Raw genomic sequence first — 57,671 nt, 5'->3', positions numbered from 1 at the left:
ATTATGAACATGGTTGGTGAACTGGTGCTTGTTCGTAACCGTTTAGTTAGTCTTGCTAATAATACCAATAGTGAGTCTATGGGTAAGGCTATCTCGAATTTAGATGTTGTCACAGCAGACTTACAAGGTGCAGTGATGAAGACACGCATGCAGCCAATCAAGAAAGTATTCGGCCGCTTCCCTCGCGTTGTTCGTGACTTAGCTCGTAGCTTGAAAAAAGATATTAATCTGCTGTTGGTGGGTGAAGATACCGATTTAGATAAAAACTTAGTTGAAGCCCTTGCTGATCCACTTGTGCATTTGGTTCGTAACTCAGTTGACCATGGTATTGAAATGCCTGATGTGCGTGAGGCCGCAGGTAAACCTCGTACAGGGACTGTGACGCTATCAGCATCACAAGAAGGCGATCATATCTTACTTACCATCCGTGATGATGGTGCCGGTATGGACGCCGAGAAATTGAAAAAGATAGCAATCAGTAAAGGTGTTATTGACCATGACCAAGCTAGCAGACTCTCTGATACAGAGGCCTACAATTTAATTTTTGCTCCTGGCTTCTCAACGAAAGAAGAGATTTCTGATATTTCGGGCCGTGGTGTGGGTATGGATGTGGTGAAAACCAAGATCACCCAACTAAATGGCTCAGTTAATATTCAGTCAGAACTCGGAGTCGGTACTGTACTTGAAATTAAAGTACCGCTTACATTGGCTATTCTTCCAACATTAATGGTTATTGTTGGAGAACAAACATTTGCGTTACCACTTGCAGGTGTTAGTGAAATTTTTCACCTTGACCTAACTAAGACGAATGTGGTCGATGGGCAGCTGACGATTATTGTTCGCCAGAAAGCCATTCCACTCTTTTACCTCGAACATTGGTTAGTGAAAGGTGCAAATAGCCAAGAACGCAAAGCCGAAGGACATGTTGTTATTGTTCAAATAGGTACGAAACAGGTAGGCTTTGTTGTTGACTCGTTGATAGGTCAAGAAGAAGTCGTTATTAAGCCGCTTGATGCTTTATTACAAGGTACACCAGGCATGGCGGGTGCGACGATTACCTCTGATGGTGGGATTGCACTTATTTTAGATGTGCCAAGCATGCTAAAACATTACGTTGGCTAGCATTATTTAAACTCACTATTTTAAGTGCGCGTGGATACAGCGCACTTACACTGAACACATAACAAGAGAGTGCCAATGGCAGTCAAAGTATTAGTTGTCGATGATTCGAGCTTTTTTCGCCGCCGTGTCAGCGAAATTTTAGAGCAAGATAGTAATATCCAAGTTGTAGGCTTTGCCGTGAATGGCCGAGAAGCTGTTGATAAGGCAAAAGAGCTTAGACCTGATGTCATTACTATGGATGTTGAAATGCCCGTTCTTGATGGTATTAGTGCCGTTAAAGAGATCATGGCTGCTACACCAACACCTATTTTAATGTTTTCTTCATTAACTCGTGATGGTGCAACAGCAACACTTGATGCGCTTGATGCGGGGGCTTTGGACTTTTTACCGAAAAAGTTTGAAGATATTGCCCGAAATAACGAAGATGCAATCGCACTTTTACAAAATAAAGTAAAAGAAATTGGTCGCCGTCGCATTTCACGTTTTACACGTCCTGCTCCGCCACCTCGCACAGCATCTACAACATCTACAAGCACCAGAAGCGGTGGTATTGTTCAGCCTGATCGTAGTTTCAGCCGCCCAGCACCAGCGCCGGCTTCATCGGCGAACAATGTGCGAGCTTCAGGCAAACAGTACCAAGTTGTTGCAATTGGTACATCAACAGGCGGCCCTGTTGCTTTACAAACCATATTAACTCAACTGCCAGCTAATTTTCCGCACCCTATTTTACTTATTCAGCATATGCCTGCTGCATTTACACCTGCTTTTGCTGCGCGACTAAATGGTCTGTGTAAAATTAAAGTGAAAGAAGCGCAACAAGGCGACAGGTTAATGCCAGGTACCGCTTATTTAGCACCTGGTGGTCAGCAAATGCTGGTAGAAGGACGTGGAAGTTCTCGAACGTTACGCGTTTTTGAAGATGATAGTCCTCGCATTACATACAAACCGAGTGTGGATGTAACATTTGCAAGCACTGCTAAAGCATTTGGTGGTGATGTATTGGCGGTTGTGCTTACTGGTATGGGGGCTGATGGTCGAGATGGTGCCCGCATGCTAAAACAAGCTGGTGCGACGATATGGGCGCAAGATGAAAAAACCAGTGTTGTTTATGGTATGCCGCAAGCCGTTGCTAATGCAGGCCTTGCAAGTGAGAGCTTAGCGCTTAATGAAGTTGCTGCACGGTTAACACGAGAGACTGGGTGTGGATAAACTGTCGTTTCTTGGTTTAATCGTCGCTGTTAGCGCTATTGCTTTTGGTTATGCACTTGAAGGTGGGGTGGTAAGCGCTCTATTTAATGGCCCAGCGCTGATTATCGTGCTAGGTGGTACCTTAGGCGCTGTAATGTTACAAACACCAAGCAGTGTATTTTCTAAAACAGTAAAAATTAGCCATTGGGTATTTTTCCCCCCTTACCACGATATTGATGCTGCGATTGAGCAGGTGAAGCGTTGGTCTCAAAAGGCACGCCAAGAGGGGTACCTTTCGCTTGAGAATGAGGCCTTAGCGCATGATGATCCCTATGCGGTAAAGGGGCTAAGCATGTTAGTTGATGGAGCTGGTGAAACGAAGCTTAGGGATACACTTGAAATTGACTTAATGCTCGAGCGTGAAAGATTAATGGAAGTGAGCCGTGTATATGAAGCCATGGGGGGATACAGTCCAACCATTGGTATCTTAGGTGCGGTACTTGGGCTTATTCAAGCAATGCAATTTATAACCGATCCTGAAAAGCTTGGAGCAGGGGTCGCGACAGCGTTTATTGCGACAATTTATGGTGTTGGTTTAGCAAACTTACTCTTTTTACCAATGGCAAACAAACTAAAGCAACAAATTGAACAAAAAATGCTGTACCACGAGTTACTTGCAGAGGGAATTATTGCTATTGCCCAAGGTGAGAGCCCATTAAATATTGAACTCAAACTTGAGGCGTATCGTGTAGAGCGTCCAAGCTTAGCTGGCGAGTAACTCTTATGATGCGCCGTCGCATGCGTCATAAAATTCAAAAAAGCCAACATACAGAGCGTTGGCTTGTTTCTTATGCCGATTACATGACCATTATGTTTGCGTTTTTTGTGGTGATGTATGCAATCGCTATTAGCAAGAATGAAGATTTCCAAGTTTTATCTGATTCACTAGAGCAAGTGTTTGATAAATCAGCACGTACTCATCAGCAGGCTGGAACTGGGGTACAGGGTACGGGGATTTTAACAGACCGTGTCACGCCTGAAAGCGAGGTTTTATATGGTGAAAGTATCCTCAAAGAAGAGCAAGGGCCTAAGTTAATTGATGGGCAAGCCGATACCAGTAATATCGAAAAAAAGCATTTAGGAAAACCGCTAGATAGTCTACTTAGCAAACTGCAATCTGCTTTAATTGATGAGATCCGTAATGGTGAGGCTAGCCTTGAGCTTAATCAAGACTGGCTGATAATTGAATTGAGTTCAGGCATGTTGTTTTCGTCGGGCAGTGCTGTTGCTCAACAACGTGCTAAACAAGTTGTTGCATTAGTTAAAGATATTATTGCTCCTGTAGATAATTATATTCGCGTAAGAGGTTATACCGATAACGAAGGTATTCGTAATGAAATGTTTCGATCTAACTGGGAACTGTCAGTCGCACGCGCAACATCAGTATTGGTTGAGCTTGAAGAGTTGGGGATAAACCCTGCTCGCATGGCCATTGAGGGCTATGGTCAGTATTCACCCTTTTCCAGTAATGACACAGAACAAGGGCGTGCAGAAAATCGTAAAGTCGTTGTGGCACTTTCTAAATATGGTTTACCAGAACAAGCACAGCAGGCTACCAATGAACAAGCTAAACCCAGTGTAAACGAGAGTACAGAAATTGAGTTGCCAAGCAATGACAACACGATTAAAGTGATTCAATTACCTCACGGTGGCATTCGAATTACCACGCGCAATGAACAATAACAAGGTGTGATGTGAAAATTTGGACAGTAGCGAATCAGAAAGGCGGAGTAGGGAAAACCACAACCGCTGTTAGTCTTGCTGGCACGCTTGCATTACAAGGGAAACGGGTATTATTGATAGATACCGATCCACATGCTTCATTAACTTATTATTTTGGTATCGATTCAGAAGAGTTAGAGATTAGCGTCTACGATATTTTTGCCCGTGGCAACAGTATGGCCAGCGAAGAAATCTTACAAGCACTTTGCCCGTCAACACTTGAAAACCTTGATATTTTACCTGCAACCATGGCTATTGCGACCCTCGATAGAAGTATGGGCAATAAGAATGGTATGGGTCTTATACTAAAAAAAGCGCTGGCAAAAATTAGCGAACATTATGACTATGCAATTATCGACTGTCCGCCTGTATTAGGTGTATTAATGGTTAATGCCTTAGCTGCCAGCGAACGTATTTTAGTGCCAGTACAAACAGAGTTTTTGGCTCTCAAAGGTCTTGATCGTATGATGCGCACTATGGAGTTGATGCAAACATCGCAATCTAAACAATATCAGTATACGATTATACCAACAATGTACGACAAACGGACTAAAGCATCCCTTGAAGCCTATAAAAATCTTCAGGATAATTACAAAGATAAAGTGTGGTCGGGAGTCATCCCCGTTGATACCAAGTTTAGAGATGCAAGTTTGGCACAGCAAGTACCTATTCAGTTTTGTCCTCGATCACGAGGGGTATTTGCGTATCGCGCATTACTCGATTATTTAGTTGCACAAGGTTAAAGATGAGTAGCAAACACTTATTTGCCAACGAAAAAGTGATGACCCAATACTTGGGGGCATTACTGTGTGAGGAAGAACCAGAACAGCAAAACCTTGAACCTGTGGCTAAGTTACTCGAACAAGTAAATGAGTCAAAAGGTGACCCATTACCTCTAGAAGTAGAGCAAAAAGTAGAAACACCTGTTGTTGAACCTATTAAAGAGCTTGAGAAAACCGAGAACCAAGCTAATATCAAAGATATAGTCGAACAAAAACAGACTGAGATTGTTGCTAAAACCTCGTCTGAGCGACAAGAAGACTATTTTGATGGTGAATTTCAAGCATTGTTTTTTGAGGTCGCAGGCTTAACTTTAGCCGTTCCTTTGAAAGCATTAGGGGGCATTCATCAACTAACAGAGGTTAATCAGTTATTTGGCAAACCTAAGTGGTTTAAAGGTGTGATGCTAAATCGTGATGAAAAACTGAATGTAGTGGATACAGCACGTTGGGTGATGCCTGAAAAGTATGATGAAAAATTAGAACAGTCACTCGATTATCAATATTTAATCACCTTAGGTGACAGCCAATGGGGATTATTGGCTGAGAAGCTCGTAAATAATATTACACTTCGCGAAGAAGATGTAAAATGGCGAGCAAAATCAGGCAAGCGGCCTTGGCTTGCTGGCGTTATCAAAGAGAAAATGTGCGCCTTGATTGACGTTGAAAATTTATACCAATTGCTAGAGCAGGGCTTAGACAGCCGTGAGCAGTAACTATTTTTACGGAGTAATAGCATGAGTGAAGAAAGACTACTGTCAGCGAATAAAAATGCTGATAGCAACGATGAAGTGTTACAGTGGGTAACCTTTAAACTTGAAGAAGAAACGTACGGCATTAACGTAATGCAAGTACAAGAAGTACTTCGCTATACCGAGATTGCTCCTGTTCCAGGTGCGCCTTCTTATGTGCTTGGAATTATTAACCTGCGTGGTAATGTTGTGACTGTAATCGACACCCGTGCACGTTTTGGTTTAATGGGCGCTGAGGTAACGGATAATTCTCGAATTGTCATTATTGAAGCGGAGAAGCAAGTTATCGGTATCTTGGTTGATAGCGTTGCTGAAGTTGTGTATCTACGTAGCTCTGAAATTGACAGTGCGCCGAATATTGGCACAGAAGAAAGTGCTAAGTTTATTCAAGGTGTATCAAACCGTGATGGTGAGTTACTGATCTTGGTTGATCTTAATAAACTTTTAAATGACGAAGAGTGGGATGAGCTGAGCGCATTATAAACGCTCAGAATTTATATGCTGTTATACTCTTTGTTTGGAGCCTCAATCTTACTATTTTTGGTATGTTTGGGGCTTATTTTTGTTAATAACAACAAGCACGCTACGGCGTTAAAAGCAAAGCAACAACAAGTGCAAGATGCTCAGCAACAGTTGAGTATTTTACGCAGTGAAGTGGCTGAAATGCGAGCTGGCATGCTAAGTATTGGCAAAAGATTGGTTGCTGTTGAAGATAAAAATCAAGAACTTGAACAACTTCAAGATGCACAAAAATATGATGACCCCAATGCGAAAATTTACTCGCGTGCGGTAAAAATGGTAGAACTTGGTGCCGACTTGGAGGAGATTATTCGCGAGTGTGAATTACCCAGAGCTGAGGCTGAGTTACTCATGTCATTACATAAACAAAAGGGCGCTTAATTAGCGCCTTTTCTCTTTATTTAAGCCTGAATGTTCAGCTTTCCTTGAAAGTCCTGCCAGCCAGGGGGAAATTTTCCTCTTAACACATATGAAAAAGCAATAAGCTCAGCGATTACGTAGTAAAGTTCCTTAGGTATTTCTTCACCTAACTCAAGATGTGCAAGTGTTTTTGCTAAATCAGCATCTTGATGAATTAAAATACCTTTTTCTTCAGCCAGTTTTACTATTTCATCAGCAAGCTCGCCAAATCCTTTCGTTGTTACTTTTGGTGAATTGCCTACCTCATACAGTAGCCCTATGGCGGATTTATGTTTGCGGTCATCTTTCATATTAAACCTTTACATTAATGATTGCATGAGACTGGTAAAATGCATGGTGTGTGGGCACACCTTGTTTTAAGTTTAGTTCAGCGATATTTAAACCGTGACTGGCGAGTTTGTGGCGTAACGTTTCTAAATGTGGGTGAGCTAATGCAGTTACATCTTGTGATGATGCTAATAATTGACATTCAACGGCTTTATCCATTATTTCAGCAGTGACTTGTAGCTGACCAAGCTCAGCATAGTCAAAGTTAAGCCTCACGAACCATACATCCTTATTTTCTAATTTATTTTTGCTTGGTTTTTTATAATGACCTAGGCTAATTTCAGTTTGCCCAATTTCTGGCGGTAATTTCATTGGTAAAAAGAATTGCGCTAAAGGGTTAGCGTCTTGCTGCTGGTTTATCGGGGTTGTTTGTACCTGTGATAAGCTCGATTTCAATTGGCCAATTTCATTAGCAAGAGTTTGGAGATTAGTTTGCTGTAACTGCTCAAGCATTTTGTTACTGTCGATGGCTTTAAAGTTTGGTACTAATACTTGCAATAGCGCATCAAGCCCATGTTGGTTGTTAAAACCTATTGCTGTGGGGGACTGACTAATTATAGGCGCGGCGAGGGTTGTAACTGCGAGCTGCTCAAGTCCTTGATTAAAGCTAGCCTGTAGGTTCTGTGGCGATAATGATGCAGGCCTTAAAATGCTCAACAGCTCACGCTCGATAGTTACTGGAAGTGTATTTTGAGCAGATATCATTCTGTTGAATGCTTGATTCACCAATCGGTTTAAGTCTATTGATGGCGTGTTATTACTTTGGCTAAGCTGATTTAGTTTTTCACTTAATTGAACAGGCACAGTGGTACTAATAAGTTGCTTACTCTCACCTTGAGGTATTAATGTTGCGACGAGCTTAGCCTCAAGTGGCTGCATTAATTGTAAGGGCCGCGCTAAATTTGGCTCTTTAGATGCTAAAAACGCTGCATTAGCATTGCTGTTATTCGTTGCAGTTTTGCTGTGTTGTAATAGTTCGGTATTTGTAGTGAGTGCTGCTAAACCTGCTTTTACCTGTTGAAAAAGCTGAACCATCGGCGGCGAATTATTATAGTGCGTGGGTAGCATGACTTGCGCTGCGGTCATCGGTACTTTTGAAGATGTATTTGCCCACGGAGCTTGTAGTTCAGCCAATTTAATAATATCTATTTTTTTTGTATTAAAGCCAAGCTCTGCCACAGATAAAGTGCTTTTCAATAAAGTTGAGTTTAAATTTGCTGTATGTTTTTGAGTTGCTGTATGTTTTTGAGTTGCTGGCAGTTTTTCAAAATACCGTACTGCATCGCTTATACGTGTTTTTAAATCAGCAAAACTGTCTTTTAACCAAGAGCGTATTGGAGAATTAGTTGAGCTTAAAGGCTGTGCCAATGACAGAACAGTACTTTTATTTGGTTGCTCTTTAAGTAATTGATGAAATGTGTCGGTTAAAGAGTTTTTTAAAATGAACTGCTCATTGATAGGTTTACTTACCAGCTTTAATCCATTACGTATTACCTGTGGGGTTAGTTTAATGTCTTGAGCGTTTTGCTGTAGCTGAGTTAGTAACTGTTTACTTTCATTCGTGGGAAGATCTTTTAATTGCAGTTTCATCGATGCCATTGCTTTGTTTGCAATGGTAACCTGTAGCTGCTTCGCAGATAAATTGAGTGCGAGTTCAGGTGCTAATTTAGCTAAGATTTCTGCCACTTTTTGCTGGCTAACAGTTTGTTGATGTAGCGAGTCACCATAACGGTTCAAAATATTTAATGTAAACTCAGCGTGTTTAGTCGTTGCAGGTAAAATAACTGCTTGTAGAGGTGCTTCTGATTTCAAAAGTGTGCTGAGTGTGTTGTTTAACATAAACTCGGCTTTTAAAGTCGGTATGCTTAAAGTCGGTTTATTGCTCGGAATTGTCGCAGGAAGTATTGCTGTTGTTTGACTGTCGCCTTGCGCTAAAAGGTTTAAAAGAGCTTGCAACTGAGGAGCTTTACTTAATGTCAGACTAACCGGTGTCGGTGTGATGCTAAGCTGCTTACCATCATGATTCAACGAAACGTTAGCTGATGCATACTTAGCTAATTGGTAATTCGTTTGCTGGGTAGATAAACGTAACGTTTGCCACGAATCATCGAGTAATACATCCATTTGCACCGAGTGTTTGCTAATAACAATATTACGGGCACTTAGAGTTTGTTCACCAAGTGCTTGTATCGCTTCGTTTGATGAATTTTGCGCAACGCGACTGACTCCTGTGCTCTCAAGGTTTAGTTGTGTAGTTAGCGTTAACGGGCTCTGTTTATTCATTATTTTAGATCAAATATAAGTTAATCGTTGTAAAGCAATATTCGTATTACCCTATCATTATGGTAGACTATCGCCTAATTTTGGGTATAGAGAATCGTCATCTTGTTACACATTAAGTCCGTCACCTGCATCAAACAAGATCGTTGTTTGTTTGCGGATCTTAATTTCAGCTTGAAATCGGGACAAATTATGCAGTTAGCTGGTCCAAACGGGGCTGGTAAAACATCATTATTGCGCATTATCGCAGGTTTCGCTACGGCGGATGAAGGTGATGTTTTGTTCCAAGAGCGATCGATTGCCAAATACTATGACGAGTATGCACAAGAGCTGTTATTTATTGGCCACAAAACCGGTGTAAATACGCAGCTTACTGCACTTGAGAATGTCGCTTTTTGGCTAAAAATAAATGGTTACGATACGCACCAAGATTTATACCCTATTTTAGCTAAAATAGGTTTGGTTGGCCTAGAAGATGTACCAGTACGTATGCTCTCAGCAGGACAACAACGTCGGGTTGCTTTGGTAAGGCTTTGGTTAAATAACGCTAAACTTTGGATTCTTGATGAACCATTTACAGCCCTTGATAAAAGCGGTGTTGCATTTTTACAAGAGCGCTTTGTTGAGCACCTAAATGCAGGTGGGGCGATTTTACTAACCACCCACCAAGACTTAACCACCCATTTTAGTGATCTAAAAACAGTGACCTTGGAGTATCGCCACTGATGGTAAAGCAGCATTCTTATTGGCAACTATTCTCTGCGGTTTTTTTTAAAGATCTTAAATTAGCGTTTCGTCAGCGAGCTGAAATCGTTAATCCTATTTTATTTTTTCTTATCGTTATTACACTTTTCCCGTTAGCTATCGGGCCTGAACCGGGTCTACTAGCACGCATGGCTCCTGGCATTATTTGGGTTGCTGCCTTGCTTTCAACTATGTTGGGCTTAGATAAATTATTTCGTGATGATTATCACGACGGCACACTAGAACAGCTGATTGCATCGTCATATCCGTTACCATTAACGGTGCTTGCTAAAGTGGCGGCACACTGGGTGATCACTGGATTACCGTTGGTGCTGATGACACCTGTATTTGCTTTATTATTGAATTTAGAAAGTTCAGCGCTTTTGGCAACGGTGCTTACTCTTTTATTGGGTACACCTTTGCTTAGCTTTATAGGTGCAATTGGCGCTGGACTGACTGTGGGGTTACAAAAAGGCGGCATTTTGATGAGTTTGCTTGTTTTGCCTTTGTATATCCCCGTACTAATTTTTGCAACCTCGGCTATTGATACCAGCTCTATGGAGCTTGCCTATAGCGGACAGCTTGCAATCCTTGGTGCCATGCTAATCGTAGCGATTATAGCGGCACCAATTGCCATATCGTCAGCATTGAAAGTGAGTGTAAGTTAATATGTGGAAGTGGTTACATCCCTACGCAAAAGCAGATCGTGCTTACCAATTGTGTAACACCTTACTGCCTTATTTCGCCGTTCTTACGGTGGTTTGTATGATTGTTGGATGGGTCTGGGGGCTTGCTTATGCGCCAGCAGATTATCAACAAAAAGACAGCTATCGAATTATTTTTATCCATGTGCCTTCAGCTATTTTGTCTATGGGTGCGTATTCTTCTATGGCGATCGCAGCTGTGATCGCACTAGTATGGCAGCTACGTAATGCAGAACTTGCAGTGATTGCAATTGCACCTGTTGGGGCGTGTGTGACAGCAATTGCCTTGATCACCGGTGCTGCATGGGGGAAACCTATGTGGGGTGCTTGGTGGGTGTGGGATGCGCGTTTAACATCAGAGCTTATCCTATTATTTTTATATTTGGGGGTATTATCGCTTTATCATGCCTTCGAAGATAAAAAATCGGCAGGGCGTGCCGCGTGTATTCTAGCAATTGTTGGTGTGATTAATCTGCCAATTATTCATTTTTCGGTAGAGTGGTGGAATACACTTCACCAAGGCGCGACAATCACTAAGTTTGATACTAAAGCCATCGATCCTAGTATGTTTTGGCCGCTTATGGTGAACATAGTTGCCTTTGCTGGTTTTGTAGGTACAGTGACATTAATTCGTCTTAAAAACGAAATATTACAACGTGAAAAGCACCGCCCATGGGTGCGTCAGATGCTTGAGCGAGGTTAATCATGCAGTTTGATTCTTTTGCAGATTTTATTGCCATGGGAGGCTATGGCTTTTATGTATGGTTGTCTTTTGGCACCTGTGCATTAATTTTACTTGGTATTTTATTTAGTTCGTTAAACGATACGAAACGTATTTTCTCTTCAGTTAAGCAACAAGTGCAACGTGAAGAGCGCATTAAAAAAGCGAAACAAGGGGCAGATCAATGAATCCAAGGCGTAAAAAACGTTTATTAGCTGTTGTAGCCATTATTTTTGGTGTGGGTGCAACCATAGGTTTAGTGCTCTATGCGCTGCAAGAAAACATCAATTTATTTTATACCCCTAGTGAATTAGTTGACGGTAAAGGTCCGAATAAAGAGAAGCCACACGTTGGACAAAAACTACGTATTGGTGGCATGGTTGTGCCAGGTTCTGTAGTACGCGATGAATCAAGTTTAAAGGTGAGTTTTAAGCTAATTGATACCGGTCCAATGGTGACTATAAATTACCAAGGCATCTTGCCGGATTTATTCCGTGAGGGGCAAGGGATTGTTGCGCAGGGCGTACTTGTTAAAGCGAATGAAATTGATGCCTTTGAGGTACTTGCCAAACATGATGAAGAGTACATGCCAGCGGAAGTTGCAGAAGCAGTGAAAGGTATTAAGCATGAAAAACCGACCTATAACTTAGATAACGGCAATTAATATGATCCCAGAACTCGGTTATTTTTCTTTAACACTGGCCATGGTGCTCAGTGTTTTATTATGTATTTTTCCTATTTGGGGAGCACATACTGGTAATTTACGCTTGATGCGTGCTGCTCCTTCGCTAGCAATTGGTCAATTTGTGTTTGTACTTTTGTCTTTTGCAGCGCTTATTTATGCCAGTTTAACCGATGATTTTACCGTTTCGTATGTCGCTTATCACTCAAGTAGTACTTTACCTTGGTACTATAAAATCACCTCAACCTGGGGTGGTCATGAAGGCGCTATTTTACTTTGGCTTGTAATGCAAGCAGGTTGGACAGCGGTTGTTGCTATGCGCTCTAAGTCACTACCATGGGTTTTGCGTGCTCGTGTACTGGGTGTGCTAGGCTTTTTGGGTGTTGGCTTTATGCTTTACACCTTGCTGATGTCGAGCCCATTTGAGCGCTTGTTACCTTACTTCCCCGTAGAAGGTCGTGATTTAAATCCATTACTGCAAGACCCTGGTATGATTATTCACCCGCCATTGCTTTATATGGGCTACGTGGGTCTGTCTGTGTCGTTTTCATTCGCCATCGCTGCGCTGCTAACAGGTAAACTTGATAATACTTGGGCTAAGTGGTCTCGTCCTTGGACTATGACGGCATGGGGTTTTTTAACATTAGGTATTACTATTGGTAGCTGGTGGGCTTACTCTGAGCTTGGCTGGGGTGGCTGGTGGTTCTGGGATCCAGTTGAAAACGCATCATTAATGCCATGGCTGGTGGCAACTGCGTTGTTGCACTCACTATCAACCACAGAAAAGCGGGGTGTATTTAAGTCATGGACCGTATTACTCGCTATTGCTGCATTCTCTTTAAGCTTACTCGGTACGTTTATTGTTCGTTCAGGCATTATTGTCTCTGTGCATGCGTTTGCGTCAGATCCTAACCGCGGTATGTTTATTTTAGCTTTCTTAGCTATTGTCGTCGGTGGTGGTTTATCGCTTTACGCATTACGCGTTTCACAGGTTAAAAGTGAAGGCCGTTATAAGTTCGCTTCCCGTGAAGTGGCACTTTGGTTAAATAATATTTTCTTAGTGGTCGCTACGTTAATTGTATTATTAGGTACGTTATTACCAATGATTCATAAAGAGCTTGGCTTGGGTAGTATCTCGATTGGTGAACCGTTTTTCAACAAGATGTTTGCTATCTTACTCGTGCCATTTGCTATCCTAATGGGCATCGGGCCTTTGCTTCGCTGGAAGCAAAATAAATGGTCGATGCTACAAAATAAATTAGCCTTATCAGCCATTGTGAGTATTGTCGCAACAGCTGCGTGGTTGTATTCGAGCTACGACGTAATTGCGCCTCTGACTTTTATCGCTACGGCACTTGCTGTTTGGATTTTTGTGACAACTTTAGTTGATTTAGCAGCTAAAGTGACCATTCATAAAACATTAGCTGAGGGCTTCAAACGTTTAGGTTTAAGTTATTGGGCTATGGTACTCGGTCATGTCGGTTTAGCGTTCGTGATTGCAGGTGTTACATTAACGTCTGCTTATTCAGTTGAACGTGATGTCTCAATGAAGCCTGGTGATAAAGTGGCACTTAATGAGTATCAATATCGTTTTGATGGCGTTAAAAGCATTCGTGGTGCTAACTATAGCGGTCACGCAGGTGTCGTTACGGTACTTAAAAATGACAAGCAAGTAACTGTGTTACATGCTGAAAAACGCCGTTATGACATAGGCATGCAGTTTATGACAGAAGCCGCGGTCGATGCAGGTTTTACCCGTGACTTGTATTTAGCACTTGGTGAGCAATTAAGCCAAGGAGCATGGTCACTGCGTATTTATCATAAACCGTATGTCCGTTGGATGTGGCTCGGTGGTATTTTAATCTCCATTGCAGGTTTCCTTGTACTAGGTGATAAACGTTATCGTCAAAAATCAACAAAAGAGGAGGCTATGGCATGAACCGCAAGCTATTAGCGTTAGCCCCTTTACTGGTGTTTGTTTTACTGTGTGTGTTCTTGTATCAGGGGTTGTTTGCCAACCCTCGTGAACTACAAACTGGGCGTATTGGTCACACAATGCCGACTTTTAACCTTCCAGACTTAATGGATGAATCTAAGCGTTGGACTGATGCCGATTTAAAAGGTGAAGTTTACCTGCTTAATGTGTGGGGCACGTGGTGCCCAACTTGTTTAGCTGAGTTAGGTTACCTAACAGAACTCAGAGAGCAAGGTGTGAAAATTATTGGCTTGTATTATGAGCAAGGGTATGACCCTGACTTTGATGGGCAGTTTGATATCAACGCATTGCGCGAAGATGTAACAAGCATGCTTAATCGCGCTGGTGACCCGTATCAGTTTAATATTTTAGATTTAAAACGCACCTTGGCACTAGATTTAGGTGTGTCGGGGGCACCAGAAACCTTCTTAGTCGATAAGCAAGGCACTATTTTGCTACATCATACCGGTGATATAAACCCGCGAGTATGGCGTTCGAAGTTTGCCCCGTTGATGCAGGAGTTACAGCAATGAGATTAATTATTTTTTTAGCAAGCTTGTTAATGACTTTCAGCGTATTCGCACAGCAGGATAAGTATCAGTTTGACAATGACGAGCAAGCAGTGCGCTTCAGTGAGTTAACAAAAGAGCTACGCTGCCCAAAATGCCAAAACCAAAATATTGCCGATTCTGATGCTGTCGTCGCTAAAGATCTACGAGACAAAGTATTAGCACTTGTGAAGGATGGCAAAACCAAGGATGAAGTTATTGAATATATGATTGATCGTTATGGTTACTTTGTTCATTACGAACCGCCTGTTACACCTGCAACTTTAGTGCTTTGGGTGTTGCCAGTTTTGATAGTTGTGCTTGGTTTTGGCTTTATTGTGATTCGACAAAGAAAAGCCTCGGTGAAGCAAACATGGACTCATGAAGACGAAGCGTTACTTGCTAAGTTAATTAAACAAAATCAACGTCAGGAGCAAAGCTAAATGGCATTAATGTGGGCTTTATTTGTTTTACTCACACTGATTGCATTGCTATTTGTTGTGGTACCCTTTTTTAAACGCGAAAAAATTCAACGTCTTGATCACAATGCAAACTCGGAATTGATCCGTATCTATCATCAACGTTTAGAAGAGTTAAACGCTGACCTTGAAAATCAGCGGATAGATGCGCAAATGCATGAGGAATCTGTTGTTGAGCAAAAGCGACGCTTATTAAACGAGTTATCGCCTGAAAAAGCGTTAAATAGCTCAGGTAACAATCGCATATTTGCCTTGACGGGGGCTGGTTTTTTAATTGCATTAACTGTTATTTTTTATAGCTTCACAGGCAGCCAGCAACAAATAAAAGGCTGGCATGATGCCATGGCAAACTTAAAGTCATATGGTGAACGTGCTGTAATGCAGGATAAAGAGCCATTGACTCCAAATGAGCTACAAGCATTTGCACTTGCGCTGCGTACTAAGTTAGACAGAAGCGGCGATGATGAAGTTGCGTGGATGTTGCTAGGGCGTGTGGCTATGTCGCTGAATGAATATGACATGGCAATGCAATCATTTGATAAAGTGCTAAAGATGAACCCAGATAACAAGCAGGTGCTAATAAGCTATGCACAAGTTTTGTTAATTGAGGGGAGTGATGCAAATATGTCGCGTGCTGCGACAATGCTGTCGAAGGTTCTTAAATCAGAACCAACTAATGTTGATGCGATCTCGTTATTGGCATTAATTGCTTATGAGCGTAAAGATTGGCTACAAGCTAAAACGGCATTTGAAGTATTACTGGCTAGTATGCAAAAAAATGATCCTCGTTATAGCATGATAGCGCAGCGAATTGCTGAAATAGATGCGAAAATGGGCAGTGAAGAGGTTACTGATAACACACAAGCTGAAATAGCAAACAGTGAAATAAAAGTCACCGTTGATTTAGCCAGTGAGTTAAAAACACAGCTTCCGGATGATGGCACATTATTTGTTTTTGCAAAAGCAGCGAGTGGCCCACCTATGCCATTAGCGGTTGTTAAAATGACAGAGTATAGCTTTCCACTAGAGGTAACACTCAGTGACAGCAATGCCATGGTTGAAGGATTAACGCTTTCTAGCACAGATAAAATTATCTTAACGGCGCGTTTATCAAAAGATGCAACTGTGGTACCTTCTAGCGGCGAATTAGAAGGTAAGTCAGATATTTTAGAGCGTGCTGAAGTTAAAGAGTACGCATTGCTGATTAATGAATTGATACCGTAAGGACAGTCGATGTTTAAGCACAGTTTATTTTTTATTTTTTTTGCGGTGCTCGCAGGATGCGCACAAGTACCTGATGAAAAACTGGATGACCGTGACCCTTTGCAGTCATTTAACCGCCCCATGTATGACTTTAATATGGACGTATTAGATGCTTATATCCTTCGTCCTGCGGCTGTTGGTTATGTCACTGTGACCCCCGTGCCAGTTAGGCGCAGCATCGTGAATTTTACAGATAATATAACCGCGCCGACGGATATGGTGAATGCTGGCTTACAAGGCAAGCCGGGTAACATGAGTATCAGCCTAGCGCGTTTTTTAGTAAACTCGACGGTAGGCTTATTTGGTTTTTTTGATGTCGCATCATCGCTTGGCTTAGAAATTGTTGATGAGGATTTTGGGCAGACCCTAGGTGTATGGGGAGTCGGTGACGGTGCTTATCTTATGTTGCCCGGTATGGGACCAACTACAGCAAGAAACCTAACCGGTGATGTAGTCGATAATATTGTTTTACCTGAGATTGCACTCACCACCCCACAAACAATACTTGTTTTTGCATTAAAGGCTGTAGAGGCGAGGGCATCATTAATACCTCAAGAAAGTTTATTAAATGAGTCGCTAGATCCCTATATCTTTATGAAAGATATTTATTTTCAGCGTCAACTTTATGAGCTATATGATGGTAATCCGCCAATTGAAGAAGAGCCTGATGATTTTGATGAGGACTTCTTAGAAAATCTTTAACACTCCCTCAGAATAAAAAATGCCAGCGTTTGCTGGCATTTTTTATTCGCTACATGTTTTTCTAATCACCAAACACTGACATTTGTTCATTGGCCCAGTTAACAGCGTCATGATAAGCATCGGGCACCTCTTCAGGGGCTAGACCCAGCTCGTGTTGAATATCTTTAGCGCCCTGCCAGTTTGCCTGCTCATATTGCTTTACAAGGCGTAAGTAAACGGCAAGTTGCCCTTCTTCATCGAGCAATGCGGCTTTTATGTCATTACTTAATGGGAGCTTTTTCATCACGCTCGGCATATCTTCATCTAAGATAGCATCCATTAATGACATCATGCCCGTTAAAAATGCCATGCCAGTATCACGTAGCTGACCGTGACTAATGGCAAGTAATTCGGTAAAGCGAGCTCGCGTTAATGATAGTCGAATTAGCTCAGCAGGTTTATCTGCGGCAACTTGTGCAGCAAATAACAGCGATAAGAATCGTTTTATCTCTTCGTTGCCTAATACAATAAGGGCTTGCTTAATGGTGCTAATTTCAGCACGGCGCTTAAATGCCGCAGAGTTTGAGTAGCGTAGTAGCTTGTATGATAGGTTAACGTCTCGCTCGAAAACTTCAGTGATTTTTTTCAGGTTTACATCAACGCTTGAGGTTTCATACAGAAGCTCTGCAAGTGCCATTTCTGAGGGGGGAAGAGTTTTACTTTGTACCATCTCTGGCTTTGAAAAGAAAAAGCCTTGAAAGTAGCTAAAGCCCATATCAACAGCAAGTTGATATTTCTCATATGTTTCAACCTTTTCCGCTAAAAGTTGGATCTGAGGGAAAGGTTTGATTGCTTCTATGACTTCTTGTATAGATTCCTTTGTACAGGTTAAAAAGTCGATTTTAATAATATCAATAAAAGGGTAAAAATGACGCCAAACAGGTTGATGAATATAATCATCAAGCGCAAGGGTATAGCCTTTTTCTTTTAAGTCTTTGACTACGGCTAAAAGGCGTTTTCCAGGTTGGATTGTTTCGAGAATTTCTACAACAATCTGGTCTTTACCAAGTAGTAGTGGGTAGCCTTTTTGTAACGTTTCTAGCGTAAAGTTGATATAGGCAGGTTTATTGTCGGTTAAATCATCAAGGCCAAAGTTAAATTGGCTGCCTTCTATGAGCCGAGAAGTCGCTTCATCACCATCAATCTCAGGAAACACGTTATCTACACCATCTCTAAAGAGAAGCTCATAGCCTACAAGTTTCTTTTCTTTATCTAGAATTGGTTGGCGCGCAGCGTAAAAGTACATATTTGAAGCAAATCCACATCAGTTAAATCATTTTTCCCCGCAATATATTGCATTGCGTTTGAAATAGCATTAGTTAAAAGAGCTGAAACGGGGAAAGTTGTTTTATTATTTCATTTTAGATCCTAAGACTAGGATAAATCGTAATAGAATTCTATTACTTGCGTCTAAATAATAGAAAAATTGTTAGCAAAGTGTTTATTGCATCAAAGCCGTTACCCATCGGCTAGATTGGAGTTGGAGGGTAGAAGCATGATATAGTCGTGAGTGATATCGGTTTTTACCCCAATAATGTCTTAAAATTAAATGGCTTGCGAGTCATTATTCGGATTAAAAGCCAACATTAATCAATAATTGGAGGCTAATTTGGAAACAGGAATGATAATTTCGTTAGCATTGTACTTCATCGTAATGTTGGGGATTGGGCTTTATGCTTACAAACAATCAACAGATGATGTATCGGGATACATGCTAGGTGGTCGTAATCTATCACCAAGTGTCGCTGCGCTATCAGCAGGTGCATCAGATATGAGTGGTTGGTTACTGATGGGTCTGCCAGGTGCAATGTACTTGTTTGGTTTAAGTAAGGTATGGATCGCAATAGGTTTGGTACTTGGTGCTTGGGCAAACTATTTTCTCGTCGCACCACGTTTGCGCGTGTATACAGAGAAAGCGAATGATTCAATCACCATTCCAGACTATTTTGCAAATCGCTTCGATGATAATAAAAATGTTTTGCGCGTAATTTCAGCTATTGTTATTATCGTATTCTTCACTTTATACACCTCATCAGGAGTTGTTGCGGGTGGCAAGCTGTTCGAAAATTCATTCAATATGAGTTACGAGATGGGCTTGTATATCACAACGGGTGTGGTTGTTCTTTATACATTATTCGGTGGTTTTTTAGCAGTTAGTTTAACTGACTTCGTGCAAGGTTGTATCATGTTCGTGTCGCTGCTTGCAGTACCGATAGCGACCTATACTATGCTTGACCAGCCGTTTATGGATACGTTAGCAAATGCTCGCTATGACTTATTATTAAGCTCACCGAAAGAATCAGAAATTCATGCACTTAATATGATGGACTGGTTTGCAGGTGGCTCAACAATTGCCATCATCTCGGCAATGGCGTGGGGACTCGGTTATTTTGGTCAGCCACATATCATTGTACGCTTTATGTCTGTTCGCTCAGTGAAAGATATGCCTACTATGCGCCGTGTGGGTATGTCGTGGATGACATTATCGGCAATTGGTGCTGTGCTAACAGGTTTATTTGGTGCCGCTTATATGCTGGAAAACCAAATGCCGATTGATGACAAAGAAACGATTTTCTTAGTGCTGTCTGAGCTTATTTTCCATCCACTGATTGCTGGCTTCTTACTTGCTGCTATTCTTGCGGCGATTATGAGTACTATTTCGTCGCAGCTATTGGTGTGTTCAAGCTCACTGACAGAAGATTTCTATAAAATATATCTTAATCGCAGTGCGTCTCAGAAAGAGCTTGTTTTAGTCGGCCGAATTAGTGTTATTTTGGTTGCGTTGTTTGCTATCTACTTAGCTTATGACCGCGACAGTTCAATTCTTGACCTAGTTAGTAATGCATGGGCAGGTTTTGGTGCTGCATTTGGGCCACTTGTTTTATTCAGCCTTTACTGGAAACGTATGAACCTTCAGGGAGCTATAGCGGGTATGGTTGTGGGTGCTGCGACAGTTCTATTTTGGATTTATGCACCCGTTACGATTGATGGGCAAAAATTAAGTGCAATTATCTATGAGATAGTGCCTGGGTTTATTCTATCAAGTATTGCGATAGTCGCTGTGAGTTTAAGTACAGCAGAACCTAAAGAAGAAATTACTAAATTATTTGATGACGTTGAGGCATCACTGTAGTTTTTAATTAAACACTTTTAATTAAATACAAAAAGGGCAACATAGAGTTGCCCTTTTTATTGGATTTTTATTTTTAACCGGCTGCTTTTTCTTTTATATCTGCCACATTGTCGGTGGCTGATTTTGCTTTTTTAGGTTTTACAGGGGCCTCTTTAGCACCTTTCAAAACAGCCATAAATTGGTCTTTTTCTTTTGCCATCTCAAGTGCAAGAGATTCAATTTGTTGCTCACTAAGTGGTACGTCAACTTTCTCAAGCATCATTTCTAGTGATTCAGCAATGTCGAGCATTTTGTCATATGCGTCAGCTTCTTTTTTAGTAGTAAACGTCATTCGCTCGACTCCGTTTCTTTCTACAACATATTTAACAACAACAGCCATGATTTCTCCTGCATTTAAGCGTGGCATTTGTAGCGTAGCAACGCCACTTTGATTACTGTTTTTATATACAGTAATCGTTTGTGGCGGAATTTGCAAGTTTGATAAGTCTATTTTTTGTGGTGATTATTTGACATTGCGGTTGGTTTTAGGTTTATTTAATGATGTCACCATTATAGAAACGGTAGGGATGCAATAAGCGTTAGGTGACAATTAACTTAACTATCCATAATGGATATCACGGAGGAAAATATGAAACTATTATCAAGTCTCTTTCTATCAATAGGCTTAACTTTATTGCCCACTTTACCTATTAGCGCAGCTGAAGATAAAGGAGCTGAGCAAGTTAAACAGCAAAAGGTGAATATAAATAAAGCCAGTGTTGAGCAACTCACTTTGCTTCCTGGCGTGGGTGAGTCAAAAGCCAAAGCGATTATAGAACACCGAACTCAGCAGGGGCCTTTTAAATCATTAGAACAACTCAAAGATGTAAAAGGGATCGGTGAAAAGGTGTTCTCGCAGTTAGAAGGAAAAATTATTCTTTAAATAAGTAAGCAGGGCGGTTATTCGCCCTGTTTAAACTCTTTAATTGCTACTTGTAAATGAGGGAGCGCAAACATGTTTTCTATCGGTGTTGTTATGAGTGGATAGCTCAGACCAGCTAGTAGCAGCCAAGGCACAAGCGACCAGCCCTGAAAATAAGCTAAACCTAAAAACAGGGGCGCTAAAAAAACAAGTTTACATACCGATAAAATGATCTTCTGTATAGGACTTAAATGCGCAAGTGCAAGAGCAATAATTTGCTGACGTTGTCTTACTTTAAACTCTTTTAAAGCAGGAATTTGACTAGAAAAAAAATACAACATTACAACGACTTTTTAATTACTAAACGACTCGCTACAACAGCGATAAAAACAAGCGAATAGGCTGCAAAAATAACTTCCATCCACGCAGGCATACTCATTGACGCAAATTGCCAATCTATGTTTCCACAATCACCTGTTGCAGCAAAGAAGCTTGGGATCCATTCGTGTAGAGGCATGAAGCTTGGAAAGTTTGGTTCAAATGCACAGCTAAATGCAAACGGGTCTGTATTGTTTTGCATCGCGATGTGTTCTTTGGCAATAAAGTAGCCCCAAATTGAAGATATTCCCCAAGTGACAAATGCGATAAGTCTACATAGGGTACTTTGTGGGTTGATTGCGCCGACAATACCTGCGCCAAGAAGGCCAAGCATAGCAAAACGTTGGTAAATACACATTATGCAGGGCTCAAGTCCCATATTATATTGAAAGAACAGCGCTGTTATTTCAAACACAAATGCGGTTAAAGCGAGTAAAACCCAAGGTGTTCTTTTGCTTGCTAATTCAGCTAACCAATTCATGAAAAATCCAATTTTGAAGTGTTTTCAAGATTATGCTTAGGGAGTGCCTTGGGTGCAAGTGTCTGCGGTGAATATTCGTAACAAAAAAGGAGCTTGCTAGCTCCTTTTGGTGTTACGATTAGTTTTTACGTTAAACGCTGACAGCTTGTAAAGACTCGCTTTGGTAGCAGCCTAGAATACGAATATATTGGGTGTGCTCTTTCAGCTCTTCGAGTGCTTGCTTGACATGTAAATCATCTAGGTTAGCCTCTAAGTCTACATAAAAAACCTCTTCCCACGGGTTACCGGGTACAGGACGAGATTCAAGTTTTACAAGGTTTATTTGATGATGCTTAAATACCATTAACGCATCAGCTAATGAACCAGCTTGTTGCTTGGTTGCCATGATCAAGCTTGTTTTTGTTGGTATTTGTTTAGAAACCTGTAGTGGTTTACGTGCAACAACGATAAAACGGCTATGGTTTTCACTTTGATTAGCCAGGCCTGTTTTTACAACCTCTAGACCAACATTTTTCCCTGCTTGAGCTGAGCCGATTGCTGCGCTGTTGGGCGTATCTAATGCTGATTGCAGTGCATGGAAAGTTGAATCACATGTTTCATGTTGAATATCACCGAGCCCTTGTACAAAGCGGCTACATTGGGCGAAAGGTTGCGGGTGAGCATAGATTTTATTTATGTGAGACAGTTCTGTGTCCGGTAAGGCAAGCAAACAATGCTCAACACTGTGGGTCACTTCACCCACAATAGATACTTGCGCATGTTGTAAGAGATCAAATACCTCATTAATACTACCAGAGCTAGTATTTTCAATGGGGAGTAAGCCGAAGTCAGCTTGTCCATTTTCAACGTTCCCTGTAATTTGTTCAAAGCTTGAACAGCCAATTTCTATTACCTTTCCTGGACGTCGGCTAAAGTATTTATGGCAAGCCAATTGACTATATGAACCTTGACCACCCAAGTAAGCGACGCGGTGTGTTTCGCTCATTGCATCGGGGTTGAGGCTTTTTTGTAGCATCGCTTGTTGGTTAAGTACAGAGTCCTCAAGAATGGTTTGAAATACATTGTTAATGTAATAGGCATCTAAACCAAGCGACTTTCCGTAACCAATTAGCTTTTCAAGCAACGCTTGTTCACGTGCTTCATCGCGGATTGGTTTATTGTTGGCAATTTTATATTCAACCACGCTGTGGCTAATACGGCGTCGTTTTGCTAGTAAGACAAGTAAGTCAGAATCTATTTCATTTATATCATGTCTTAATGCATTCAATGTATCAATGCTCATATTGGTTTCCTCATTCCAAAACAGTGCACAAACAAAAAAGCCTCCCAAGTGGGAGGCTTTAGCTATTCGGTGAAATTATCTCGCAAACAGTTAAGCCTCCTCTATCTAAAGAAGCTAAAAAAAGAAAAGTAAGTGCGAGCGTTAATTTGTTTCATTCAGTTAATGTAAGAAGTGTGGTTTATAAAGTCAACCGCATATTGTACGTAATTTGCAAATCATCGACTAAGTAAGGAAAATTCATTAATCTTCATAAAAAATTTATAAATCTAAAAATGAATCTGGTATATTTGCCTTTGGAGAACAAATAATAACAATTATTAATAAGGTAGCCTAGTGGTGTATCGACGCCCGCCATCTCGTTTTGGTGTGAATTCGTTAAGTATGAAGTTATCGCTGCTGATTTCTGCAATTTGTTTGATTGCAGGTATATGTGCAGCCGCTTTGATGCTTAAGTCAGAAGAAAAACAGCTTGTTTTTGAAGAACATGAGCTTTTAAAGCATTCGAGTGAACGCTTAAGTCGTCAATTCGACCGTTTAATAAAAACAAAAATCAACATTGCAGAGCAAGCAAATAATGTCGTTAGCAGCCAGCTGTTAAATAGTGAGTCTCATATACTCAGTAAACACAGTGCTGATATTAACTATGCTGTTGATGGTAGTGTTCGCAGCACCTCAGAAGATGGCTTATCCGCTGCCTTTATCCCAGAAGAAAACTATTCAGAATTCTACAAGCAATTGATCAATGACTCAGAGTCGTTATGGAAAATTGTTTCACCCACGCTTATTCAAGATTTTTTTAACTTTTATTTAGTTACAAAAGATAACTTTATTCGTATTGCACCACCTAACTGGGCACTTAATGTGCCTAGCGATTTTGATTTCACAAAAGGTGAAACTTTTAATTACGCTCAGAATGTGCTCAACCCGAGTAGAGAAGCGGTGTGGTCAAAAGTGTATTACGACACTATTTGGCATAAATGGGTGGTGAGTGTACTTGTTCCCGTTTATCGAGATAATGAATTTTTTGGTGTTACAGGCAGTGATATTGCGCTCGAAACCTTATTGGCTCAACTGCCGATAGGAGATCGTGAGCAACACCTATTAGTATTCGATGCAAAAGGGCAGTTACTCGCCCACCCTGATCTAGAAAAATCAATGCTAGAGCAATATGGTCGAGAAGGTAAAGTGTTACGAACTGAGGATTTTGTTAACCCTGACTTACAAAAACTCATCGCAGAAACAATTCGCCTAAAATTACCTGAGTCAGCTAATTCATTTGTTCAAAATGACGAAACACACATTATTAATATTCGTAAAGTTGAGCATTTAAACTGGTATATCGGAATTTACAAAAAACGTTCTTCCGCATTATCTGCGTTAGAAGAGTTAAAAGTGAAGTTCTTTGGTTTGTTTATTCTATACGCTATTTTAGTTGCGTTATTGTTGCATCAAGCATTGTATCAACTGGTACTTCGCCGTATCCATTCATTAGTAAATGCGGTCGTAAGTTTTGGCAAAGGTCAGCTACAAACTGAGTTTCCAAAAGCAAACAAAGATGAAATTGGTACGCTAAATGGCTCTTTTAGAGACATGGCTATTGAAATTAGAAAGCTGATTGATGGATTAAACCAGCGCATAAGTGAAAAAGAGATAGCAGAGAAAGCTGCAAATAGACTGTCAAAAGCGGTGGCATTCTCTGGAACCGGTGTGGTTATTACCAATCAAAACTTTGAGATTGAATATGTTAACCCCAAGATGGTTGAAATGACTGGATTTGAAGAACGTCATTTTATGGGGTCATCACTTTTAAGTATTATTTCGCAGGAAATGGCCATTTTAGTCGATGATATTGATGTTGATCTTCGAAGTCGTAATTATTGGCGTGGTGACACATTACTGCAAGGAAATGAACGTCAGTCAGTGTGGGTGTCGCTAAGTATTTCGCCTATTCGTGAAGATGCAGGAGAAATCACCAGCTATGTTGCCTCAGCACAAGATATATCGTTTGTAAAAGAGAGTCAGCGAAAAATGGAGCAGCTGGCATATTTTGATACGCTCACCGGCCTTGCTAATCGTACATTTTTTAGAATGCAGTTACGCAAGTCGATGGCACTTGCAGAGCGTGGTCATTATGCGTTTGCCTTATTCTATTTTGACTTAGATGAATTTAAACGTATTAACGATACACTTGGCCATGATGCGGGCGATCAATTATTAGTAGAAGTAGCAAACCGTTTGAAAAAACGTTTGCGCACCGAAGATACCATTGCTCGCCTTGGTGGTGATGAATTCGCGGTCCTATTAAGTGGTATAGAACACCAAACTCATGCTATGGAAGTGGCTAATACGATTCAAAAGACACTGAATGAGCCAATTAAACTCGGCAATAATGAAGTGATCATTAGTGGTAGTATAGGCATCACGATGGCGCCTTTTGACAGCCAAGAGGAAGATCAGCTGTTAAAGCATGCAGACCTTGCAATGTATGAAGCAAAAGCCAAAGGCAGAAACACCTATCACTTTTATAGCCAAGAGCTAAATGCCGCTGCCAATGAACGTTTATTCATCGAAAATGAGCTACGCACAGGCATTCGCGACAAGCAATTTGTTATTTATTATCAGCCACAAGTCGATAGTCGAAATCAACATGTTGTTGGTTACGAAGCGTTGATTAGATGGTTCCACCCAACTGAGGGAATGATCCCTCCAACAAAGTTTATTCCGATTGCTGAAGCAACAGGGCTTATTGTTGAACTAGGGGCGTGGGTATTACAAGAAGCGTGTGAATTTGCTGCACGGCTAGAAAGAAAAAATTTAAAGAATAACATTTCAATAAATCTCTCGGCGCGCCAATTTAAAGACGCTAACCTAGTACTTACCTTAGATAAAATCATCAAACAAACAGGTGTTGAACCCAAACGCTTACATTTAGAGTTAACTGAGAGCATGTTAATGGGGCATGTTGAAGCCGCCATATTACAATTACATCAGTTAAAGGCATTGGGTGTATCAATCTCTATTGATGATTTTGGGACAGGCTACTCCTCACTCAGCTATTTGAAACGCTTCCCTGTTGATATTTTGAAAGTGGATCGCTCGTTTGTAAAAGATATTCCTGATGACTCAAATGATATGGAAATTACAGCAGCGATTATTGCAATGGCACAAAAGCTTAAACTCAATGTGGTAGCAGAGGGTGTTGAGACGATTGAACAGATTGAGTTTCTACAAAACAATAACTGTTATATTGTACAAGGTTACTACTACAGCCCACCAGTTAGCGAGGCTGATTTACCTGCGTTGTTTGAGCGTTTAGAACAAACAGATAAAATATAGTAGCTCATATTTTATCTGCTCTTTTGGTAAATTTAGTTAGGACTTCATCTGGCTGGCGGCTATCTGTGAAGAGCAGTGTTAAAACTTATCAGGTAAAGCGATTTTGTTATACTCAGTTTTTAGTAACTTTATCTGATATTCAGGAAAATGGGTAAGTTACGCACTGTTAAATTGCTAGATATTCAAGGAAAATTTGAGATTTGATTAATCTTTTAAAATTCATAAGCGTTATTTTACAGTGTTTTTTGTTTTTATCGATTTTTAACCTTTTATCTAGTTACTATTTAGCTTATGTAGAGCTACCTACAAACGATCCCAAATTAATAGCTAGTCACATTTCATCAGGTGTCGTTATTTCTCTGATTCAAGTTGTCCCAGCTCTAATTGGCTTATTGCTTAGTATTTGGCTTTTAGATAAAGCTAATACATCTAAGTCATTTAGAAAGTGTTGCAAATATTTGGCCTTCTTATGGTTACTGTTTTTCCCAATTGGTACATTCTTAGGTGTTAAACAGTTAAAAAGATTTAAGAATACCTAGCAAGGCGTTTTAAAAAGTTGGGCACTGTAATGCTTTCTCTTTAAAATCTTACTAATTTACTCGGGAATGCTTTAATGCTCTTAATGGCACATTTGCGATGCTAGATTTGATTTGAGCCTGACTAATCTCGTTAAAGCCTATTCAGATAAAATAAAAAGGGGCATTTTTAGCCCCCTGCAATTTTCACCTTGAACTTAAGGCCTTCAAGAATCGCTTTGAGCTTTTCTCTATCATCGCCTTGCACCTCAATAATGCCATCTTTCACAGCACCGCCTTGGCCCATCTTACTTTTAATTGTCTTAGCAAGCCTTTTCAGGTCATGCTCTTGGCTATCAATGCCAACCACTAACATGACACCTTTGCCTTTACGGCCTTTTGTTTGACGTTCAATTCGTAAAAAACCATCTTTAAAGATTTTACCTTGGATTGATTTTTCCTCTTTAGGCTGTTCAATACGGCCTGTAGCGGTTGAATATACTAGATTATTATCACTCATTTTAGATCTCACTTTAAATGAAGCTTGTATGCTGTAAATCATAACAAATTTCCCTCTAAGTGTTTTAATTTTTGGCTTATTTCTCCTAAGCAGTTATATTTAGATTAGTCTTCGGAGAGATTTGATTAATAGGAGTTTATTATGAGTTTGACGCGCAGCACCTCTGCTGATGGCGCTATCTTAACCGTACAAATCAAAGGAAAATTTGATTTTAATCTGGTTCAATCTTTTCGTCAGGCTTACGCTGACCTAAATGATAATATCAATAAAGTGGTTATTGATCTGAGAGAAACAGATTATATGGATAGCTCGGCACTTGGTATGCTTCTTAATATGAAGAAAAACCTTACCGGTAAAGTGGATAATATCCAAATTAGTAATTGCCAACCACAGCTAAAGAAAATCCTGCAAATCTCTCGTTTTGATAAAAAGTTTGATATTGATTGATGCTTAATATTCTAGTGGTAGATGATCTTGCTTTAAATCGTCGACTCTTAACCGTTATGTTGGAGCATCAAGGTTATCAAGTTCATACTGCTGAGAACGGCCTTGTTGCGCTGCAAATACTCGAAAAGCACACTATTGATATTGTGCTCCTAGACGTTGTTATGCCTGTTATGGATGGTTTTGAAACCGCAGCTATTATTAAAGAGCGTTTTAGCCAAGTTTACCTACCCATTATTTTTATCACCTCGCTTGAAAATGAAGAAAGCTTTGAGAGGTGCCTTGCTGTAGGTGGAGACGACTTTCTCCATAAGCCATTTCAAGAGGTTATTCTTAACGCTAAAATTAAAGCCCACTGCCGTATAAGAAATTTAAGTCAAAAAGCACGAGAGCAAAACCTACAGTTAGAATATCATCAGAATCAAGTTGAACGTGAGCATGAGATAGTCGAGCATATCTTCAATAACGCGTTAGAAAATCAATATACATTTACGCAGCATTTAGATTTTCATTTATCTCCAGCGGCTATGTTTAATGGCGACATGTTCCTTGTTGCGCAAAGCCCTATTGGTAGTCTGTATTGTATGTTGGGTGATTTTACGGGGCATGGCCTAGCGGCTGCTGTGGGGGCGTTACCTGTTTCTCGGGTGTTTTATACCATGGTTAACAAAGGCATGTCGGTTAGCGACATTGCAGCGGAAATAAATGCCGTATTGAGTAACTTATTACCTGGTCACATGTTTTGTGCGGCTACTATTATTGAGTTAAGTAATTCAGGAAAAAGCTTGTCAGCATGGTTAGGCGGGCTACCTGATACCTATGTAATTGATCAGCAAGGTCAAATATTACGCACATTAGAGTCCCAACACATGGCATTAGGAATTTTAGAAGAAGATGAATTTGAGCGGGGTCTCATCCATATAGAAGTCAACGAAACAATGCGGCTTGTAATGGCAACCGATGGCATAATAGAGACCGTTAACTTACATGATGAGTTTTTTGGTGAGCATCAGTTCATTGAAGCATTAAGTTCAAAAGAAAATATTAATACTCAGGAGCTAATAGAAATTGTAAACCAGTTTTCCCAAGGTCATGAACAGCAAGATGATTTAAGTTTAGTGCTATTAAACTGTTTACCGGCGCCAGAGCCTGAGCAAGAGATTGAGCCTTTTTCACCTTTACCCTTTAATTTTTCACTGAGTTTAAATTCAAAACAAATAAAAAGTACAGATCCCGTTCTAGAAGTGGTCGATGTAATATCTAAAGTAGCGGGTTTGAATGCGCACCGTGCGAATATCTTTTTAATCCTCTCCGAGGCTTACAATAATGCGCTTGATCACGGCGTATTAGGGCTCGATTCTGAGATAAAAAATCAAGATGACGGCTTTTTAATTTATTACCAAGAACGTGAGCAGGCATTAGAAAAACTGACTGATGCACTTATTATTATTGATATTCGTTATTGCCCAGATACCCTGGCTCTTTATTTCACTATTTGCGACTCTGGCAATGGTTTTGCGAATAAAAGTGACGGCCAGCATAACCTGCAACGAGAGCATGGCCGTGGGTTGTCTTTACTGAGTGAAGTAGCGTCAAATGTAGCTTTTAATGCGTCTGGAAACCAAGTTGAAATTTGTTACCAATTATCCATAAACAGTGCTGGCTCTGATTGAAAGCCCATGTTATCCTCTCTAGCATTATAGATGTTTGGATGGCTAAATGATTTCTACATACTTATCTGTCGCTCAGCTTGATTTATCAGAGACTTTAGTGGCAGAGCAATTATCAAACCTAGAGCAATATCTTGCACAGTCACAGTTACCTGAAGTACGTTGGCAGTACCAAATTCCTGAGCTTGGGGAGGGTGGGGCGTGTAGTTTGTTTGGTTACTTGCAAGATGAACCGTTTAAATTAAACGACTATATTGCTGATGATGCTACAAATACTGAAAAGTTAGCAAGGCTTCAGCAAATCATCGATTATGTTGTCCAACAAACGCAAGTGGATTGGTTTGGTATTTATCAATCAACCGACACTGACGAAGGTGCTCAGCTATTAAAACTCGTTTACCACGGCGCACCAAGTCGCCCATTGTTTCCGCTCACTGAAGATTTTGCAAAAGGCAGTAACAATGTTCAAGTTGCTTTATCTAAAAAAGGTCGTGTGATTAATAATGTTGCAGATTATTTAGCGCAAGGTGGTGAATATTATACGTGCGATCCTAAAGTAAAAGCCGAAACGTGTTTACCAATTTTATCTAGTGAAAATACCTGTTTAGGCATTATTGATGCAGAAGCATTTAGTAATGATTTCTTTGATCAGCAAACCCTTGCTTTACTTGCAGCTTGTTGTATTAAAATTCCTCAACTATTGGTCTAATTTTACTAGTAATCAGGCTCGGTTTTTATGTTAAGCTAGTGGCAACGCTAACCCCCTATATAAAAGAGATAGTCAATGTTCTCAGAATTAAAACCATTACCAACAGATCCTATTCTTGGCCTAATGGCGGCCTTTAAACAAGATACAAACCCAAAGAAAATTGATTTGGGTGTAGGTGTTTATAAGGATGAGCAAGGCAATACGCCAGTTCTTAAAGCGGTTAAAAAAGCGGAAGCGTTTCGTTTAGAAAACGAAACCAGTAAATCGTACATTGGCTTGGCGGGTAACTTAGATTACTGCCAAAAAATGGAAAACTTATTACTGGGTGAGCATCCTGCGTTATTAGCAAACCGTGTTCGCACAGCACAAGCACCAGGTGGTACAGGTGCACTTCGTGTTGCAGCCGAATTTATTAAGCGTTGCAACAAAGATGCAACTGTATGGGTTACAACACCAACGTGGGCAAACCACATCAGCTTATTTGAAGCGGCTGGTTTAACAGTAAAAGAATACCCTTACTACGATTACGAAAATAAAGATCTTTTATTTGATGACATGCTAAGCGCGCTTAAGCAAGTGCCTAAAGGTGATGTTGTGTTGTTCCACGCATGTTGTCATAACCCGAGTGGTATGGATTTAAATGCTGAGCAATGGAGCACAGTGGCAGATCTTGCAGTTGAAGTTGGTTTTACACCACTGGTTGATATTGCATACCAAGGTTTTGGTTCAAGCTTAGAAGAAGACGCTGCGGGTCTTCGTAAATTAGCAGCAGCGGTTGATGAGCTGATCATTTGTTCTTCTTGTTCGAAAAACTTTGGTTTATACCGTGAGCGTATCGGCGCATGTTCAATCATTGCTAAAGACGCCGCAACTGCAGATATCTCTAACTCTGTATTGTTAAGTGTTGTACGTAGTATCTATTCAATGCCGCCAGCACACGGCGCTGATATAGTTAGCACTATTTTAGGTAGCGCTGAGCTTACGCAAATGTGGCATGACGAGCTTGATGAAATGCGTAGTCGTATTAATGGCTTACGTACTCTAATCAAAGAAAGCTTAGCAGCGAAAGGCATTGAGCAAGACTTCTCATTTATTGACCGTCAAAATGGTATGTTCTCATTCCTAGGTATTAATAAAGAGCAAATCGAGCGCTTACAAAAAGACTACTCTATCTACATTGTTGGCTCTAGTCGTGTAAACGTTGCTGGTATCAGCGATGCAAACATTGACTACTTTGCAAATGCAGTAGCAGACGTTTGTAAGTAACCAGCTGTATAGTAATAAAAAAACCGCATCATTTTGATATGATGCGGTTTTTTTGTATCTGCTATTTTAACTCACCTAATGAAGCCAGCGTATAGCACTGGTCACCATATTATTGTAACGCTCTAATGGTGCACCTATGCTAGCGATTAAAATTGTATCGGCTTTTTCTCCACGACTTATGTGGCCTGCAAAACGCTCATCGCTAAAGTCATCAGAACCAGAGCCAAAAGGCTGCTCCTCTGAAGGTACAATAAATACGGTCATTGGGCCAAAGTCAGACTCAAATACCAAGTGCAATCCTTTTTGACCTTTAAAATCACAAAACATCAAGTACGTGACTTTGCCTGGAAGCTCATCTAAGTGGCCGCCAATGGTGGCAAATTTTTCATTAACGTACTCTAAGTCAATTGCTTTATGTTTATCTAAAGATCCAATTTCATAGTATAAGTGTGCTAAAGCATGCTCTCCAACACTATATAATGAATGCTGTTTTGTAGTAACAAAAAACACGCTTATAGCAACTAAGAATGATGCTGCAGCCGCTAAATAAAAGCGATTAAATGCAAAGCGTGATTTAGCTTCAACAACATTATCATTTTGTTGCTGTTCAACATGCTCTTCAGATACATAGGTCTGTTCAATAATGCGCGCAGCTAAATCGTCTGGCACAGGTACATTTAAAGCAGCGTTTAGTTCGTCGTCAAATGCACGAACATCGTCAATAAATGCTTGTTTATCATCGTCCTGCTCGGCAAACGCTTCAAGTTCCTTATCAATAGTGCTTGGCTCGGCGAGGATGCGGCGGCGAAACTCGAGTTCATCCATTATTTTGATGCTCCTCTAAGTTGGTCATCATCACTGCTTAAAGCCTCTTTAAGCTGGTTTCTGGCACGAAATAATCGTGTCATAACGGTATTTTTGTTTAAATCGAGAATCTTAGCGATTTCATCACCAGAACAGCCCATTACTACTTGCAAAAGCAGAGGCTCTCGATATTCGTCTGCTAACTTTCCAATTTGTCGTTGAATCACTGTTTGTTCCATTTCAGCATCAAGGGATGTGCTTTTATCATCCACTAAGGTATCGTTTTCAACGTCAGCGTAATCAAATTGCTTTCTTTCAAAACGTCGCGCATTTTCGCGACGTAATATCGTTAGTAGCCAAGGTTTAGCAGCCTGTTGATCTTGGAGTGAATCCAAGGCACGCCAAGCCCTCAGGAAGGTTTCCTGCACTAAATCTTCAGCAATAGTTTGATCACGGCATAACCAATATGCAAAGCGATAAAGCTCACTGTGGTAGATATGAACGAGCTCTTCATATCGCTTTTGTTTTTCCGTCATAGTTATCTAGACCCGCCCTTAAGGAAAAAACTTTCTGGATTTATTATTTTTTTCAATGCGGCTAATCGCTGCTAGCCGCATGATGTGTATTGTTTAGTTATTATTAATCGTAAAGTTTTTTTAGCCCCTGATCTTTATCAAATGATTGAGCGCTTTTTGTTTGGGCTAAACCATTAATGATGATTGCTAAATCAGGCTGCTCATCACTTGAACTATAGAGTTTTGCACGCAATTTAGCAATTTCTTCGTTTAGTTTAGAGCTTGATCTTGTGCCCATGAGCGTATCAATCGCGTTATGTGTTTGCCCTGTTTCATGTTTGGCGTAACGTGAAAGGGCTAAATAAAATGCTGAATAGTCTTTCGTCTTTGCATATTTCTTTAGCTCAGATAAAGAAACCGAAGACACTTCACTGTTAACTTCATTTTTATTGGAATAGTCGCTAACAGGTCGTTTTCTTAAGAAGAACACGAGTGTTGCAATCCATAAAAGGTATCCGCCTGCCGCAACAATTATAAGCCAAATAGGCTGAGTTACTTCAGTAATAGTACGAACAGCGGGAATTTCACCTGTTAGCTCTTGGCTGGTGTTTGCTGTTGCATTATTGGTATTAGGTGTAAGTGCATTAGTGCTAGGTATCACTGTGATAGTACGTGCAGGGATCGTTGCGTAACTTATTCGATTAATTTTTGTATTAAACCATGGCAGCTTGACTTCTGGTAATGTAAACGTACCTGGTGTCTGGGGTAGCAGCGCATACGAGGCTGTTTGTTGAGAGATAACACGTCCATCTCTAACTAAATGATTTGTCTCTTTTTCATCAGGATAGCTTCTAAAACCTTGTACTTGCGGCATCTCAATATCTGGCAATTGCTCTTTGGTTACACCGAGCGCTGTTAAAGTGATTGTACGTGTGATTGGTGTGCCCACTTCAACAGTATCGTCTTTTGGTTGCCACTGCTCATCTAAGTTTACTAGTTCACTTGGTAACCATGCACCTTGGTAATTTTCTGGAATAGGTTTAATGTCAAGCTCAAGGTCTTCACCCATTGCCGATATTTCCATCTGACGATAGTTCTGCCTAATACGGCCATTAAATACTGGCGCAGTAATTGTGTGTTGACCACTTTTTTGTGGTTGTAGTAAATATTCTCGGGTAATAACGAGATAACGCTTACCATCGATTAATTCATAGCTTTCTGACTGTTTACCAATAGCATTGAGTTGAGCATCATCCATTTGAGGAGTACTTAGGTTTCCATCAAGTAGCTCTTTATTGTTATCTAAGTAAAGTTTAACGGTATATACACCGGCCTCTTGGACATACAAGCTATCTGATTTTACACTCGTTTTTATAAATGCATCTTTATTTTGCTCAGCGTTTTGACTGCGCTTAGACACTTCTAACTCAATTGGTTTTGAACTTACGCCTGCAACTGTAAAGGCGGGGATAGTGTAAGTACCTTCTTTACGCGTCATTAGTTTTACAGACCAATTAGTTTGTTTACTGATCTCACCATTTACGATATTGGTTCGAGAGCTTACGCTGGTGGGGCCTACAACAAAGTCTTTTAATAGTACAGAGGTATCAGGCTGCTCGCTTTTGACACTATCATCTACGGAGATCGTTAAAATAAAAAACTCGCCAGCAAGTACTGGGTTTTTATCAACACTTGCCTGCAGTTGGCTGGCGGCCCATAGCGGCGCTGCCGCGATTAACAATAAACAACATAATAATCGCATTACCATGATTTTTCGGCTCCTCGTGGACGACGTTGATAGGTTCGTTTTTGTGCTTCTAGCTGCATTTTATTTCTTAATAAGATTGCAGGATCATCGGGGACTTTGCGCAACAGCTGATTCAGTTGTTGTGCTTTCTCTTTTTCTTCATTGGTTAGTTCGGCTGCTTGTGCTTGCATCGCTTGCTGCTCAGCTTGCTGCTTGGCTTGTTCATCACTTTGCATAGGCTCAGGTTGAGCCTCTTTTTGCTCATTAGATTGCTCAGGCTTTTGTTCATCAGATTGTGATGATTGCTCTGATTCAGACTCCATTTCTGGCTGATTTTGCTGATCTTTATTAGACTCGCTCTGTTCACCCTTTTGATCTGACTGCTCACCTTGCTCTGATGGCTGTTGGTCATCTTGTTGCTCAGTTTGTTCAGAGTTTTCGCCTTGCTCTGAATTATCGCCTTGTTGCTTTTGCTGGTTGTCTTGTTGACTATCTTCGTTTTGTTGATCGTTATTTTGCTGCTGATCTTCTTGTTGCTGTTGCTGTTGCTGATTCAACAACTTTTCAACCAGAGCTTGGTTTTCTTTTGCTTCAGTGAAGTTATCTCTAAGCTGTTGTGCTTGCTCGTAAGCATTTATAGCTTGTTCAAGCTCACCCGCTTTTGCAAGGGCATTGCCGTAGTTATATAAGCCCGTAGCAGATTTATCTTCACTAAACGCATCCATTGCAGCTTGGTAATTACCTTGTTGGTAAAGTGCAGCACCTTTTAGTTGAGAGTTCTCAGCTTGGGCGGCTTGTTCAAATTGCTTTTGCTGATAAGCATCGAGTGCGCGTTGATCTTGGTTCTTGAACACTGCTGGTAGCTCAGCGGCATACACCTGTTGCTGCGGTAATAGCATAACGAACATAAAGCCAAGCACTAGGCTGCTACGACGAATTAAAAAGAGTGCCAGTGGCATTAAGATCAGGAGTCCATAAATACCCGCATCTACACGCCAGAGTGTTTGACTTTGTTTTTCATCTTTAAGTATTTCAGCATTTGCACTGGGTGCAAAGGTTTGAATATCTTGATTGTTGGTCTGATAAAGTGCAAATTTGCCACCACTATTACGTGCAAGCGCGCTTAAACGACTGATATTCAGCGTTGGAATCACAATCTGCCCCTGCATATCTTTCAAAAAGCCACCTTCAGGTAACTTAATAGGTGCACCTTGTTCAGTGCCAACCCCGTAAACATTTAAGCGATAATGTGACTGATCCGTAAAACGACTAATATCTTCTTGATCTAGGCTATCAATACCGTCGGTGACTAGAATGATATCACCTTCTAAGTAACCCGCCTGACTGAGCAACTCGTTCGCTTTTTCAAGTCCTTCGATTACATTAGAGCCTTTACTAGGCATGATTTCAGGGCTGAGGCTTGGAATGAGATTCGCTAATGTGCTGGCATCGTTTGTTAATGGTGAAATGGTAAAGGCCGAACCTGCATAGGCGACTAATGCTGTATCACCTTCTTTAAATAGCTCAATCATATCAAGGGCTTTAAAACGTGCTTGTACTAAACGACTTGGCGCAATATCTGTACTGAACATGGAATACGACATATCCATAACAATAACGCGGGCGTTTTTTGCTTGAAACACAGGGACTTGTTTCTTCTCAAAGCTTGGTCCTGCACTAAACACGATAGCGAGAATCGTAAATAGAGCAACTAACCAAAGTGGCTGACTTTGTTTTTTATGATTGTCGCTCATAACAAATTGCGCTAAATGTGGGGCAATTAACGCTGCCGGTGTGTTCTTTTTATTACGCACCAATAACACACTAAAAATAATGACCGCAGGTATTAATAACCAAAGTAGGGCAGGGCGAATAAATTCGAAATCCATATTACTTCTCCTGCTTAAGTTGGCGAGTAAAGCTAATGAATACAGCAAGAACAATTAAACCAAGTGCTGCCAATAGCGGAATATAAAACAATGAAATTTGAGGGCGAAAAGTCTGCTCATCACTACTAACAGGTTCGAGCTTATCGAGTTCTTGATAAATCTGCTGCAAACCAGCCACATCTTTTGCTCTAAAGTATAAGCCACCGGTTTGTTCAGCGATGCGTTTTAGCAAGCTTTCATCAAGGTTGCCACCACTCATACCGCCCATATTAAATAGACTAAAACCACGTGGGTTATCTGAGCCTACACCAATGGTATATACTTTTATGCCTTCCTCGCGAGCTAACAGTAGTGCATCTTCAGGATTGAGGTTACCTGCAGTGTTTTGTCCATCAGTTAAAAGCACGACGATTCGATTGCTTTCATCTTTGTTAGCAAAACGCTTTACAGATAAACCTAAGGCATCACCGATGGCTGTTGCGCGGCCTACAAGGCCAATTTGTGCTTCACCAAGCATTTGGCTTACGGTTTTAACATCACGCGTAAGCGGTGTTTGTAAAAATGCGGTATCACCAAATAAAATCAGACCAAGGCGATCGCCTTGACGTTGTTCAATAAAGTCACCTAATACGGCTTTAACCATGGTTAGTCTGTCGACATATTGGCCTTGATAAGCCATATCTTGCTCAGTCATTGAGCCTGATAAGTCCACTGCCAGCATAATGTCACGGCCTTCATTGGGTAAAGTAATTGGTTCATCAAGCCATGTTGGGTTTGCAACCGCAATCACCAATGCTACCCATACCGCCCATTCAAGCAATGACACTTTGCGACTATGTTGTTGCACGGCTTGGTTGTTAAGCCCAAGCTTAGCAAAGCTTGGAATACGTAGACGTAACTGACCTTGCTGTTTTGAAGGCATGAAGCGACTGACTAACCAAGGCAAAGGTAAAAGCACAAAGAACCAAGGCCAACTAAACTCAAACATTGATAGGCTCCTTGAGTTTAAAATTGTGAATGGCGTTGCGTAATTTAGCCGCAAGCTCTGCATTATTATTTTGCTGTTGGTAAAGTGGCATGAGCTCATCGTAGCTAAAAGTGTCACCACAAAGCTTAGATAAACTCTCTGACCATTGTGCCAAAGGCTGCGAAGCAAGCTGACTATTATAGTAATGACGTGTTAAGCGCTTAAGAATAATATGCAACGCTTGTGCATCATCTTTAGCCACATTTTGACTCATTTTAATCGCTTGCTTTTTGGCTTTCTTGAATTGCAGGTTTTTATATAGCAGCACTAAACCAACTACTAGTAGTGCAACTAAAAATACAATAATTAGCCACCAAATAGGAGCCAGTGGCCACCATGCGACCTCTGAAGGTGCAATGACATCATGTAAGCCATCGAGCGGATTTGTTTGCATTATTACTTTCTCACTAATTGCAGCTCAAGCGGGGTGGCTGCACTGAATGAAATTAAACTAAGTCCAGATTTTTGTAAGCGTTTTAGCCTAACAGCGAATGACTCTTGTGCTGACTTAGCAAAACGTTCCCGAAATTGCTTATCCATTAACGGCAGAGCAAGATCTTGCCCATTAGCAGATACAGTCACTGTTTGCTTAAATGCAGGAAGTTGATGTTCGAATGGGTCGCTAACGTGGCAACCAATTAACTCGCAGTGACGGCTTAGTATTTCAAGTTGTTTAAAGCTAGCTTCGTCTAGTGCGCTAAAATCTGAAACGATATAAACTAAGCTACCGGGTTTAGCTAAATGGTTAAGACGCTTGAGGTTCTCACTAAATAAACTGGTCGTGCTTTTATCAACATTAGCTAACGCCTGACTATGAATGTCACATAAGTTATGGCAAAGCTTTAATACAGCTTTTTCCCGCGATGTAGGTTTTAGTTCATGATGACTGTGTTGGTTAAACACCAAACCACCAATTCGGTCACCACGCTGACAAGCTGACCATGCAACCAAGGCGCTGATATGTGCTGCTTGCACTGACTTTAACAATAACTTTGAGCCAAACAACATGGAGTTTGAAAAGTCGGTGAACACAAAAACGGGGCGCTCTTTCTCTTCTTGAAACAGTTTTGTGTGAGTTTCGCCTGTGCGAGCGGTGACTCGCCAATCGATTGAGCGAATGTCATCACCAGTTTGGTAATGGCGTACCTCAGCAAACTCCATGCCTCGCCCTTTATGCGGCGCAAGGTATTGCCCAGCTAAGCTGTTTTTGATTTTTACTTTAGGTGCTAGTTCAAGTAAGCGCGCTTTGGCTTTGTAATACATCAACTCTTTGAGTGATAAATTAACACCTTGGCTATGGCTTTCATGCAACCAAGTAGCTATATCTAATTGACCTGACATAACTTATGGTACTGCAACCAGTTCTAAAATACGCGTGATCACATCATCCTTGCTGATGCCGTCTGCTTGGGCTTCATAGCTTAAAATAATACGATGGCGTAATACATTATGCAGTACCGCTTGAATATCGTCAGGGGCAACAAAGTCACGACCTTCAAGCCAAGCATGAGCTCTAGCACATTTGTCAAGGGCAATGGTTGCACGCGGGCTGGCACCGTATTCAATCCAGCGACCAAGCTGCTCATCCAGTTCTGAAGCTTCGCGGGTCGCAATGATTAGCTGCACTAAATATTTTTCAAGTGGCTCAGCAAGGTACAAACCCAAAATTGACTTTCGTGCCGCGAAAAGATCACTTTGACTAATTTGCTGTGTTTCAGCTTGTTTATCAGATATTGCTTCACCACGGGTCAGGCGAAGAATATCAAGCTCGTGTTCTGCCCCTGGGTAATCAATACTTAGATGCAATAAGAAGCGGTCAAGCTGTGCTTCAGGAAGGGGGTAGGTCCCTTCTTGTTCTAGCGGATTTTGGGTTGCCATAACCATAAATAGCTCAGACAGTGGATAAGTGTTTTTACCAACCGTTACTTGGCGCTCAGCCATAGCCTCTAATAAAGCAGATTGTACTTTTGCAGGGGCACGGTTAATTTCGTCAGCCAAAATTAGGTTATGAAATAACGGGCCTTTTTCAAATACAAATTCACTGGTTTGCTGACGGTAAATGTCGGTGCCAGTGACATCCGCAGGGAGTAAGTCAGGAGTAAATTGTACTCGTTGGAAGCTACCTTCTACGCCTTTTGCTAACGCATTCACTGCACGTGTCTTTGCAAGACCAGGAGGACCTTCAACAAGTAAATGGCCATCTGCCAAAATAGCGATTAACAGTGCTTGAGTTAATTGAGGTTGGCCGATAATTTGCGTGTCTAAGTATGATTTTAATTGTGAAAATGCGTTAACTGCCATAATAAAAAGACTGTCCTAAATAGCGTGAGTCAAAATTGTTTTTGTTATGCGCCGATATAAGCCTATTCAGTGCTGATAAATTAGCTAAGCGTTATTATGAACTAGGCGCTTTTTACAAGTTATAAGGATTCAAAGCTTACAACACAAGTGTTAGACATAAAATCCTAAAATAGTTCGTTATTTTTTAAGGATTTTTAGCCTACCATATAAATACACGTTATTTTTGTAAATAAGCTAAAAAAAGCCTATGGTTGGTAACTAATTTCGTTTCTCTATTGGCATTCGTATTCGGGTTGTTTTAGAATCAGGAAAAACAAACAGGTCAGACCTGTCAGCGGGAGAGCATAAATGTCTGAGCAAAATATACTTAAAACAGCAAAGGGCGATCGTATCGCCATCGTTAGCGGCTTACGAACGCCGTTTGCAAAACAAGCGACTGCATTCCACCATGTGCCAGCACTTGATATGGGTAAACTGGTTGTAAACGAGATGCTTGAGCGTCTTAATTTTGATAAGTCTGAAATCGATCAGCTTGTATTTGGTCAAGTAGTGCAAATGCCAGAAGCGCCTAATATTGCTCGTGAGATTGTGTTAGGCACAGGTATGCCTGTTTCAGTAGATGCATACTCTGTATCACGTGCGTGTGCGACAAGCTTCCAAGCAATTGCTAATGTTGCTGAGTCAATTATGGCAGGTTCAGTGCAAGTGGGTATCGCCGGTGGCGCTGATTCATCATCTGTATTACCAATCGGTGTGAGCAAAAAATTAGCCGGCAGCTTGGTTGATTTAAACAAAGCGCGAACACTTGGCCAGCGTTTGAAGATTTTCTCAAAACTGCGCCTAAAAGATTTACTCCCTGTACCACCTGCAGTAGCTGAGTACTCTACTGGCTTATCTATGGGTCAAACGGCAGAGCAAATGGCGAAAACGCATAGTATTAGCCGTGAAGATCAAGATGCCTTAGCTCATCGTTCTCACACTCTTGCAAGCCAAGCATGGGCTGATGGTAAACTTAAAGATGAAGTAATGACTGCCCATGTTGCACCCTACAAGAGCTTTATTGAGCAAGACAATAACATTCGTCATAACTCAACGGTTGAAGGCTACGCGAAATTAAAACCAGTATTCGACCGTCAGCATGGTTCAGTTACTGCAGCTAACGCAACACCATTAACAGATGGTGCCGCTGCGGTATTAATGATGAGCGAGAGTAAAGCCAAAGCACTGGGTTACAACATTCTAGGTTATGTACGTAGCTTTGCGTTTTCTGCAATCGGTGTTCATGAAGACATGCTAATGGGTCCGGCGCACTCAACGCCAATCGCTTTAGATAGAGCAGGTATTACATTAGCTGATTTAGATTTAATTGAAATGCACGAAGCATTTGCAGCGCAAACACTTGCCAATATGAAGATGTTTGCGTCAGATAAATTTGCACAAGAAAAGCTAGGTCGTAGTAAAGCGATCGGCGAAATTAACATGGACAAGTTCAATGTCTTAGGTGGCTCACTAGCATACGGCCACCCATTTGCCGCAACAGGTGCGCGCCTGATCACGCAAAGCTTGAATGAACTTAATCGTCGCGGTGGCGGCCTAGCACTAACGACTGCGTGTGCAGCGGGTGGCTTAGGTGCAGCCTTTGTATTGGAGAGTGCGTAATGACAGATTCAGTATTTAGTTTATCAGTGGCTGATGACGGCGTAGCCGTTGTAACTATTGATGTGCCGGGTGAGAAAATGAACACCCTGCGTAGCAGTTTTGCAGAAGATTTAAAAACCTTACTTAAAGACGCACAAGCACAAGCGGTCAAAGGCATGGTGTTTATTAGCGGTAAAAGCGATAACTTTATCGCCGGTGCTGATATTAAAATGCTTGATAGCGCAACTAGCCGTGAAGACGCATTAGCGCTGAGCGAAATGTGCCAAGAAGCGTTTTTTGATATGAAAAAACTGCCTTTTCCAACAGTGAGTGCCATTCATGGTGCAGCATTGGGTGGCGGCTTAGAGTTTGCTCTAGCCTGTGATTACCGTGTTTGTTCTGACAGTGATATCACTAAGCTTGGCTTACCTGAAGTACAGTTAGGCTTATTACCAGGTGGTGGCGGTACTCAACGTTTACCTAAATTAGTCGGCCTGCAAAAAGCACTTGAATGGATGCTTACAGGTAAACAAGTGCGTGCTAAGCAAGCGAAGAAAACAGGCTTAGTAAACGACTGTGTGCCGTACAGTGTATTACTTGACGTTGCTAAAGAATTTGCATTAAAAGGTAAGGCTAAGGCTACTAAACCAAAACTTGACCGTTTAAGCCAATTACTTGAGTCGAACCCATTTGGCCGCAATATTATTTTCAAAAAAGCACAAGAAAATGTGCTGAAGAAAACCGGTGGCCATTACCCAGCGCCTTTGGCCATTATTAAAGCAGTTCGTGCAAGTGTTGAGCTTGATCAGTTAAAAGCATATAAAACTGAAGCTGAAGGCTTTGCCACGCTAGTTATGAGCGATGAGTCAAAAGCATTGCGCGGTATTTTCTTTGCAACCACTGAAATGAAAAAAGAATGGCGCAACGATGATGCACCAGCAATTGCTAAAGCGGCAGTATTAGGCGGTGGCTTGATGGGCGCGGGTATCGCTCATGTCAGTGCTGTGAAAGCGGGTGTTCCGGTGCGCATCAAAGATGTAGCTGAAAAGGGCATCAGCAATGCGATGAATTACAGCTATAAAATTTTAGATAAAAAGCAAAAGCGCCGTATTTTATCTAAAGCTGAGCTGCAACAAACCATGAACCGTATTACCGGCACCACCGATTACAGTGGTTTTAAACACATTGATATCGTGATAGAGGCAGTGTTTGAAGACTTAGCTCTTAAGCAAGGCATGGTCGCTGATGTTGAACGTGAATGCCAAGACAACACGATTTTTGCAAGTAATACCTCGTCATTACCGATTGCACAAATCGCTGCGGATGCAGCGCGCCCAGAAAATGTAATTGGTCTGCATTACTTCTCACCTGTTGAGAAAATGCCACTTGTTGAGATTATTCCACATGCCGGTACGTCTGAAGAAACCATAGCCCGTGTTGTTAACTTTGCCCGTAAACAAGGCAAAACGCCGATTGTGGTTAAAGATATGGCTGGTTTCTATGTAAACCGTATCTTAGCGCCTTATGTCAATGAAGCGGCTAATTTACTGCTTGCAGGTGAGCCAATTGAAAAGATTGACCAAGCCTTAGTTGAGTTTGGTTTTCCTGTTGGCCCATTAGCATTACTTGATGAAGTAGGGATTGATATTGGCTCTAAAATTGCTCCCATCCTTGAAAAAGAATTGGGCGAGCGTTTTAAAGCCCCCGATGCCTTTAACCGCTTAATCGATTCTAAGCGTTTAGGCCGTAAAACAGGTCGTGGCTTTTATCTTTATGACAAAAAAGATAAAAAAGTGGATGAGTCAGTATACGAGTTACTGGGAGTTACGCCATCACCTCGCTTAAACAAGAGCGAAATTGCTAAACGCTGTGTGGCACAAATGCTGAACGAAGCGGTACGTTGTTTAGATGATGGCATTATTGCAAGTCCTCGTGACGGTGATATTGGTGCTATTTTTGGTATAGGTTTCCCTCCTTTCTTAGGCGGTCCATTTAGTTATATGGATAAACTTGGCGCAGCACAGGTTACTTCTGAAATGGCCACATTCGCTAATTACAACCCAATTTTTACTCCTTGCGATACATTAAAAGCAATGGCTGAAAAGGGTGGTCGTTTTTACCAAGCAGAAAGTGAAGAGTCGGCAGTTGCCGAAGCTGCACAAGTCGATCCGGTTGAAGTAACCAAGGAAGTGGTTGAAGACGAGCAAGCTTCAGTAGAAGTGGATACAGAAACGACGAAAAGCTAATGCTTTAAATTAATTAGTTAATTTAAAAGCCCTGCTCATTTTGAGCGGGGCTTTTTGCTTTAAAGGAGTATTGCTTTAAAGAAATATAAAAATTTTATGGCATCACTGTGATTTTATATTTAATATAAACAAATAAATTCAATGACTTAATTTAAACAAGGATGTCAGAGTGTCTACTTCATGGAAGCCTAAAGGTTTTATCGCTATTCTTCTTGGCGTGTTATTTCAGCCATTTGTATTTTTGTACGTTAACAAATTCAGGTTGTTTTTTACTTACCTTGCTTTAACGGCCTTATGCTACTTGTTTGACATTAAAATCCAAGCGAGTGCGGGAGAGGCCGATTGGTATCAAGGCATTTATCTAACAAGTGTGTTTATAATTATATGTCCACTCCATGCTTTTTGGATAACGAAGCACTATAACGCAGATAAGAATCGGCCTTGGTTCGCAAGTTGGTGGGCTGTAACTTTAATTTATCTTACCGTCTCTGCTGCTCTTATTTTAATGAGAATTTTTTCATTTGAGCCTTTCACTTTACCTGCTTCATCTATGGCACCTCAGTTAGATAAAGGGAGCCAAGTTTTGGTTAGTAAAATAGGTTTTGGTAATTATCGGTACTTAGGCTATCAAATTTCAAGATCGCCCATGTCAGCTAAAGTGAGTCGAGGTGATGTTGTTGCTTTTCAGTATCCGAAAAACCCTGATTATACTTGGCTGAAACGCGTAATAGGGGTAGCTGGCGATAGAATTGTTTATCGAAATAAAACCGTTTACGTGAAAAAAGCATGTGATGAGAGAGCCGATATTTGCACTGACTTCATCCCTTTAGAGCAATCACTTGTTTCTCAAACTGAAGGTGGACTTAAAGTTCTGCAAGAGGTAAATGATGGTAAACGTTATCAAATTTTACTAAATGAGAATCACCCTGAACAGATAAGTCATTATTTCAACCAAGCTGGCAGCGAAAAGGCGGAATGGATCATCCCTGAAGATCATTACTTTGTTATGGGTGATTCTAGAGATAATAGCTCAGATAGCCGCTTTTGGGGCTTCGTTCCTAAAGATAACGTGATAGGAAAAGTGATTTATACTTGGTAGCTGTAAAGCAGCTTACGCTGCAGTATTGGCCATAAGTGGTATTTAATTAGCTAAGTAGGTTTGTTATAACTAGACTTATTTACTTAGCGATTGATCACCATGACTCTCACCACTGCGCGATTAACTTTACGGTTGTTAAATGCTGATGACTGGCCACTGTTTTACACTTTGCACAATGATGCAGAGGTTATTGAGAAATGCTTTGATAAGCCCTCAGAGGCGCAGCTACGTGCGAAGTTTAACGAACGTTTAAAGCCTTGGCAGCCAGATGCAAACTCGCCATTGTGTTTAGTTATTATTGAAACGACTACAGGTAAAGAGGTGGGTGTGACAGGTTTTACCTCATCAACCGTTCCTGATATTCAAGAAGTTGGCTACTTATTGCTGCCTAATTTTCATGGTCGTGGCTATGCCACCGAGTCTTTAAAGGCGGTGCTTGATTTTGCTCAGGCTGAGTATTCTGTGAAGGAGTTTAAAGCTGTCGTCACTGAAGGCAACATAGGTTCAGAAAAAGTACTCGAGAAGTGTGGCTTTCAGCTAGTTGATAAGCAGTTAGATGCCTATGCTATTGGTGGGGTTTTGTATACCGATCACCATTTTCATTTAAATTGCACTGATCACAGGGTGTGATCAGTGCGGTCGAATTATAGGTGAAGCTCAATCGCTTTTCTGTCTTTTTCAGGCATATTCGCAACCACCAAATCAAACGAGTTATCAATCATTCGTTCAATTTCTCCTTGTGGGATAGTGCCATCTAAAATCACTGTATTCCACAACCGTTTATTCATATGGTAACCAGGAATTACAGAAGGAAAAATATCACGTAATGCTTGAGCTTCGTCCGGATCGCATTTTAAGTTAAGCCACCAAACAGGTTCACCATCTTCATTTGTTTGGCCTTCTTTTCCCTCTGCGAGAGTCGCAAACATTTTATGATTTACTTTATAAACATCGACGTCTTGACCAAATGGCTGAGTGAGGATTACCACTGGCTTTTTCATTAAGTATTCATGTACAGCATGTTGATTCATGATCCAGTCCTTGAAGTCATTTTTCGTTGCTATAAAGATAGCATCTTTTTATTCGGTTTGAGACATTTATTACGATAATTCGCTGAAAAATAGACCAATTACATCAGCAAAAGTAAAACTGCAAATTTTTGTTGAACAATAGTAATTACGTGGTAAATTCCTGTCATTAAAAAACGATAGGAATACACCCATGCCTAAGGCTAGTGAAGTCAAAAAAGGTGCCGCTATTGAGCATAACGGCCAAGTTTTAGTAGTAAAAGATATTCAACGTTCAGTACCGCAAGGTCGTGCTGGTGGTAGTTTATACCGCATGCGTTTATATGATGTTGTTACTGGTGGCAAAGTAGACGAAACATTTAAAGATAGCGATATGCTTAAACTTGCTGATTTAACTCGTCGTGAAGCGATGTTCTCTTACATTGATGGTGAGGAGTATGTTTTCATGGATAATGAAGACTACACGCCTTATAACTTAAACAAAGAAGCAATTAGCGAAGAGATTTTATTTGTTAATGAAGAGACGCAAGGTCTACATGTTATAGTGATCGATGGCTCACCAGTGGGGATTGACTTACCTTCAAGTGTAGAACTTGTTGTTGAAGAAACAGACCCTTCAATTAAGGGCGCTTCAGCAAGTGCTCGCTCAAAACCAGCACGTTTGAGTACAGGTCTTACTATTCAAGTGCCAGAGCATATTTCAACAGGCGATCGTATTCGTATTAATACCGCAGAACACAAGTTTATGGGTCGCGCTGAAAAGTAGTCCTAACTGGTTATGTTTGATAAAACCGATTGCAGATCGGTTTTATCATTTTATTTACCTATAAAGTAGTATTTTCATTAATCATTTAATATTACTTTGTTTAAAGATTGAAAAAGGGACAGAAAAAGCGCATTATTAAGCGCTCAAATTATTGCTATGTGGCTGTTTCTATCATGTATACGGGTTAGGTAGCAAAAACAATAATAACAAGCAGTAGTAGATTAAATGTTAAACCACGGATTGGAAAACAGAGAATACGTTAAATTACCTGAAGGGGTTGATATTGCAATCACACCCGCAGGTGTTGTCTCCCGTAGCTATGCCTACATCATCGATTTCTTATTTCGCAGTCTTATTATGTTCGTTGTATCACTTGTATTTAGCCTTTTAGGTGATGCAGGACAGGGCATTATTCTGATTATTTATTTTATAACATCTTGGGGATACAACATTTTTTTTGAAATGAAAAATGGTCAAACTCCTGGGAAAAAGCGTCTTAAGATCCGCGTAGTACAAGATAATGGCCTACCAGCCAGTTTTTCACAAATTGTTGTACGAAACCTATTACGACCAGCAGATATGTTACCTATTGGCTATTTTTTAGGGCTTGTTGTAATGATGTTCAACTCTCGATTTAAGCGCATTGGTGATTGGGCTGCAGGCACCATGGTTATTTATGATGATGAAGTAGAGGCACGCCCTGAATTACCGAAAGGCAATATTGAAATCCCAGTATTGAGCTTAAGCACGGAAGAACAATTAGCAGTGCTTGCTTTTGCAGAGCGCAGTGATGAGCTTTCTGATGCGAGGCGCAGTGAACTCGCTGCTATTTTAGCGGAACCATTTAAGTTAGAGACCAGTGAAGCGCAAAGTATGTTAGTCGGTTATGCGCGTTTTTACTCAGGTCAGTTAAGTAACTCTAATGAACAGGCGCAGAGTGAGACAGTGCAATGAAGCAAACGCAATTTGTAAAATCGAATAGCCAGAGTTGGAATGAATTTAAGGCGCTTTGCGAGCTTGCAGAATCAGAAAGTTTGCCGGTTTATTTTCCTAATATGTACCGTAAGGTGTGTAATGATTTAGCCATTGCCCGCAGTCGCCAATACAGCCCCGTGCTTATTGAGCAAATTAATCGTTTAGTTCAGTATGGTCAAAAGCGCTTGTACTTATCTCGCAGCAATCAGTTTTCTGAGATATGGCATGTTGCCCGCACTGCATTTCCTCGGGCCCTCTATGAGAACCGTATAATGCTGGGCATTAACTTATTAGCATTTTGGGGCTTAGCACTTATCGCTTTTATTTGGGTGATGCTTGACCCTGATGCGGTATATACATTTTTGGGGCAAAGCACCGTACTGCAAATTGAAGAAATGTATAACCCCGGGGGCAGTGTACAAACAGCTGAGCGTGGCGCAGCTCAAGATCTCATGATGTTTGGTGTTTATATTTACAATAACATTGGCATTGCATTTCAAATGTTTGCTGGTGGGGTATTGTTTTGTGTTGGCGCTGCATTTTTCTTACTATTTAACAGCTTTTACTTTGGTGCGATTGCCGCTCACATCGTTAATATTGGCTTTGAAGGGCCATTTTTCTCATTCGTTATAACCCATGGTTCATTTGAATTAACCGCCATTATTATTGCCTCTGCTGCAGGGTGTCAGATAGGTTATGCATTATTAAATCCTGGTCATTTTACCCGCGGCTATGCAATTAAACAGGCCGCCCAAAAAGCATTGCCTCTTATTGTTGGTGCGTTTTTAATGCTTGTGCTTGCGGCATTTATTGAGGCCTTTTGGTCGCCACGTGATATAGCCAATGAAATTAAATATAGTGTAGGGAGTGCTTGTTGGGCGTTTGTTTTGTATAGGCTATACAAGGGGATGCGTTATGGAGCTTAATAGGCTAAGTTTTAACCCGCGTAAACGTAGCGCCTATGAAAACTTTGATTTAACTGTATTATTAACTAAGCAGCACTTTTTACCTTTGTTTAGCCTTTATATCTGCTTAGCTTTACCAACATTTTTGATATTAGGGTTTTTACTTGGCTGGTCAATCGCTGCATTTGCTGTATGGCTATTAAAACCATTATTTGAACGCCCTTTACTTGATTACATGTCGAAGGCTGTGTTTAGTCAACCAACCTCTATTAAGTCAAGCATACTGGTTATAAAGCAGCTTAAATTCAAGGATATGCTAGCGCATCTAACCGTATTCAGGCTCAGCCCTAATCGTGCATTTTTGGCTCCGGTGGAGCAATTAGAGCGCTTATCAGCAGAGCGAAAGCAAAAACGTAAGCAAGTTCTTTTTGCAACATCAAAGCCAAAGCAAACCTTATGGATGCTTTTTTGCGTACATTTCGAGTTTATTGTTTTAATGGGACTTTCGGCTTTTTCAATTGCATTGATCCCAAATTCATTTTCTCTTGAAGAATCTATCTATCAATTTCAAGACTCTCCTGCTTGGCTAGAAATTGCCTTTAATTTACTTTATTTATTAAGTATTTCTCTAGTAGCTCCACTGTTTGTCACAGGGGGGTTTTTAGCCTATTTACATCGCAGGGTTGAGCTCGAAGGTTGGGACATTGAGCTTGCTTTTAAGAATATAAAAACACGTTTTGCACAGCCTTTGCCGTTGATATGCGCTTGCTTACTTAGCTTTTTGGCAGCGATGCCACAAACCAGTTTTGCTGAGGAGCTTGATAAAGATGCTGTTAAAGAACAAGTGATTACACTTTACAATCAAGATGATGTTATTGAAAAGAAAACGACTTGGGTTCCTGACTTTAATTTTGAACAAGACAACGCAAGTCCATCATCGTTTGATTTTTCATGGCTGAGTAACTTTTTTGAGTTAATTGGATTTACGCTTAGCTATTTAGTGTGGGGCTTTGTGGGATTACTTGCACTGTGGCTTGTTTATTATCTTGTTAAGAATAAAGGTTTTTTCACAGGGTTGAAATTGCCTGAAAAGTCACAAAAAAAGTCAGACCATGTTATTCCGTCTTTATTTACTGACATTAAACAAGACGAACTTCCTGCTGATTTAATTAGTGCTGCACTTGAGAGTTATCGTTCAGGAAACTTACGGTTAGCGCTTGGTTACTTATTACATCACTCACTTCGCTGGGCACAGGTTCAGTATGAGATAAAACTTCATCGTTCAATGACTGAACGTGAGTGTAAACAAGCAATTGATGCAAGCGTGCCCGAGCAATGGCAAGCTGTATTTGGCACATTATTTTCAGCATGGGTCAGTGTTGCTTGGGGACATCGAAAACCTAATATCGACTTTGAACAACTTGCAGAGCAAATTAAGCAAATGTCGTTGCCTGTGGAGTTAAACCATGAAACTTAAGTATTTTATGATTGGTTTACTGGTTTTAACCGTTGCTTTACTCGGGTCAATGTTGGCATCAGTAAAATGGGAAAAACAGGAAGTAGAGATAGGTTTTCAACCAGAGGTAGCAAAAGACAGCTTCACTCTGGCTCAACGGTTATTGGCTTCATATGATGTGAAATGGCACAAAGATAAACGTTTAGCCAGCCAAACTAACCCCAATCAATTAACAATAGACCCAAATACTATGCTGGTTGTTGATGAGGCTGTACTTGCTAACTCATATGAGCTTGATCAACAGCTAGTGCAGTGGGTCGCTGACGGTGGGCGTTTAGTGTATGTACTTAACCGACAGCGCGATGAGCTAGGGATTGATAACGCAATTTTTTTCCAAGAGTTAGGGATTGATGTTACAACCGTCGATGATGTGTTTGAATTCAATTTTGTGCTATTAGAAGAAGGCAGCTCAAATACAACACTGACAATTGATGAGACAACGCAATTAGAACTCGAACTTAGCCAAGCTTTTAAAATTGATAGTTGCCAAGGCGTGCAAACAGAAAATCAAGCGGGTGATACTGTAATGTGCGATCTGCCATTTGGTGCGGGCCGTGTTATCGTTTTACCATCACTGGCCCCTTTTACTAATTATAAGTTACGACATCTAGATCATGGCAGCCTATTAGTTTGGCTTACTCAAGGTGCCAGTAAAGTGACGTATGTGCCGTATTTAAGTTACCCAAATTGGTTATCTAAGTTGTGGCATTGGAGCTGGCAGTTTGTGGTTAGCTTATTACTGACAGTGGTATTTGCTGTGTGGCATATTACTAGCCGTATTGGCCGCGCATATGCGCCAGATGTCGATAGCAAAACAAGCTTTAATCAGCATATTCGAGCTATTGCAAATTTTTACACAGAACATGGTCATGAAGCGCGTTTATTCGAGGCGCTAAAAAAAGATTTTAATGCAAAAGTAGAGACGCGAGTCCCTAACTTCAAAATGCTTAGTGCACACAAACAGGCTGAGATTATTGCCAGTTTAACTCAGTTTGATAAACAGCAAGTCGAGACCTTGCTTTCAAGTGAACTTCCCGAGTCTCGTGAACAACGAACAGATTATATAAAACGATATAAACAATTAAGGAATGCCTTATGAGCACGGAACTAGATACTCACTCATTGAGCCTGGTAGATGCGGCAAACGCAGTAAAAAAAGTGAAAGAAAATATTGCGCGTGTTCTTGTTGGCCAAGATGCCATTGTAGAAGACGTATTAACAGTATTGTTTGCCGGCGGACATGTGTTACTTGAAGGTGTACCAGGGCTTGGTAAAACCTTGTTGGTACGAGCACTTGCTAAAAGCTTGAGTGTTGATTTTTCACGGGTTCAGTTTACACCCGATTTAATGCCATCGGATGTCGTTGGTCACAGTTTATATGATATGAAATCGGGTGAATTTAATATTAAAAAGGGACCTGCTTTCACCAACATATTATTGGCCGATGAAATAAACCGTGCACCTGCAAAAACTCAGTCAGCGTTACTTGAAGTGATGCAAGAACAACAAATAACCATTGATGGTGACACGCTGTCAATCGACTCGCCATTTATGGTTCTTGCCACGCAAAACCCGCTTGACCAAGAAGGTACGTATCCGCTACCTGAAGCAGAACTTGACCGTTTCATGATGAAGATTGAGCTAGGGTTTCCTTCGTTCGAATCTGAAGTGGAGTTACTAAAACTAAACACCAAGGTGGTTTCGAATGAATCAACCGTTGATGAATTGCCAGCTGTATTAAATGCTGCCCAAATTGCTCAAATTAAACAGCTTTGTGCAGATATATTAGTGGACGAACAGATTTTAAATTATGCGGTTGATATTACGCGTAGTTCAAGAACGTGGCAGGGAGTTTTACATGGAGCAGGGTTGCGAGCATCAATTAATATTATTAAAGCGGCAAAAGTGATGGCGCTAATGAATGGTCGTGACTTTGTAACCCCTGATGATGTTAAATCAGTGTCAGTTAATATACTTCGCCATCGTTTGATTTTATCTGCTGATCTTGAGCTTGAAGGTGTGTCATTTGATGAAGTGATTAGTGCCATTCTTGCTAGTGTTGAAGCACCACGATCATGAAACGTATAAAGCTAAGACCATCAAAACGCCTAGTACAGATACTGAGTGTTATTGTCCTCTTAGTGGTGGTATCTGCTTTGATTGAGCTTAGCAGCTTATTTATTACGCTACTGCTTTGTATTCCTTTGCTGATTGCTTGTGTTGATTGTTACTTTTCGCGATTTGCGCACAATGTATCTGTAGAGCTTTCAACAAATCAAAATATGGCGTTATATCGCTGGCAGCCAATAAAGTTGCGACTAAAAAATAAAGCAAAACAGGTTCTACGTGCTGACATTAGTATTCATTTAACAAATGCACTGGAGCTTGCTGAAGCGGTAAAAAGTATTGAACTTGAGACAAACCAACAAGCTGAGCTTAGCTATTCAATGCGTGCTCATAAGCGAGGAGATGCAGATATTTCGGCGGTTGAATTGCGTATAACTTCTGCGTTTGGGTTATGGCAATCAAATTGGTTAGCAACACACAAGACGCAGTTGAAAGTATACCCAGACTTCAGCCGCGTCACGTCTAAGCAACATCTTAACGGCGTGACAAATAAACCAATTAATGGCCTTAAGCTAACAAAAAAGCGTGGTGATGGAATTGAGTTTCATCAACTAAGAGAGTATCGCCAAGGTGATAGCGTTAGGCAGATAGATTGGCAAGCAACCAGTAAACGCCGTAAATTAATATCCCGAGAATACCAAGAAGAGCAAAACCAGCATGTCATTGTTATGCTGGATGCTTCAAAGAAAATGGCTATAGAGGCTAAAGAGGGAAGTCACTTTGACCACGCGCTAAATGCATTATTGTTACTATCACACACGGTATTAAAGCAAGGCGATTGGTTTAGTATGCAAAGCTTTAATCAGAACGTGCGTTGGTTACCTGGTGTAAAAGGAGCACAAAATGTGTCGCGGGTAATGAACCACTTTTATGATCTTTACCCAGACCAAAGTAGCAGTGATTATGTGGTTGCTGTAAATCAGCTAATTGCCAAGCGTAGTAAGCGTTCTTTAGTTTTACTCGTTACAACACTCGACGAACAAAGTATTGATGAATTACTGCCAGCGATAAAACTATTACAGAAGCATCATTTAGTTGCTTTAATCAACATAAATAACCGCTCTGTGAGTGAAGTGCTTAAAGAACCAATTCAAAAGTACGAAGATGCAACAAGTTATTGCGCAGCACTCAGTTTATTAAATACACATAAGAAAAATATGGCGAAACTGAGAAAAGAAGGGGTGATTGCGATTGATTGTAACCCTGAGCAGTTATTGCCTCATGTGCTCAATACATATTTGAATGTGAAACATTCAGGTGCTTTATAATGATGCAGTTAAGTAACTAATACATACTTGGATGTTAAACGGGATACATAGTAAAAAGGCATTAAAAATTAATGCCTTTTTCATTATGAAATCATAGTAGCTTATTGCTGTCTATCAATTGCTTCATTAATCTTGTATTGGAAATAAATAACGTTGAAAAAGAACGTTAAAATACCATTTAATTTTACAGGCTCAGCGCTACCTTCATTAATTAATTCTGTGAGTGAAGTACGCAGTGAGAAAATTAAAATAATAGCTACGACAAATGAGGCTAGCGACACAATGAAGCCGAGCTCAGGTAAAATACCGGCTATTGATAAAACAAGGTTAACCACATACAGCGCCACATAGCCATAAATTAGTCCTTGAGCTATTTGGTTTTTCGCCAGTGAGTTTGCTTTGTTTGTTCTATTTACAAGCCAGTACACACTGTAGATACCTAATGTAATGATACTTAAAAAGAACACGCCCCACGCCGAGAAGCGGTCAAAGTTCAAAATGGGTTTGTTGCTACCATCGTTATTTTCTGTAAGGTTTGCTTCCGGTGCCTCGTAGACGTTTGCAGTATTGTCAGACATGATGTCTCCTAATCATTTTTGTTTATTCCTTATGTGCATCAATGCACGTTCCTATTTTAACAATTTTGACCGCTTTGTATATAAATAATACAATTTTTTATTAGGTTTATGTTTGATATTTAAGAATATAATCTGCCTTTATAGTGGCTATTTATATCCTGACGTTTTCACCGGTGCTTAAGTTATGTACACTGCGCGCTTATAACTGTGGGGGCTACTGTGTTTTTTGTTTGTGTAAGTTGTGTATTTATTTTTGTAATGTATTTAGAGTCAGTTTCAAAAGGCATGCCTGTTAAACGTTGGGTATTTTTAGGTGGGGCGCTAGGCCCTATTGCTTGGTGCTTGTTTAATATACATTATCGACGTGCATTGATACGTCATATCGGTTTACAAGCGTGCAGTTGGCGACCTTAAACTTCAACGCTTCTTAATAAACTGGGCGCTGATTTATTACGCTGTTTTTTCAAAAAGGCTGTGAACTCAGGTTGTGACAAGGGTTTTGAGTAGTAATAACCTTGTACTGTTTGGCAATTTAATTGCTCTAACATGGCTATTTGCTCTGCTTTTTCAACGCCTTCAGCAACAACATGTAAGTCAAGGTTGTGTGCAATGGTAACGATGGAATCGACCATGTTACGACCTCGTTCTGATTGCATGTCGTCTATAAAAGCTTTATCAACTTTTAAAGTATTGAGTGGGAACTGCTTTAAGTAAGCCAACGATGAGTAACCCGTACCAAAGTCATCCATCGCTAAGTGTATACCCCGAGCACTAAGAGAACGCATCACTGAAATTGCTTCATTAGGATCGTCCATTACCGTTCCTTCGGTTATTTCGAGCTCTAAAAAGTAAGAGGGTAGTTCATTCTTTTGTAAAATCACATCAATGCGAGTTGTTAAATCAGGTAAGCTAAATTGCTTTGCTGATAGGTTTACAGCGACACGACCATTAAATAATCCTTGGTCGATCCATGCCTTCACATCACGACAGGCTTTATTAAGCACTACTTCACCGATTTCAATAATTTGCCCCGTTTCTTCTGCGATAGGAATAAACATTCCTGGGCTGATAATCCCTTTTTTAGGTGTGATAAAACGCACAAGTGCTTCCATACCATCCAATTTGCCGGTGCGAATATTCATTTTGGGTTGATAATAAACTTCAAAATGATCTTCTTTTAAGCCGTAACGCATTAGGTTTTCTATTTGCAGGCGTTTAACGGCTTGGCGATTCATTGTGTCGTTAAAAAATAAGTAACTATTGCCTTTTTTCTTAGCGTGGTACATCGCTGTATCGGCATTTTTTAATAAAAGCTCAGGTGTATTACCATCTTCAGGAAAGAGCACAATACCAACACTTGAGGTGATTACTAGTTCATGGCCTGCCATGTTAAAAGGTGTGGCAATCGCTGCTAAAAACAGCTTTGCCATTCGCGTAATCGTATGAATGTCGTTGGTGCCTGACATAACAAGTGCAAACTCATCACCACCAAGGCGATAAAATACGTCTTTTTCACGGGTGAGCTTATTTAATCTCATAGCCAATTTGGCGAGCAGGCTGTCACCAAGTTGGTGGCCTAAGGAATCATTGATCTTTTTAAAGTTATCCAAGTCAAATACTAATAGAGCATGATGATTATCTTGTTTGGCGAGCTTTTTAAGATTAGTAAAAAACAAATTACGGTTAGGCAAGCCGGTAGTCCGGTCTCGGTTTGATAAATTATGTAACTGTGACTCAGCTTTTTTGCGCTCTGTTTGGTCAGAATAAACCACAACGTAATTGCATATTTGATTATGCTCGTTTTTGATTTCGTCGATAGAAATCTCTATGGGGAGTAACTGTCGTTGTGCATTTCTAAGCTTAACTTCTTGCTGCCAGTGATCTGTGGCTCTAACCGTAGCTTTTATTTCATCTACGTAGCTTTGATCATAGCCAAAAAGAGCAAAATCTTTCTTCAGGTATTGCTCGCGGGTACCACCAAACAGGGTTAAAAAGCTGGGGTTTAAATCAACTAATTTAAAGTTTTTATCGTAAATTGCGATGGCATCAGTCAGTGACTCAACACATTTTGCAAATAGGTTTAAACGTGCTTCTGTGGATTTGAGCTGTGATATGTCACGTACGGTGCCAGTCATGCGTAATGGGTTAAGATTGACATCTTTTTCAATAATCTTTCCGCGGTCGAGTACCCAATGCCAACGCTCTAAGCTGTCTTTTATACGATAGCTTGCTTCAAAAAAAGCAGTGTGTTCGGCAAAATGTTTTTTAAGGGCTTTTTCAACATGTTGTAGATCATGAGGGTGTATTAAATCACGGTTAGGCGGGAAGCCTGCTGCGTTATTCGTATCGGCGGTATATTTATCGTTTATACGAATAACTTCACCTGTTTTTATATTCCAGTCCCACAACGTATCTCCGCTGCCTTCTACGGTACTTTTTAATCTATGTTCTGAAATACGAAGTTGATGGCGTGAGCGTTTGAGCTTATAAATAACGAATAGCAAATACGGTAATAACAGCAGCATTATAGAGCTAGGTATAAGCAATAGGGTGCTTTGCTCTAGCTCTATAGGGCTTGCGGCGGCTGAAAATATACCAGCCATACTGAGTGTTAGAAATACTGAAATCATTGTTATTATTTTTGTCATTAATGCAATACCTTAATTCGCACCAGATAATTTAATCTAAGCTCGCAAGCGAGTCAAAGAGAATGCGAAGAAAGGGTTGTTTTTGACTGTTTTTTGATTGCTTTGTCACTTAACAGCTCTATTCGAGGTCGCGATTCGGCAAATGTCTCTTTTATGTATTGTTGCATTTGCTTTAAGCTCAGTTTATCAAGCTCAGCAAGAAGTTGTTGCTGCATATTAAATTTACTATCTCGATTACCAATTGCTAACCAGAGCCTTTGTGAGCGAAGACGAAGATTTTTATCTTTTTCTGCTATATGTGTAATTAACCCTGCCTTTGTATCTTGCCATTGTTGCTCATCTAAAGAATCAATGTGCTGTAGATAGTTACTTATAAAATGCTGATGACGGATGAGTATTTCGTCAGCGGTGTGTTTTGGAGACTGTACATAAAATGCAATACCGGCACGCGTATTAAAAGGTGCGTAGCCAGCTCCCACTAAATAACCAAGTTGTTGCTTGGTTCTAAGCTCATTAAAATAGTCTTGATTGATAAGGTGATTTAACACCATCATCTTTACTTTTTCAGCTGTGTCATCAGTCAGCGCTTGGTAATAAAGAACCATGGCGTGGTCATTACAATTTAGCTCAACGCGTTGCTGCTCGACATCTGTTATATCGTTAAGAGGGCGTGTTAGGTCGATAATTTTAGTGCAACCTGCTAAATGATGCGCCACTTGTTTTTGAAAAGCCAGTGCATCACTACGCTGCCAATTACCATGTAAAAACGACTCTACATGTAACGCTTTAAAGAATTCATGTCTGAAACAATTAAACTGATGAAAACTTGTATCTTTTAAAGCTTGTGCAAGTGCATTCGGTTCTGGGTTCCATGGCATCATTTTAGCACCTAAGATACTGAATAACTCGCTTACTGGCTTGTTTTGATTACTA

57 protein-coding genes (2 of these 57 running past the window's edge) are annotated in these 57,671 nt (G+C 40.6%); 37 read left to right on the top strand and 20 right to left on the bottom strand.

Going from position 1 to position 57,671, the window contains the following annotated elements:
• The 8 genes from L3V41_RS02125 to L3V41_RS02090 all read left to right on the top strand — a co-directional run.
• Positions 1-1,122, top strand: the end of a protein-coding gene (locus L3V41_RS02125) for a chemotaxis protein CheA (protein ID WP_237127101.1). It extends 1,161 nt beyond the left edge of the window; 1,122 of the gene's 2,283 nt are visible here — the last part of the coding sequence; its start codon lies off the left edge, out of view; it ends in the stop codon at positions 1,120-1,122.
• Positions 1,123-1,197: 75 nt separating this feature from the next.
• Entirely contained in the window at positions 1,198-2,331 is a 1,134-nt protein-coding gene (locus L3V41_RS02120) for a chemotaxis response regulator protein-glutamate methylesterase (RefSeq protein ID WP_237127100.1), read from the top strand.
• Positions 2,324-3,088 carry a flagellar motor protein gene (locus L3V41_RS02115; protein ID WP_062569744.1) on the top strand — a complete coding sequence of 255 codons (765 nt, stop codon included), beginning with the start codon at positions 2,324-2,326 and terminating at the stop codon, positions 3,086-3,088. Before L3V41_RS02120 ends, L3V41_RS02115 begins: the two co-directional genes overlap by 8 nt.
• Positions 3,089-3,093: 5 nt before the next feature.
• On the top strand, positions 3,094-4,053 hold the full coding sequence (locus tag L3V41_RS02110; protein ID WP_237114306.1) for a flagellar motor protein MotB: 960 nt from the start codon (positions 3,094-3,096) through the stop codon (positions 4,051-4,053).
• An 11-nt stretch (positions 4,054-4,064) separates the two neighbouring features.
• On the top strand, positions 4,065-4,835 hold the full coding sequence (locus L3V41_RS02105) for a ParA family protein (RefSeq protein ID WP_237114305.1): 771 nt from the start codon (positions 4,065-4,067) through the stop codon (positions 4,833-4,835).
• 2 nt (positions 4,836-4,837) lie between these two features.
• Positions 4,838-5,587 (top strand): chemotaxis protein CheW, encoded by a 750-nt coding sequence (locus L3V41_RS02100; RefSeq protein WP_062569747.1) that lies wholly within the window; start codon positions 4,838-4,840, stop codon positions 5,585-5,587.
• A 21-nt stretch (positions 5,588-5,608) separates the two neighbouring features.
• Positions 5,609-6,106, top strand: coding sequence for a chemotaxis protein CheW (locus tag L3V41_RS02095; protein ID WP_058586379.1), 498 nt, complete (start codon positions 5,609-5,611; stop codon positions 6,104-6,106).
• A 15-nt stretch (positions 6,107-6,121) separates the two neighbouring features.
• Positions 6,122-6,523: a DUF2802 domain-containing protein gene (locus L3V41_RS02090; protein ID WP_062569748.1), complete on the top strand. Its 402-nt coding sequence runs from the start codon at positions 6,122-6,124 to the stop codon at positions 6,521-6,523.
• Between the two features lie 20 nt (positions 6,524-6,543).
• Here L3V41_RS02090 and L3V41_RS02085 read toward each other — a convergent pair whose 3' ends face one another.
• Positions 6,544-6,852, bottom strand: coding sequence for an EscU/YscU/HrcU family type III secretion system export apparatus switch protein (locus L3V41_RS02085; RefSeq protein ID WP_062569749.1), 309 nt, complete (start codon positions 6,850-6,852; stop codon positions 6,544-6,546).
• 1 nt (position 6,853) lies between these two features.
• Positions 6,854-9,172: a flagellar hook-length control protein FliK gene (locus tag L3V41_RS02080; protein WP_237127099.1), complete on the bottom strand. Its 2,319-nt coding sequence runs from the start codon at positions 9,170-9,172 to the stop codon at positions 6,854-6,856.
• A gap of 102 nt (positions 9,173-9,274) precedes the next feature.
• Between L3V41_RS02080 and ccmA the strand changes: the two genes are divergently transcribed.
• From ccmA to L3V41_RS02030, 10 genes are read left to right on the top strand one after another with little or no spacing between them, the layout of a single operon-like run.
• The gene (gene ccmA / locus L3V41_RS02075; protein WP_083515330.1) at positions 9,275-9,895 is read left to right on the top strand and encodes a cytochrome c biogenesis heme-transporting ATPase CcmA; all 621 of its coding nucleotides are present in this window, start codon (positions 9,275-9,277) and stop codon (positions 9,893-9,895) included.
• Positions 9,895-10,581, top strand: coding sequence for a heme exporter protein CcmB (ccmB, locus tag L3V41_RS02070; protein WP_062569752.1), 687 nt, complete (start codon positions 9,895-9,897; stop codon positions 10,579-10,581). The genes ccmA and ccmB overlap by 1 nt, the downstream gene beginning before the upstream one ends.
• A gap of 1 nt (position 10,582) precedes the next feature.
• Positions 10,583-11,320: a heme ABC transporter permease gene (locus tag L3V41_RS02065; RefSeq protein ID WP_062569753.1), complete on the top strand. Its 738-nt coding sequence runs from the start codon at positions 10,583-10,585 to the stop codon at positions 11,318-11,320.
• A 2-nt stretch (positions 11,321-11,322) separates the two neighbouring features.
• Complete coding sequence (gene ccmD, locus L3V41_RS02060) at positions 11,323-11,526, top strand: heme exporter protein CcmD (protein ID WP_062569754.1); 204 nt, start codon at positions 11,323-11,325, stop codon at positions 11,524-11,526.
• Complete coding sequence (gene ccmE, locus L3V41_RS02055) at positions 11,523-12,002, top strand: cytochrome c maturation protein CcmE (protein WP_062569755.1); 480 nt, start codon at positions 11,523-11,525, stop codon at positions 12,000-12,002. The genes ccmD and ccmE overlap by 4 nt, the downstream gene beginning before the upstream one ends.
• Position 12,003: 1 nt before the next feature.
• Complete coding sequence (locus L3V41_RS02050) at positions 12,004-13,959, top strand: heme lyase CcmF/NrfE family subunit (protein WP_062569756.1); 1,956 nt, start codon at positions 12,004-12,006, stop codon at positions 13,957-13,959.
• A complete protein-coding gene (locus L3V41_RS02045; RefSeq protein WP_062569757.1) occupies positions 13,956-14,528 on the top strand; it encodes a DsbE family thiol:disulfide interchange protein in 573 nt (190 codons plus the stop codon). Before L3V41_RS02050 ends, L3V41_RS02045 begins: the two co-directional genes overlap by 4 nt.
• Positions 14,525-14,986, top strand: coding sequence for a cytochrome c-type biogenesis protein (locus L3V41_RS02040; RefSeq protein ID WP_062569758.1), 462 nt, complete (start codon positions 14,525-14,527; stop codon positions 14,984-14,986). Before L3V41_RS02045 ends, L3V41_RS02040 begins: the two co-directional genes overlap by 4 nt.
• On the top strand, positions 14,987-16,246 hold the full coding sequence (gene ccmI / locus L3V41_RS02035) for a c-type cytochrome biogenesis protein CcmI (RefSeq protein ID WP_237127098.1): 1,260 nt from the start codon (positions 14,987-14,989) through the stop codon (positions 16,244-16,246).
• Between the two features lie 9 nt (positions 16,247-16,255).
• Entirely contained in the window at positions 16,256-16,987 is a 732-nt protein-coding gene (locus L3V41_RS02030) for a VacJ family lipoprotein (RefSeq protein ID WP_062569760.1), read from the top strand.
• A 61-nt stretch (positions 16,988-17,048) separates the two neighbouring features.
• On the opposite strand, the gene L3V41_RS02025 is transcribed toward L3V41_RS02030, so the two are convergent.
• Entirely contained in the window at positions 17,049-18,272 is a 1,224-nt protein-coding gene (locus L3V41_RS02025; RefSeq protein ID WP_062569761.1) for an HDOD domain-containing protein, read from the bottom strand.
• A gap of 375 nt (positions 18,273-18,647) precedes the next feature.
• On the opposite strand from L3V41_RS02025, the gene putP reads away from it, so the two are divergent.
• On the top strand, positions 18,648-20,159 hold the full coding sequence (putP, locus tag L3V41_RS02020) for a sodium/proline symporter PutP (protein WP_062569762.1): 1,512 nt from the start codon (positions 18,648-18,650) through the stop codon (positions 20,157-20,159).
• A gap of 73 nt (positions 20,160-20,232) precedes the next feature.
• Here putP and L3V41_RS02015 read toward each other — a convergent pair whose 3' ends face one another.
• On the bottom strand, positions 20,233-20,538 hold the full coding sequence (locus tag L3V41_RS02015; protein WP_062570036.1) for a YebG family protein: 306 nt from the start codon (positions 20,536-20,538) through the stop codon (positions 20,233-20,235).
• Positions 20,539-20,787: 249 nt separating this feature from the next.
• On the opposite strand from L3V41_RS02015, the gene L3V41_RS02010 reads away from it, so the two are divergent.
• A complete protein-coding gene (locus tag L3V41_RS02010; RefSeq protein WP_193987611.1) occupies positions 20,788-21,081 on the top strand; it encodes a helix-hairpin-helix domain-containing protein in 294 nt (97 codons plus the stop codon).
• A 17-nt stretch (positions 21,082-21,098) separates the two neighbouring features.
• On the opposite strand, the gene L3V41_RS02005 is transcribed toward L3V41_RS02010, so the two are convergent.
• The 3 genes from L3V41_RS02005 to L3V41_RS01995 form a co-directional block, all read right to left on the bottom strand.
• Positions 21,099-21,401 carry a DUF6170 family protein gene (locus L3V41_RS02005; RefSeq protein WP_062569764.1) on the bottom strand — a complete coding sequence of 101 codons (303 nt, stop codon included), beginning with the start codon at positions 21,399-21,401 and terminating at the stop codon, positions 21,099-21,101.
• The gene (gene dsbB, locus L3V41_RS02000) at positions 21,401-21,919 is read right to left on the bottom strand and encodes a disulfide bond formation protein DsbB (RefSeq protein WP_062569765.1); all 519 of its coding nucleotides are present in this window, start codon (positions 21,917-21,919) and stop codon (positions 21,401-21,403) included. The genes L3V41_RS02005 and dsbB overlap by 1 nt, the downstream gene beginning before the upstream one ends.
• A gap of 130 nt (positions 21,920-22,049) precedes the next feature.
• Complete coding sequence (locus tag L3V41_RS01995) at positions 22,050-23,201, bottom strand: chorismate mutase (protein ID WP_062569766.1); 1,152 nt, start codon at positions 23,199-23,201, stop codon at positions 22,050-22,052.
• Positions 23,202-23,534: 333 nt separating this feature from the next.
• Here L3V41_RS01995 and L3V41_RS01990 point away from each other — a divergent pair, with 333 nt between their 5' ends.
• Positions 23,535-26,537, top strand: coding sequence for an EAL domain-containing protein (locus L3V41_RS01990; RefSeq protein ID WP_237127097.1), 3,003 nt, complete (start codon positions 23,535-23,537; stop codon positions 26,535-26,537).
• A 705-nt stretch (positions 26,538-27,242) separates the two neighbouring features.
• Here L3V41_RS01990 and L3V41_RS01985 read toward each other — a convergent pair.
• Complete coding sequence (locus tag L3V41_RS01985) at positions 27,243-27,572, bottom strand: translation initiation factor (protein WP_062570038.1); 330 nt, start codon at positions 27,570-27,572, stop codon at positions 27,243-27,245.
• Between the two features lie 141 nt (positions 27,573-27,713).
• On the opposite strand from L3V41_RS01985, the gene L3V41_RS01980 reads away from it, so the two are divergent.
• The 4 genes from L3V41_RS01980 (at position 27,714) to L3V41_RS01965 (ending at position 31,661) form a co-directional block, all read left to right on the top strand.
• Complete coding sequence (locus tag L3V41_RS01980) at positions 27,714-28,019, top strand: STAS domain-containing protein (protein ID WP_062569768.1); 306 nt, start codon at positions 27,714-27,716, stop codon at positions 28,017-28,019.
• The gene (locus tag L3V41_RS01975) at positions 28,019-29,689 is read left to right on the top strand and encodes a fused response regulator/phosphatase (RefSeq protein WP_237127096.1); all 1,671 of its coding nucleotides are present in this window, start codon (positions 28,019-28,021) and stop codon (positions 29,687-29,689) included. The genes L3V41_RS01980 and L3V41_RS01975 overlap by 1 nt, the downstream gene beginning before the upstream one ends.
• 46 nt (positions 29,690-29,735) lie before the next feature.
• Positions 29,736-30,395: a GAF domain-containing protein gene (locus tag L3V41_RS01970; RefSeq protein ID WP_062569770.1), complete on the top strand. Its 660-nt coding sequence runs from the start codon at positions 29,736-29,738 to the stop codon at positions 30,393-30,395.
• A 75-nt stretch (positions 30,396-30,470) separates the two neighbouring features.
• On the top strand, positions 30,471-31,661 hold the full coding sequence (locus tag L3V41_RS01965; RefSeq protein WP_237127095.1) for an amino acid aminotransferase: 1,191 nt from the start codon (positions 30,471-30,473) through the stop codon (positions 31,659-31,661).
• 75 nt (positions 31,662-31,736) lie between these two features.
• Here L3V41_RS01965 and L3V41_RS01960 read toward each other — a convergent pair whose 3' ends face one another.
• The 8 genes from L3V41_RS01960 to L3V41_RS01925 form a co-directional block, all read right to left on the bottom strand.
• Positions 31,737-32,486 (bottom strand): DUF3379 family protein, encoded by a 750-nt coding sequence (locus L3V41_RS01960; protein ID WP_237127094.1) that lies wholly within the window; start codon positions 32,484-32,486, stop codon positions 31,737-31,739.
• The gene (locus tag L3V41_RS01955; RefSeq protein ID WP_062569773.1) at positions 32,486-33,001 is read right to left on the bottom strand and encodes a sigma-70 family RNA polymerase sigma factor; all 516 of its coding nucleotides are present in this window, start codon (positions 32,999-33,001) and stop codon (positions 32,486-32,488) included. Before L3V41_RS01955 ends, L3V41_RS01960 begins: the two co-directional genes overlap by 1 nt.
• Positions 33,002-33,104: 103 nt before the next feature.
• Positions 33,105-34,748, bottom strand: a complete 1,644-nt coding sequence (locus L3V41_RS01950; protein WP_237114299.1) for a BatD family protein — start codon at positions 34,746-34,748, stop codon at positions 33,105-33,107.
• The gene (locus tag L3V41_RS01945) at positions 34,742-36,616 is read right to left on the bottom strand and encodes a VWA domain-containing protein (protein WP_237127093.1); all 1,875 of its coding nucleotides are present in this window, start codon (positions 36,614-36,616) and stop codon (positions 34,742-34,744) included. Before L3V41_RS01945 ends, L3V41_RS01950 begins: the two co-directional genes overlap by 7 nt.
• A gap of 1 nt (position 36,617) precedes the next feature.
• On the bottom strand, positions 36,618-37,604 hold the full coding sequence (locus tag L3V41_RS01940) for a VWA domain-containing protein (protein ID WP_193987605.1): 987 nt from the start codon (positions 37,602-37,604) through the stop codon (positions 36,618-36,620).
• Complete coding sequence (locus L3V41_RS01935; protein ID WP_237114297.1) at positions 37,597-38,037, bottom strand: DUF4381 domain-containing protein; 441 nt, start codon at positions 38,035-38,037, stop codon at positions 37,597-37,599. Before L3V41_RS01935 ends, L3V41_RS01940 begins: the two co-directional genes overlap by 8 nt.
• A 2-nt stretch (positions 38,038-38,039) precedes the next feature.
• Positions 38,040-38,984 (bottom strand): DUF58 domain-containing protein, encoded by a 945-nt coding sequence (locus L3V41_RS01930; protein WP_062569778.1) that lies wholly within the window; start codon positions 38,982-38,984, stop codon positions 38,040-38,042.
• A 3-nt stretch (positions 38,985-38,987) separates the two neighbouring features.
• Positions 38,988-39,944: a MoxR family ATPase gene (locus tag L3V41_RS01925; RefSeq protein WP_062569779.1), complete on the bottom strand. Its 957-nt coding sequence runs from the start codon at positions 39,942-39,944 to the stop codon at positions 38,988-38,990.
• 348 nt (positions 39,945-40,292) lie between these two features.
• Here L3V41_RS01925 and fadI point away from each other — a divergent pair, with 348 nt between their 5' ends.
• The 4 genes from fadI to L3V41_RS01905 all read left to right on the top strand — a co-directional run bounded on the left by fadI (position 40,293) and on the right by L3V41_RS01905 (position 45,557).
• A complete protein-coding gene (fadI, locus tag L3V41_RS01920; protein WP_062569780.1) occupies positions 40,293-41,603 on the top strand; it encodes an acetyl-CoA C-acyltransferase FadI in 1,311 nt (436 codons plus the stop codon).
• Positions 41,603-43,828 carry a fatty acid oxidation complex subunit alpha FadJ gene (gene fadJ / locus L3V41_RS01915; RefSeq protein ID WP_237127092.1) on the top strand — a complete coding sequence of 742 codons (2,226 nt, stop codon included), beginning with the start codon at positions 41,603-41,605 and terminating at the stop codon, positions 43,826-43,828. Before fadI ends, fadJ begins: the two co-directional genes overlap by 1 nt.
• Positions 43,829-43,997: 169 nt before the next feature.
• The gene (gene lepB, locus L3V41_RS01910; protein WP_237127091.1) at positions 43,998-44,927 is read left to right on the top strand and encodes a signal peptidase I; all 930 of its coding nucleotides are present in this window, start codon (positions 43,998-44,000) and stop codon (positions 44,925-44,927) included.
• 99 nt (positions 44,928-45,026) lie between these two features.
• A complete protein-coding gene (locus tag L3V41_RS01905; protein WP_237127090.1) occupies positions 45,027-45,557 on the top strand; it encodes a GNAT family N-acetyltransferase in 531 nt (176 codons plus the stop codon).
• 14 nt (positions 45,558-45,571) lie between these two features.
• Here L3V41_RS01905 and L3V41_RS01900 read toward each other — a convergent pair whose 3' ends face one another.
• On the bottom strand, positions 45,572-45,958 hold the full coding sequence (locus L3V41_RS01900; RefSeq protein ID WP_237127089.1) for an MmcQ/YjbR family DNA-binding protein: 387 nt from the start codon (positions 45,956-45,958) through the stop codon (positions 45,572-45,574).
• Positions 45,959-46,148: 190 nt separating this feature from the next.
• Between L3V41_RS01900 and yeiP the strand changes: the two genes are divergently transcribed.
• The 7 genes from yeiP to L3V41_RS01865 all read left to right on the top strand — a co-directional run bounded on the left by yeiP (position 46,149) and on the right by L3V41_RS01865 (position 53,512).
• The gene (gene yeiP / locus L3V41_RS01895; RefSeq protein WP_130150514.1) at positions 46,149-46,721 is read left to right on the top strand and encodes an elongation factor P-like protein YeiP; all 573 of its coding nucleotides are present in this window, start codon (positions 46,149-46,151) and stop codon (positions 46,719-46,721) included.
• Positions 46,722-46,946: 225 nt separating this feature from the next.
• Entirely contained in the window at positions 46,947-47,675 is a 729-nt protein-coding gene (locus L3V41_RS01890; RefSeq protein ID WP_062569786.1) for an RDD family protein, read from the top strand.
• The gene (locus L3V41_RS01885; RefSeq protein WP_062569787.1) at positions 47,672-48,622 is read left to right on the top strand and encodes a stage II sporulation protein M; all 951 of its coding nucleotides are present in this window, start codon (positions 47,672-47,674) and stop codon (positions 48,620-48,622) included. Before L3V41_RS01890 ends, L3V41_RS01885 begins: the two co-directional genes overlap by 4 nt.
• Complete coding sequence (locus L3V41_RS01880) at positions 48,612-50,078, top strand: hypothetical protein (RefSeq protein WP_062569788.1); 1,467 nt, start codon at positions 48,612-48,614, stop codon at positions 50,076-50,078. Before L3V41_RS01885 ends, L3V41_RS01880 begins: the two co-directional genes overlap by 11 nt.
• Positions 50,068-51,216: a DUF4350 domain-containing protein gene (locus L3V41_RS01875; protein ID WP_237127088.1), complete on the top strand. Its 1,149-nt coding sequence runs from the start codon at positions 50,068-50,070 to the stop codon at positions 51,214-51,216. Before L3V41_RS01880 ends, L3V41_RS01875 begins: the two co-directional genes overlap by 11 nt.
• Positions 51,213-52,196, top strand: coding sequence for a MoxR family ATPase (locus tag L3V41_RS01870; protein ID WP_237127087.1), 984 nt, complete (start codon positions 51,213-51,215; stop codon positions 52,194-52,196). Before L3V41_RS01875 ends, L3V41_RS01870 begins: the two co-directional genes overlap by 4 nt.
• Entirely contained in the window at positions 52,193-53,512 is a 1,320-nt protein-coding gene (locus tag L3V41_RS01865) for a DUF58 domain-containing protein (RefSeq protein WP_193987599.1), read from the top strand. The genes L3V41_RS01870 and L3V41_RS01865 overlap by 4 nt, the downstream gene beginning before the upstream one ends.
• 101 nt (positions 53,513-53,613) lie before the next feature.
• Here the strand turns inward: L3V41_RS01865 and L3V41_RS01860 are convergent, their stop codons facing one another.
• Complete coding sequence (locus L3V41_RS01860; protein WP_062569792.1) at positions 53,614-54,090, bottom strand: DUF4234 domain-containing protein; 477 nt, start codon at positions 54,088-54,090, stop codon at positions 53,614-53,616.
• A gap of 219 nt (positions 54,091-54,309) precedes the next feature.
• On the opposite strand from L3V41_RS01860, the gene L3V41_RS19990 reads away from it, so the two are divergent.
• On the top strand, positions 54,310-54,504 hold the full coding sequence (locus L3V41_RS19990) for a hypothetical protein (protein ID WP_228074309.1): 195 nt from the start codon (positions 54,310-54,312) through the stop codon (positions 54,502-54,504).
• Here the strand turns inward: L3V41_RS19990 and L3V41_RS01850 are convergent.
• Together L3V41_RS01850 and L3V41_RS01845 are read right to left on the bottom strand one after the other, a co-directional pair.
• Positions 54,501-56,738 carry an EAL domain-containing protein gene (locus L3V41_RS01850; protein ID WP_062569794.1) on the bottom strand — a complete coding sequence of 746 codons (2,238 nt, stop codon included), beginning with the start codon at positions 56,736-56,738 and terminating at the stop codon, positions 54,501-54,503. The genes L3V41_RS19990 and L3V41_RS01850 overlap by 4 nt on opposite strands.
• A 53-nt stretch (positions 56,739-56,791) precedes the next feature.
• Positions 56,792-57,671: the 3' portion of an insulinase family protein gene (locus L3V41_RS01845; RefSeq protein WP_237127086.1), read on the bottom strand. 1,841 nt of this gene lie beyond the right edge of the window; 880 of the gene's 2,721 nt are visible here — the last part of the coding sequence; the start codon falls outside the window, past its right edge — the gene reads right to left on this strand; it ends in the stop codon at positions 56,792-56,794.

The sequence above is a fragment of the Pseudoalteromonas sp. L21 genome (genome assembly GCF_021728035.1).
In the GTDB taxonomy this organism is placed as follows: domain Bacteria; phylum Pseudomonadota; class Gammaproteobacteria; order Enterobacterales; family Alteromonadaceae; genus Pseudoalteromonas; species Pseudoalteromonas arabiensis.
The sequence above is the reverse complement of the archived record's forward strand: the minus strand, read 5'-3'. Positions and strand labels throughout refer to the sequence as shown.

Coding starts and splice junctions, on each gene's coding strand:
- L3V41_RS02005 (WP_062569764.1), bottom strand. CDS start 21,401: ATGTTGTATTTTTTTTCTAGTCAAATTCCTGCTTTAAAAGAGTTTAAA.
- dsbB (WP_062569765.1), bottom strand. CDS start 21,919: ATGAATTGGTTAGCTGAATTAGCAAGCAAAAGAACACCTTGGGTTTTA.
- L3V41_RS01880 (WP_062569788.1), top strand. CDS start 48,612: ATGGAGCTTAATAGGCTAAGTTTTAACCCGCGTAAACGTAGCGCCTAT.
- L3V41_RS01860 (WP_062569792.1), bottom strand. CDS start 54,090: ATGTCTGACAATACTGCAAACGTCTACGAGGCACCGGAAGCAAACCTT.
- L3V41_RS02100 (WP_062569747.1), top strand. CDS start 4,838: ATGAGTAGCAAACACTTATTTGCCAACGAAAAAGTGATGACCCAATAC.
- L3V41_RS01850 (WP_062569794.1), bottom strand. CDS start 56,738: ATGACAAAAATAATAACAATGATTTCAGTATTTCTAACACTCAGTATG.
- L3V41_RS02120 (WP_237127100.1), top strand. CDS start 1,198: ATGGCAGTCAAAGTATTAGTTGTCGATGATTCGAGCTTTTTTCGCCGC.
- L3V41_RS01925 (WP_062569779.1), bottom strand. CDS start 39,944: ATGGCAGTTAACGCATTTTCACAATTAAAATCATACTTAGACACGCAA.
- ccmB (WP_062569752.1), top strand. CDS start 9,895: ATGGTAAAGCAGCATTCTTATTGGCAACTATTCTCTGCGGTTTTTTTT.
- L3V41_RS02110 (WP_237114306.1), top strand. CDS start 3,094: ATGATGCGCCGTCGCATGCGTCATAAAATTCAAAAAAGCCAACATACA.
- L3V41_RS02040 (WP_062569758.1), top strand. CDS start 14,525: ATGAGATTAATTATTTTTTTAGCAAGCTTGTTAATGACTTTCAGCGTA.
- L3V41_RS02050 (WP_062569756.1), top strand. CDS start 12,004: ATGATCCCAGAACTCGGTTATTTTTCTTTAACACTGGCCATGGTGCTC.
- L3V41_RS01905 (WP_237127090.1), top strand. CDS start 45,027: ATGACTCTCACCACTGCGCGATTAACTTTACGGTTGTTAAATGCTGAT.
- L3V41_RS02045 (WP_062569757.1), top strand. CDS start 13,956: ATGAACCGCAAGCTATTAGCGTTAGCCCCTTTACTGGTGTTTGTTTTA.
- L3V41_RS01970 (WP_062569770.1), top strand. CDS start 29,736: ATGATTTCTACATACTTATCTGTCGCTCAGCTTGATTTATCAGAGACT.
- L3V41_RS02080 (WP_237127099.1), bottom strand. CDS start 9,172: ATGAATAAACAGAGCCCGTTAACGCTAACTACACAACTAAACCTTGAG.
- L3V41_RS01875 (WP_237127088.1), top strand. CDS start 50,068: ATGAAACTTAAGTATTTTATGATTGGTTTACTGGTTTTAACCGTTGCT.
- L3V41_RS01935 (WP_237114297.1), bottom strand. CDS start 38,037: ATGCAAACAAATCCGCTCGATGGCTTACATGATGTCATTGCACCTTCA.
- L3V41_RS01960 (WP_237127094.1), bottom strand. CDS start 32,486: ATGGATGAACTCGAGTTTCGCCGCCGCATCCTCGCCGAGCCAAGCACT.
- ccmD (WP_062569754.1), top strand. CDS start 11,323: ATGCAGTTTGATTCTTTTGCAGATTTTATTGCCATGGGAGGCTATGGC.
- L3V41_RS01965 (WP_237127095.1), top strand. CDS start 30,471: ATGTTCTCAGAATTAAAACCATTACCAACAGATCCTATTCTTGGCCTA.
- L3V41_RS01985 (WP_062570038.1), bottom strand. CDS start 27,572: ATGAGTGATAATAATCTAGTATATTCAACCGCTACAGGCCGTATTGAA.
- yeiP (WP_130150514.1), top strand. CDS start 46,149: ATGCCTAAGGCTAGTGAAGTCAAAAAAGGTGCCGCTATTGAGCATAAC.
- L3V41_RS01865 (WP_193987599.1), top strand. CDS start 52,193: ATGAAACGTATAAAGCTAAGACCATCAAAACGCCTAGTACAGATACTG.
- putP (WP_062569762.1), top strand. CDS start 18,648: ATGATAATTTCGTTAGCATTGTACTTCATCGTAATGTTGGGGATTGGG.
- fadI (WP_062569780.1), top strand. CDS start 40,293: ATGTCTGAGCAAAATATACTTAAAACAGCAAAGGGCGATCGTATCGCC.
- L3V41_RS02085 (WP_062569749.1), bottom strand. CDS start 6,852: ATGAAAGATGACCGCAAACATAAATCCGCCATAGGGCTACTGTATGAG.
- L3V41_RS01980 (WP_062569768.1), top strand. CDS start 27,714: ATGAGTTTGACGCGCAGCACCTCTGCTGATGGCGCTATCTTAACCGTA.
- L3V41_RS01945 (WP_237127093.1), bottom strand. CDS start 36,616: ATGGATTTCGAATTTATTCGCCCTGCCCTACTTTGGTTATTAATACCT.
- L3V41_RS01995 (WP_062569766.1), bottom strand. CDS start 23,201: ATGAGCATTGATACATTGAATGCATTAAGACATGATATAAATGAAATA.
- L3V41_RS01890 (WP_062569786.1), top strand. CDS start 46,947: ATGTTAAACCACGGATTGGAAAACAGAGAATACGTTAAATTACCTGAA.
- fadJ (WP_237127092.1), top strand. CDS start 41,603: ATGACAGATTCAGTATTTAGTTTATCAGTGGCTGATGACGGCGTAGCC.
- L3V41_RS02025 (WP_062569761.1), bottom strand. CDS start 18,272: ATGTACTTTTACGCTGCGCGCCAACCAATTCTAGATAAAGAAAAGAAA.
- L3V41_RS01900 (WP_237127089.1), bottom strand. CDS start 45,958: ATGAATCAACATGCTGTACATGAATACTTAATGAAAAAGCCAGTGGTA.
- L3V41_RS01885 (WP_062569787.1), top strand. CDS start 47,672: ATGAAGCAAACGCAATTTGTAAAATCGAATAGCCAGAGTTGGAATGAA.
- ccmE (WP_062569755.1), top strand. CDS start 11,523: ATGAATCCAAGGCGTAAAAAACGTTTATTAGCTGTTGTAGCCATTATT.
- L3V41_RS01950 (WP_237114299.1), bottom strand. CDS start 34,748: ATGGTAATGCGATTATTATGTTGTTTATTGTTAATCGCGGCAGCGCCG.
- L3V41_RS02015 (WP_062570036.1), bottom strand. CDS start 20,538: ATGGCTGTTGTTGTTAAATATGTTGTAGAAAGAAACGGAGTCGAGCGA.
- L3V41_RS02010 (WP_193987611.1), top strand. CDS start 20,788: ATGAAACTATTATCAAGTCTCTTTCTATCAATAGGCTTAACTTTATTG.
- L3V41_RS02065 (WP_062569753.1), top strand. CDS start 10,583: ATGTGGAAGTGGTTACATCCCTACGCAAAAGCAGATCGTGCTTACCAA.
- L3V41_RS01975 (WP_237127096.1), top strand. CDS start 28,019: ATGCTTAATATTCTAGTGGTAGATGATCTTGCTTTAAATCGTCGACTC.
- L3V41_RS01940 (WP_193987605.1), bottom strand. CDS start 37,604: ATGTTTGAGTTTAGTTGGCCTTGGTTCTTTGTGCTTTTACCTTTGCCT.
- L3V41_RS01870 (WP_237127087.1), top strand. CDS start 51,213: ATGAGCACGGAACTAGATACTCACTCATTGAGCCTGGTAGATGCGGCA.
- ccmI (WP_237127098.1), top strand. CDS start 14,987: ATGGCATTAATGTGGGCTTTATTTGTTTTACTCACACTGATTGCATTG.
- L3V41_RS02095 (WP_058586379.1), top strand. CDS start 5,609: ATGAGTGAAGAAAGACTACTGTCAGCGAATAAAAATGCTGATAGCAAC.
- L3V41_RS01955 (WP_062569773.1), bottom strand. CDS start 33,001: ATGACGGAAAAACAAAAGCGATATGAAGAGCTCGTTCATATCTACCAC.
- L3V41_RS02090 (WP_062569748.1), top strand. CDS start 6,122: ATGCTGTTATACTCTTTGTTTGGAGCCTCAATCTTACTATTTTTGGTA.
- L3V41_RS02030 (WP_062569760.1), top strand. CDS start 16,256: ATGTTTAAGCACAGTTTATTTTTTATTTTTTTTGCGGTGCTCGCAGGA.
- L3V41_RS01930 (WP_062569778.1), bottom strand. CDS start 38,984: ATGTCAGGTCAATTAGATATAGCTACTTGGTTGCATGAAAGCCATAGC.